The sequence below is a fragment of the Sphingomonas sp. CFBP 13706 genome, from assembly GCF_014842355.1.
In the GTDB taxonomy this organism is placed as follows: Bacteria; Pseudomonadota; Alphaproteobacteria; order Sphingomonadales; family Sphingomonadaceae; genus Sphingomonas; species Sphingomonas aerolata.
Map to the genome: position 1 here is coordinate 1 of NZ_JACYVM010000016.1, position 56609 is coordinate 56609.

Consider the following 56609-nt stretch of genomic DNA (forward strand, 5'->3'; position numbering starts at 1 on the left):
GCTTCCTTCCATTCCAACGAAAGGATCGCACCATCAAACCGTGGGATCAAACACCTAGATAAGCCCGCCATCCTGAATGGCGCCATAAATGCTGTGGTGCAACATTACTGAAAACATTGCGCGCGATTAGTGTATTCGGAGAAGTTTGCCCAAGTATACCATTTAGTTGCAACTTTATCTCCCAGTTCCCGTTCCTTGAATCGTTGGGCACACAGGATCGTCCGCAAGAGGCGATCGAGGCCGACCGTGTGCCGACGTGCCTGGTTCAGGGAGATGAAGCCAATGACCCAATCAACCCATCTGATCGATGCCCTCGATGCCCGTGTCGAACGGCGCAACGACCGGCGTGAGTTCTTCAAAAACGCACTTGGTGCGGCTGCGATGACGGCAGCCGGAGCGACCGCTCTGTCCCTCTCGAGCGCGGCCGCGGCCCAGTCGGTGACCGACGCCGACGTCCTGAACTTCGCGCTCAACCTCGAATATCTCGAGGCGCAATTCTACTCCTACGCAGCGTATGGAACAGGACTCGACAACGCTCTGCTGACCGGCAGCGGTACGCAGGGTGCGGTTCGCGGCGGCCGCAAGGTCGCGTTCACCGATCCCATCGTCGAGCAATATGCACGCGAGATCGCACAGGACGAGATCGCGCATGTCAGGTTCCTGCGCACTGCGCTCGGCAGCTCGACCGTGTCGCAGCCGGTGATCGACGTCAGCGTCTCGCCGACCAGCGCCTTCTCGGTTGCCGCACAGGCCGCCGGGCTCGTGCCTGCCGGCACCGCGTTCGATCCCTATGCCTCTGACGAGGCGTTCCTGCTCGGCGCGTTCATCTTCGAGGACGTCGGCGTCACCGCCTACAAGGGTGCCGCCCCCTTGCTCACGAACAAGACGTTTCTCGATGCCGCGGCCGGCCTGCTCGCGGTCGAGGCCTATCATGCCGCGATCGTCCGCACGACGCTGTACGGCAAGGGTATCGACGTGCCGTCGTTGCGGACCTCCGCCGATGCCATTTCGCGCGCGCGCGACAGCCTCGACGGCGGTGGTGCCAACACGACGATCTTCGGCGCGAACGATATCGACCAGGGCATCTCGTCCTACAGCGCGACGCCGATCAACCTGTCCGCCACCCAGGCGGCGGTGACCGTGTCGAACATCGTGCCGCTCGATGCCGACGGTGTCGCCTATAGCCGCTCGGTGAGCCAGGTGCTCAACATCGTGTACCTGAACAGTGGTGCAGTGGCCGCGGGCGGGTTCTTCCCGGCAGGCATGAACGGCAACATCAAGACGAGCACCGCAGCAGCCTGAACCGCTTCAGCTCTGCCGTAAGCTTTCTTTGCTATTCAGGGGATTAACCCAATGACCGACCTCAATACCAAGCTCGAAATATTCGACGCCATCGCCGCCCGGCGCAACGAACGCCGCGGCTTCCTGCGCTTTGCCGGTGGGAGCGCGCTTGCCGTCGGCGGTGCCTCGCTGCTCGCGGCCTGCGGTAACGACGATGCCGATCTGGCGCCGTCGCCGACGCCCACGCCGACACCCGCGACGGGATCCGCGATCACCGATGCCGACGTGCTGAACTTCGCGCTCAACCTCGAATATCTCGAGGCGCAGTTCTACGCATTCGCGACGTTCGGCGTTGGCCTCAACGCCAGCCTGCTGACCGGTACCGGGACTCAGGGGGGCGTGACGGGTGGTCGACAGGTGCCGTTCCAGGACGCGATCGTCCGTGAATATGCGCGCGAAATCGCCATCGACGAAGTCGCGCACGTCGCCTTTCTGCGCCGGGCACTCGGCACCGCCGCGGTCGCACAGCCTGCACTGGACATCTCTGCCGGCACCGCGGCTGCGCCGGGCGCCTTCACCTTGGCCGCACGTGCGGCACGTGTCGTACCAGATACGGGCGTGTTCGATCCGTATGCCGACGACAACAGCTTCCTGCTCGGCGCGTTCATCTTCGAGGATGTCGGCGTCTCGGCGTATAAGGGCGGCGCAACGCTGATCGGCAACAAGACCTATCTCGAGGCGGCCGCCGGCATCCTCGCGGCAGAGGCGTATCACGCCGGCCTGATCCGCACGATCCTGTATCGCAAGGGACTGCAGACGCCGTCGCTGCGTACCGCCGCAAACCAGATCAGCGACGCGCGCGACAGCTTGGACGGCACCGTTACCAACGCAACGACGGGCATCATCGGCGACATCGATCAGGGCATCACCGGCATGGATCCAACCGTGTCGAACATCGTCCCGACCGACGCCAACGGGCTGGCGTTCAGCCGGTCGGTCGCACAGGTGCACAACATCGCCTATCTGACCAACACCGCAAAGATCGGCGGGGGCTTCTTCCCCAACGGCACCAACAACCGCACCGATGCACTGCGCACCAGCGGCGCCAACGCGTGATCGTCGTCACGAACTGAAACAGGACAACCTGGGCCGCGGCGCACATTGGGCGCGTCGCGGCCCCTCGTTTGGGGAACGACCATGAAGCATTACATGAAACTGACCACGCTCGCCGGCCTCGCCGTTGCGGGCCTTTTTGCCGTTCCGGCCGCCGCGCAGGAAACCACCGAAGATCGTCCGTTCTCGGGCGTCTATATCGGCGCGGCCGGTGGGTATGACGTGCAGGGCAACGACGTCGGCTCGTCGATCCTGTTCGACCGCAACGGCGACGGCACTTTCGGCGACAGCGTCAACACCATCACCGGCGCCAACGCCTTCTCGCCGGGCTTCTGCAACGGCTCGGCGCGTACCGGTGCCGCGGCTTCCGGTTGCCGTAACGACGACGATGGTTGGGCCTATTATGGTCGTGCGGGCCTCGACGTTCAGCGCGGCAACATCGTCGTCGGCGTCGTTGGCGAATTCGGTACGAGCGACATCACCGACAGCACCTCGGGCTTCTCGACCACGCCTGCGAGCTACACGATGGCGCGCAAGCTGAAGTGGGAAGCGTCGGCCCGCGGCCGTCTGGGCTATGCTGCCAACACCACGCTGTTCTACGGCACGTTCGGTGCCGGCTATGCCAAGATCGACAATCTGTTCTTCACGACGAACACGGCGAACGCGTTTTCGGCGACTGGCTCGAAGAACCAGTGGGGCATTCTCGGCGGCGGCGGCATCGAGCAGAAGCTGACCAAGAACATCTCGATCGGCATGGAATATATGTTCCACCAGTATCAGGATGACGATGCGCGCGTTCGCGTGACGGCGGGCACGGCGCTGGCCGGCAGCCCGGTTCTGCTGGCGAACAACCCGTTCCTGATCGCGCCAAACACCAGCGGCACCGATTTCCGCCGCAGCGACGACAAGTTCCGCTGGCACAGCCTGCGCGCCACGGCGGCGTTCCGGTTCTGAGCCCATGCGCTGCCAGCATCGCGTGATGCTGGCAGCGCATAGCGTCCGGCGAGCCTAGAGCCCCTCGCCCCCGACCCATTGCGCATTCGACAGGCGCCTGGCCAGATCCCAGCTTTGCTGCCGGATATCAGGCACCGCGACGACCTCCCACAACCCCCCGCGGGTCATCGGCCCGATACAGTGCAACCGCTGCTCGGCGTTACCGTCACGCCCGATCGCCCGCGACTGTGCATCGACGTCGACGCCCAGGCGAAGCGGATCGGGCCGGATCGCCCCGTCGGCGATCAGATGCCGGATCAGCGGCTCGCTCGATCGCATCAGGTCGCCCTGCGGCCCGGTACAGTTCACGATCCGCGCCGCCCGCGTGACGACCGCCTGGTCCGTGCCGCGGGGTCGCCAGCTGAGGTCGACCGCGTTGTCGGCCGCGACGGCGGATACGATCTTTCCGGCGGCGAACCGCAGCCGCCCGGTCGAAACCAGCGCATCGACCCGGTCCGCGACCTCCGGCGCCAGCCGATGCCGGTGGACGTCCCAATAGGGTCGCGCGTGCCGCAGGAACCGTGCGCGCTGCGATGTCGGGGCGGCGGCCCAGAGCATCTGGGTCACGGGGCGAAGCTCGTCGACCGCCGCGCGCCAGCCATCCGCCTTGGAACGGTCGCGGACGTGCCGGACGATCGCCGACAAATCCCCCTGCGGCTTGTCGAGGACGCGCGCTGGCGGCGCGCCGTCGACATGCCGCCGCGGCGAGAGCCCGCGCCGCGACACCGCCAGGATCTGCCCCGAAAATCCGCCCGCATCGAGCAGCAGCGCAGCGTCGATCGCGGTCAGCCCGGTCCCGACCAGCACGACCGTGTCGTCCGGCCCGAGCCCCTCGCCAATGTCCGAGGCCCAGGGATCCGCGCTATAGCGTCCGGGCGGAAGATCGTCGGGGCTGAGCCCCGGCGGCGTGTGCGGCGGCAGGTTGCCGAGCGCTAGCACTGCGCTGTCCGCGGCAATCGCGCTCCCATCCGCCATCGTCACCGCAAGCCGGTCGGTCCCGGCGAAGTCGATCGCGCAGACTTCCCCTTGCGCAAGGACCAGCCGTCCCGCCGCCTGCGCGATCGTCGCGTCGAGCATCTCACGCAGATACAGGCCGTAGGTCGTGCGCGGCACGAACGTCTTGCGGTCGCCGTCGCCGCGCGCTTCGAGCCAGCGGACGAAATGGTCGGGATCGTCGGGCAGCGCGCTCATGTTGCCCGCGCGCACGTTGAGCAGGTGGCTCGGATGCGCCGCACTATAGGCGACGCCGCGCGCGAGCTGGCGCTGGCGCCGCTCGACCAAAGTCGCGCGCGGCCCGCCGTGCCGCATCAGGTTGATCGCCAGCAACGTGCCCGAAAATCCGCCCCCGACGATGACGACATGATCGTCCGGTCCCGCGATACGTGTCATCCTGCCCCCATTTGCTGCAAAATCATCGTGCCCGCTCGATAGGCGCAAAGCGGCCCGGCGCACAGCCGGCACGCGCAACACACGGGGAACATAGAAGGATTGCACAAACGACAGCGCTGTTGCACTTTCTCGTCCATGGCCTGCCGGTCCCGGTCTGGCCCTCCCCCGGAGATCGCCCTGTGAAATCGAAGTTCGCCGTTCTTGTCTCGCTGATCGCCATCGCCGCCGCCACGCCCGCCACCGCGCAGGACCTTCACGCCTGTATCGACGAAGCGTGCACGCTCGAATCGATCCTGCCGCAGGACGCGGCATCGGGCACGCCCGCAGCCGATGCGGCCGCCGCGACGCGCTATGGCCGCTGGGGCTTCGACCTTGCCGGCATGGACAAGAGCGTGAAGCCCGGCAACGACTGGTTCGACTATGTGAACGGCAGCTGGGTCAAGAAGACGCAGATTCCCGCAGACCGCTCGTCCTACGGCGCCTTCGCGGTGCTGCGCGACCTGTCCGAGGCGCGCATGCGCACGCTGGTCGAGGGCTATAAGCCCGGCGATGCCGCCAACCCCGATCGTGCCAAGGTCGCGACGCTCTACCAGGGCTTCATGGACGAGGCCGCGATCGAGCGCGCCGACGCCGCACCGCTGTTGCAGCGGCTCGCCCCGGTCAAGGCTGCCGCGACGAAGGATGATGTCGCGGTGCTGATGGGCAAGTCGATGGGCGGGTTCGGCGCCAGCTTCTTCGGGCCTGGCGTCAACGACGACGCCAAGCAGCCCGACGTCTATGCGCTCTATCTGCGCCAGTCGGGCCTCGGGCTCGGCGACCGCGACCTCTATCTCGATCCGAAATTCGCACCGCAGGTCGTGCGCTACCAGGCCTATGTCGCGCAGATGCTCGGTATGGCGAACTGGCCGAACGCGCAGGCCGCCGCGGCGAAGATCGTCGCGATGGAGACGCGGATCGCGCAGGCGCACTGGACCCGCGCGCAGAGCCGCGACCGCGACAAGACCTATAACCCGATGACGCTCGCGCAGCTTCAGGCGCAGGCGCCGGGCTTCCCCTGGGCGAAATTCTGGACCGCCGCGGGCATCGACAAGGCCAATCGCGCGATCGTCGCGCAGAACACCGCCTTTCCGAAGATCGCCGAGGTCTTCGCCACCACCGATCTCGACACGCTGAAGGCGTGGCAGGCGTTCCGTACTGCAGACGACATCGCGCCCCTGCTGTCGAAGCGGTTCGTCGACGCGAATTTCGACTTCCGCTCGAAATTCCTCAACGGCCAGCCGCAGCAGCGCGATCGCTGGAAGCGCGGGATCGGCGTCACCGAACGCGCGCTGGGCGAGGCGATCGGCCGCGATTACGTCGCGCTCTATTTCCCGCCGGCATCGAAGACCAAGATGGACGAACTCGTCGGAAACCTGCGGATCGCGCTGCGCGGGCGGATCGACGGCCTGCCCTGGATGGGTGCCGCGACCAAGCAGGAAGCGCAGGCCAAGCTCGCCAATTTCAGCGTGAAGGTCGGCTATCCTGACAAATGGCGTGACTATAGCGCGCTGCAGATCACCCCGGGCGACCTGATCGGCAATGTCGAGCGCGCCGGGCGGTTCGAATGGGACTATCGCCGCAATCGCATGGGCGGTCCGGTCGATAAGGCCGAATGGGGCATGACCCCGCAGACCGTGAACGCCTATTACAACTCGGTGAAGAACGAGATCGTCTTCCCCGCCGCGATCCTCCAGCCGCCCTTCTTCGATCCCGACGCCGATCCCGCGGTCAATTATGGCGGCATCGGCGGCGTGATCGGGCACGAGATCAGCCACGGCTTCGACGACCAGGGTCGCAAGTCCGACGGCAAGGGCGTGCTGCGCGACTGGTGGACCGCACAGGATGCCGCCAAGTTCGAGGCCCAGGCGGTCAAGCTCGGCGCGCAATACGAGGCCTATACGTTCGAGGGCCTACCCGGCGTGAAGATCAACGGCCGCGCCTCGATGGGCGAGAATATCGGCGATCTCGGTGGCGTGCTGATCTCGCTCGACGCCTATCACACCTCGCTCGGCGGCAAGCCTGCTCCCGTGCTCGACGGCTATAGCGGCGACCAGCGCTTCTTCCTCGGCTGGGGTCAGGTCTGGCGCACGCTGTTCCGCACCGAGGCGCTGCGCCAGCAGCTCGTCAGCGATCCCCATTCGCCGGGGCAGGTCCGTGCGATCAACCCGCTGCGCAACGTCGATGCCTGGTACAAGGCGTTCGACGTGAAGCCCGGGGACGCGCAATATCTGGCGCCCGCGGACCGCGTCCGGATCTGGTGAGGCCGCAAGCCCGCCGCCGGACACAAAAAAGTCCGGCGGCAGGTCAAGGTCGGGGCGGCAGGGCTCCGTCCTGTCAACGAGGGTGGCGGTGTTCTTGCTCGTCCGTCGTCATCCTCGCCCCCCGTAGCTCGGACAATCGGATGCGGTCAGCGCATCGTCCGGTTCAGGAATGCCACGCTGTCCGCCAGCACTGGCGCCTTGCCGCGGAACGGCTTGGACAGCGCCATCGCCACATCCTCATGGCTGAGCCCCGGATAGTCGACATGCCGCACCGGTGCACCGAGCGCGGTCAGCTTGGCCGTCAGGTTGTCGGCATTGTGCGCCTTCACCTGCGTGTCGTCGCCCGCCGACACGAGCAGCATCGGCGGCGCATCGCGTCGCGCGAAGTGGATCGGCTGGGTCATCACGGGATCCGCCGCCCCCTGCATCGCGTCGATCGCGCGCCTGGCGGTGAACGGGTAGAAGTCATAGGGCCCGCACAACCCGACCGCGGCCTTGATGATCCGCGGGTCGACACCTTCGGCACGCAACCAGCGCGGGTCGAGCGTCAGCATCGCGACCGTATACGCCCCCGCGGAGTGACCGGCGACCGCGATCCGGTTCGGGTCGCCGCCCGCCGCCTCGATGTGATCGCGCGTCCACTTCACCGCCTCGGCGCCATCCTGCAGGAAGGCGGGGAAGCGGACGTCGGGCACCTTGCGGTAATCGGGCATGACGACGACGTAGCCCGCCTTCGCATAGGCGCGCGCGGCAAACGCATAGGCGCTGCGCGACCCGTGCACCCAGCCGCCGCCATACCAGAAGATCAGCACCGGCAGCCCCGTCTTCGCGCCCCCCGATGGCCGCCACACGTCGAGTTTCTGGCCATGCGTGCCGAACGGAACGCCCTCCCGCACCCGCGCAGTGCCGCGGCCGCCGCCCATTATGCCGTCGAGCACGCTGAGCGTCCCCGGCCCCGCGGTGAATGCCGTACCCGCGATCAGGATCACGACCAGCGCGATGACAATGGCAATGCGGCGCATTAGCGGCGGAAATCTGCGGTAATCGATCCGCTCGCTGCCAGTTCGGCCTCGTGCCCGGCCTCGCGCCACGTCTCGGCAAGCGCGGCGTCTTCCCATTCGCGCATCGCCGGATGCGCGATGATCCGCTCGACCCAGGCAAGGCCCTTCGGACCGACATCGATCCCGTAGGTGCGGACGCGAAACGCGACAGGCGCAAAGAACGCGTCGACGGCGGTGAAGTCGGCGCCTGCGAGCCAGGGCCCGCCGAACCGATCGATACCTTCCGCCCAGAGTTCGGTGATGCGCGCGACGTTGCGGTCGAGCGCGTCACTGCCGGGAATCGGATCGACGCGGACGCCGACGTTCATCGTCCGCTCGTTGCGCAACGCCGCGAACCCGCCATGCATCTCTGCCGCCGCACAGACCGCCCAGGCGCGCGCATCGCCATCGGACGGCCAGACGCCGTCGTGCCGCTCGGCGAGGTAGAGCGCGATCCCGAGCGAATCCCACACCGTCCGCTCGCCATCGATCAGCACCGGCACCTGCCCGGTCGGCGAGAACAGCCGGAACGCATCGTAATTTTCGGGCGCGAGAAAGGGTTCGATCCGATCCTCGAACGCGATCCCCAGCGCCCGCATCAACACCCACGGACGGAGCGACCAGCTGGAATAATTCCGGTTCGCGGTGACGAGCGTATAGCCCATCAGGTGGTGTAGCGCGCGGTGGTCTTGGCCGCGACCTCGTCCGCGGTCACACCGGGCGCGAGTTCGACCAGCCTGAACGGTGACTCATGGTCTACGCGCTGGAACACCGCCAGGTCGGTGACGATCATGTCGACCACGTTCTTGCCGGTCAGCGGCAGCGAGCAGGACGGGATGAACTTTGGCGTCCCGTCCTTGGCGGTGTGATCCATGACGACGATGATCTGCTTGACGCCCGCGACCAGATCCATCGCGCCGCCCATGCCCTTGATCATCTTGCCCGGGATCATCCAGTTGGCGATGTCGCCGTCTTCGCTGACCTCCATCGCGCCGAGCACGGTCAGGTCGATATGCCCGCCGCGGATCATCGCGAAGCTGTCGGACGAGCTGAAATAGACCGACGAGGGCAGTTCGCTGATCGTCTGCTTGCCCGCGTTGATCAGGTCGGCATCCTCTTCGCCCGCATAGGGGAACGGCCCGATCCCGAGCATCCCGTTCTCCGACTGGAGCGTGACGGTCATGCCGTCGGGAATGTTGTTCGCGACGAGCGTCGGGATGCCGATGCCGAGATTGACGTAATAGCCGTCCTTCAATTCCTGTGCGGCCCGCGCCGCCATCTGGTTGCGATCCCACGACATCAGTTGAGCGTTCCTTCCTGGATGGTGGTGATGGTCGTGACCTGGTCGCGCAGTTCGGCGCTGACGCCGTCGACGATCGCCTGCAGCGCGGCATCCTCGGCAATGCCCCAGGTGCCCGCATAGGCGCGGGCGGCGTGACGGATCGTGTCGGCGAGGAGGTAGCCGAACACGGCCGGATCCTCGAGGATGCCCGCGTCGATCAGTACGTTGCTGCCAGCATTGTTGGTGATCCAGATCCGCGCGACTTCGACCGATTCGTCCGTCAGCGCGGCGCCGGGATCGAGTTTGATCGCGTTGGGGTGGTCGGTCATCAGTGGATTCCCTGTGTCGGCGCCCAGTGGATCGCGGGCGGGAAGACCTCGTCACGGCTGCCTTTCAGCGCGGTGCCGTAGACGGGGTTCGGCAGCACGAACCACCCTGCCCCCCATTTGGCGGTAATCACCGGTGACTGCACCACCGCACGCCGCGCGGCAGGGGTTTGCCCTGCGTTGAACAGGTCGCTGAAATCGCCGAGCTGGTCGCCGCCCATCGCGACGACGCAATATCGCGCGGCGATCATCGCGCGGCGGCCGTCCTTCTTCGATCCCATCGCGTCGTCACCGGCGAGGAAAAGAGTCTCGCCGTGGCGGGCAGGGCCAAGCCCCGCGGCCTCGATCGCCGCCTGCGTCTGTGCGGCGTTGGCGGCGGCGCGGTTGGAGTTGAAGACGACCGTCACGCCCATCGCGCGCAACTGCGTCAGTGCGGCGAGCGCGCCGGGAACGGGCGCGACCTGCTTGATGCCGGTGCGCTCCCACTCCTGCCAGCGCGGTTCGGACCAGGGGCGCCCCGTCGATGCGTCATATTCGAAGCCGAGATTGAGCAGCACGGTCTCGTCGACGTCGAACACCGCGGCCTTCGGCTTGCTGCCGCATGCGGTCCAACGTGGCGCGGCGAGCGTCGCGCCGGGCGCGAGGACGACCGATGTCGGCGTGCGCTGCGCACGGACATACCCGACGAGCGCGTTCCATGCCTGGATGCTGCCAGCAGCGGCCTCGCCCGAGGCGTAGAGATACTGCATGCCCGCGGGGACGCCGTCGACGGTCACCGGTGCGGCGACGATCGCGGTCGGCGAGGTCACGCTGACGCACCCTTGCAGAACCAGTGCCCCTGCGAGCGCAGCGGTCCAGGAAAAATGGCTGCGTTTGCGGCACATTATCGGGCTTGGTTTCACGCGGAGACCCGCTCGCGAACGGTGCGGAATTCGATCTTCTTGTCGTAGGGCGCGCCGACGATCATCCGCTTCACATAGATCCCCGGCAGGTGGATGGTATCGGGATCGAGGCTGCCGACGGGGACGATTTCCTCGACCTCGGCGACGCAGATCTTGCCCGCGGTCGCCATCGGCTGGTTGAAGTTGCGCGCGGTCTTGCGGAAGATCAGGTTGCCGCTCTCGTCCGCCTTCCAGCCCTTGATGATGCTCAGGTCCGCGCGGATGCCGCGTTCGAGGATATAATCCTGCCCGTCGAAGCTCTTCACCTCCTTGCCCTCCGCCACCAAAGTGCCGACGCCGGTCTTGGTATAGAAGCCCGGGATGCCCGCGCCGCCCGCGCGGCAGCGCTCGGCAAGCGTCCCCTGCGGGCAGAACTCGACCTCGAGCTCGCCGCTCAGATATTGCCGCTCGAATTCCTTGTTCTCGCCGACATAGGACGAGATCATCTTCTTCACCTGGCGCGAACGGAGCAGCTTGCCGAGACCCTGCCCGTCGATCCCGGCATTGTTGCTCGCGATCGTCAGGTCCTTGACGCCCGACGCCTCGATCGCGTCGATCAGCCGCTCGGGGATGCCGCACAGCCCGAACCCGCCCGCGCAGATCGTCATCCCGTCGAACAGCACGCCCTCGAGTGCCGCCGCCGCGTCGGTGTAGCGCTTGTTCGCCATGCATCCTCCTATCGTCTTTACCGCGGCATAATGCGCCGGGCAGTGGACGGCAATGTCGGGCGGGCGTTCTCGACTTGGTGACGATTGCCGGGCTACGGTGGCGGCAGGAGATTGTCATGACCCAGCGTACCGGCGGCCAAATTCTCGTCGACCAACTCGTCGCGCAAGGCTGCGACCGTATTTTCACCGTACCCGGCGAAAGCTTCCTCGCGGTGCTCGACGCGCTCCACGACACGCCCGCAATCGAGACGGTGGTGTGCCGGCAGGAAGGCGGCGTGGCGTTCATGGCCTGCGCGGACGGCACGCTGACTCACCGCCCCGGCATCGCCTTCGTCACGCGCGGGCCCGGTGCGACCAACGCGTCGATCGGCGTGCATGTCGCGATGCAGGATTCGCAGCCGATGATCCTGTTCGTCGGCGATATCGACCGCGGCACGCGTGACCGCGAGGCGTTCCAGGAGATTGATTTTCAGGCGATGTTCGCGCCCATAGCCAAATGGGCGGCGCGGATCGACGATGCCCGGCGGATTCCGGAATATGTCGCGCGCGCCTATGCGACCGCGATGTCGGGACGCCCCGGGCCGGTGGTGCTCGCACTCCCCGAAGACATGCTGCTCGACCTGGTCGAGGCGGTCGACCGGCCGCGGGTCGAGCGCGTCGCGCAGGCGTGCGACGTGGACATGATGGACCTGCTCGCGGATCTGCTGACGACCGCCGAACGGCCGGTGGCGATCGTCGGCGGCGCGGGCTGGGATGCGGCTGCGTCGGGGGCGTTCTCGACCTGGGCGGATCGCAACGGCATTCCCGTCGCCGCGGCGTTCCGGCGGCAGGATGCGATCCCGAACGCCTGCCCGGTCTGGGCGGGCAATCTTGGCTATGGCCCCAATCCGAAGCTGGTCGCGCGGGTGAAGGAAGCCGATCTGCTGCTCGTCGTCGGACCCCGGCTCGGCGAGGCGACGACCGATGGCTATGCGCTGGTGACGCCCGATCATCCGGGGCAGCGCATCGTCCATGTCCACCCCAATCCCAATGAGTTGAACCGCACCTATCACGCCGACGTCGCGGTGTGCGCGGGGATGGCCGAATTCGCAGAGGCGCTGCTCGCGGTCGACCTACCGCCGCGGACCGCGGGTCAGGAGGCGCATGCCGAATGGCGCGCCTGGTCGACGCCGGCGCCGCGCGATCTGGTCATGGACCTGGGGCCGTGCGTCGCGGCGATGCGCGAGCGGCTGCCCGCGGATGCGATCCTCTGCAACGGCGCGGGGAATTATTCGGGCTGGTGGCATCGCTACTGGGCCTATGCCGGGCCGGGCACGCAGCTTGCGCCTACCGCCGGAGCGATGGGTTACGGCGTGCCCGCCGCGGTCGCCGCGTCCCTGAGGCATCCCGAGCGGACCGTGGTCGCGCTGGCGGGTGACGGCTGCTTCTTGATGAACGGGCAGGAGCTGGCGACCGCGCTCGCGCAGCGGGCGGACATGCTGGTGCTGGTCGTCGACAATGGCGGCTACGGCACGATCCGGATGCATCAGGAACGCGAATATCCGGGGCGGGTGTCGGGAACCGCGCTGCGCAATCCCGACTTCGCCGCGCTGGGCCGGGCCTATGGGTGCTGGGCGGAAACGGTCACCAAGACCGAGGATTTCGCCGCGGCGCTCGACCGGGCGATGGCGCGCGGCGGGGTGCGGTTGCTGCACCTGGTGACGGATATCGAGGCGATTACCGCCGGGACGACGCTGACGGCAGTGCGCGGGGTGGCGTGATCCTTATTGGGTGACGACGCCACCGGCACACCTCATGCCCCACCCCGGCGAAGGCCGGGGCCCAGTTGGGGGACAGCAGTAACTACGGACGGTCCTCTGTTACCTCGGCCTTCCCACCTGGGCCCCGGCCTTCGCCGGGGTGGTGGTTATCGGGGCCGACCCTTCTCATAGTTCCCCCGCGAAGGCGGGGGCCCAGAGTAGCGGGCGCTACCGGAACTTAGCTGGGCCCCCGCGTCCGCGGGGGAACGGCCCAAAACAATAGCCTCTCAGCCCGCCAGCTTCGCCCGCACCGCAGCTACAGCCTCCGCCGCCTTGTCCCCATCAGGCCCACCGCCCTGAGCCATATCAGGACGGCCACCGCCACCCTGCCCGCCAAGCGCGGCGACCGCGATCTTCAGCAGGTCGACCGCATTGTGGCTCGCGACCAGATCCGCGGTCACGCCGACCGCGACCGAGGCGCGGCCGTCGTTGATCGCAACGAGCATCGCGATCCCCGACCCCAGCCGCTGCTTGGCCTCGTCGACCGCGCCGCGCAGGCCCTTCGCCTCGAAATCATTTAGCACCTGTCCGATAAAGGCCACGCCGCCGACCTGCTCGGGTCCCGCCGCCTCACCGGAACCGCCGCCGCCGAGCGCCAGCGCCTTCTTCGCATCGGCCAGTTCGCGCTCGAGACGCCGGCGATCCTCGATCAGCGCAGCAACGCGCGAGGGCACTTCGTCGGGAGTCGATTTAAGCGCTGCCGCCGCCTCGCGCAGGCGATCGTCGCGGCCGGTCAGATAGGCGCGTGCCGCCTCGCCGGTCAGCGCCTCAACGCGGCGCACGCCGCTCGACACTGCGCCTTCGCCGACGACCTTGAACAGCCCGATATCGCCGAGCGCGGTGACGTGCGTGCCGCCGCACAGCTCGATCGAATAGGTGCCCTCGCCGGTCGACCCCATCGAAACGACGCGGACCTCGTCGCCATATTTCTCGCCGAACAGCGCCATTGCGCCCATCGCGATCGCGTCGTCGGGGGTCATCAGCAGCGTCGTCACCGCGCCGTTGCCGCGGACCTGCGCGTTCACATCGGCCTCGACCTCCGCGATGTCGGCGGGGGTCATCGCGACCGGCTGCGAGAAGTCGAAGCGCAGGCGATCGGGCGCGACCAGGCTCCCCTTCTGCGCGACATGCTTGCCGAGCCGTTCGCGCAGCGCTTCGTGCAGCAGATGCGTTGCGGAGTGGTTGGCACGGATCTGCGCGCGGCGCGCGACGTCGATCTGCAGCTTGACCGTATCGCCGACCTTGATCCCGCCCGACTCGATCATCGCATGATGAACGAACACGCGGCCGAGCTGCTTCGACGTCTCGGTGACGTTTGCGCGCAGCCCGGTGTCGGTCGAGATGTGCCCGGCATCGCCGACCTGCCCACCGCTCTCGCCGTAGAAGGGCGTCTGGTTGACGACGATCGACACCGTATCACCCGTCGTCGCATGGTCGACACGCCCACCGTCCTTGACCAAAGCGACGACCTCGCCCTCGCCGGTGTCCGAGGCATAGCCGAGGAATTCGGTGCCGCCGCTCTGCTCGACGATGTCGAACCAGATATCGTCCGAGGCCTTCGCGCCCGACCCCTTCCACGCAGCACGCGCGGCGCGCTTCTGCTCGGCCATCGCGGTGTCGAAGCCTTCGCGGTCGACCGCGAGCCCGCGTTCTCGCAGCGCGTCCTCGGTCAGGTCGTAGGGGAAGCCATAGGTGTCGTAGAGCTTGAACGCGACGTCACCGGCCAGCGTCCCCTCGGTCATGTCCGCGGTCGCCTCGTCGAGCAGCTTCAGCCCCTTGTCGAGCGTCTGCCGGAACCGCGTCTCCTCCTGCTGCAGCGTCGCCTCGATCAGCGGCTGCGCCCGGAACAGCTCGGGATAGGCTGCGCCCATCTCGGTGACGAGCGACGGCACCAGCCGGTGCATCAACGGCTCCTTCGCGCCGAGGATATGCGCGTGACGCATCGCGCGGCGCATGATCCGGCGCAGGACATAGCCGCGGCCTTCGTTTGCGGGCAGCACGCCGTCCGCGACCAGGAAGCCCGCGGTGCGCAGGTGATCCGCGATCACGCGGTGGCTCGCGGTATTCGCGCCGTCCGTCGCGGTATGCGTCAGCGCGCCCGACGCCGCGATCAGCGCCTTGAACGTGTCGGTATCATAATTGTCGGTGACGCCCTGCATCACCGCGGCGATCCGCTCGAGCCCCATGCCGGTGTCGATCGAGGGCTTGGGCAGATTGCCGACGATCTCGGCATTTTCCTGCTCATATTGCATGAAAACGAGGTTCCAGATCTCGACGAAGCGATCGCCGTCCTCGTCGGGGCTGCCGGGAGGGCCACCGGGGATGTGATCGCCATGGTCATAGAAGATCTCCGAGCACGGCCCGCACGGCCCGTTGTCGCCCATCGACCAGAAATTGTCCTTGGTCGGGATACGGATGATGCGGTGCTCAGGGAGGCCCGCGATCTTCTTCCAGAGATCGAACGCCTCGTCGTCGGTGTGATAGACGGTCGCGGTCAGCTTGTCCGGCGACAGCCCCCAGTCCTTCGTCAGCAGCGTCCACGCATGCGTGATCGCCTGTTCCTTGAAATAATCGCCGAACGAGAAATTGCCGAGCATCTCGAAGAAGGTGTGATGCCGCGCGGTGTAGCCGACATTGTCGAGATCATTGTGCTTGCCGCCCGCGCGGACGCACTTCTGCGACGAGGTGGCGGTCGTATAGGGGCGCGATTCGAGGCCGGTGAAGACGTTCTTGAACGGCACCATCCCCGCATTGACGAACATCAGCGTCGGGTCGTTCTGCGGGACGAGCGGCGCAGAGGGCACGATCTGGTGCCCCTGCGAACCGAAATAGTCGAGGAAGCCGCGGCGGATGTCGTTCGTCGATGTCATGCCGCCGACTTAGGCGAGCAACCGGGTTCGCTCAAGTGACCGCGTTACGCGGATTGTGGCAGGGCCGCCGCCAGCCAGTCATCGGCGTGAAGCCCGTAGATCAGGCTGTCGCGCAGCCCCATATGCGTCTCCCATTCGCCGCGCAGCAGCCGTTCGCGCCGGAACCCCAACCGTTCGAGCAGCAGGATCGACGCGCTGTTCTCGCTGTCGGCATCGGCGAACACGCGGTGCTGCCCCTCGGCGAACAGCTGGTCGAGCACCGCCGACACCGCCTCGCTCGCCAGACCGCGGCCCCAGTGCGCACGCGCGAGGATGAAGCCGATCTCGGTCACCCCCTGCCCGCGCATCCGCCCGCCCGACACCCAGCCGATCGCCCGGTCGTCGCCGTGCCGGGTAATCGCCCAGGCGCGCCAGTTCACGTCGGCGGCATCCTCGACCAGATAGAGCCGCGTCGCCTCGATCGACGTCAGAGGACCATCCGCCGAATAGGTCATCAGGTCCGCGTCGGCGAGCGTCGGGTGCAACGCGACCGCGTCGGCCTGGACAAGCCGACGCAGCCGGAGCCGCGGCGTCACCAGCACCGGATGGGGCAGCGCGCGACGCTTCAAGCGATCAGGGCGTCGACGAGCGCACGCACTTTCTTCTGACGCCACTGCGGCAGCGGCGCGACGAGCCAATAGCCGCCGCGCGACGGCTGCGCGTCGCCGATGATCCGGACCAGTCCCGCCTCGAGCCCACGTCGCGCCAGCAGTTCGGGCACGGTCGCCCGCCCGAGCCCCGCCGCCGCCGCATCGATCGCAAGCCCTGCATCACCGACGCGGACGAGCGCCGTGGCATCTCCCGCCGCCGGATCGAGCGCGGGTGCGCCGGGCCAGGCGATGATCGCCTCGGACGCGCTGCCGGTCGCCGCGATCGTGACGAGCCCTTCGGATTCGAGTGCCTCGCCCTCATTCTCGCCCGGGCCATCGCCCCAGCGGATCGCAAGGTCCAGATTGGCCTCGGTAAAGTCGACCGTCTCGTCCGCAGTGATCAGGACGAAGCGCAGGTCGGGATCCGCCGCAGCAATCTCGGCGAGCCGCGGCATCAGCCATTTCTCGGTCAGGTCGCGCGGCGCGGCGATCGTCAGCGACTTGGACGTCTGCCCCGCCTGCATCGCGCGGACCGCTTCCTCGAACTGGAGGAAGCCGTTGCGCAAGGGCCCGAGCCCCGCTTCGGCCTCGGGCGTCAGTTCGAGCCCGCGCGTGGTACGCCGGAACAGCACGACGCCCAGCGTGTCCTCGAGCGCGCGGATCTGCTGCCCGACCGCGGCGGGGGTGACCGCGAGCTCGTCGGCGGCACGCGTGAACGACAGGTGGCGCGCCGCCGCATCGAGCACGCGCAGCCCGTTCAGCGGAAGGTGCGTACGCTTCACGAAATCACCGCCGGGGCGCTGAGCGAGAAATGCGGGATCGCCACCTCGAACACCGCACCGGTGTCGTCGACCATCCGGTAGGATCCGCGCATCGCGCCCGTCGGCGTCGCGAGCGGGCAGCCCGAGACATAGTCAAAGCTCGCGCCCTGCTCGATCAGCGGCTGTTCGCCGACGACACCCTCACCCTCGACGGTGTGGCGCGCGCCATGCCCGTCGGTGATGATCCAGTGTCGCGTCAGCAGCTGGACCGCGCCGGGCCCGTCATTTTCCAGCCGGATATGATAGGCCCAGAACCAGCGCCCGCGCTGCGGTTCGGACTGTTCGGGCAGATAGCTGACCGAGACGCGCACCGTCACCCCGCGCGTCGTCGCCGCACTGGGGAACAGCGCCTTCACAGCCCGACCTTACCCAATGCCCGGTCGAGATCGTCGATCACGTCGCGCACGTCCTCGAGCCCGACATTGAGCCGCAACAGCCCCTCGGTCACGCCCATCTCTGCCTGCTTGTCGGGCGAGACGCTCGCGTGCGTGGTCGAGGCCGGATGCGTCATCAGCGACCGCGAGTCGCCGATATTGTTCGAGATATCGACCAGCTCCAGCGCGTCGAGCAGGCCATGCGCCTGTTCGCGTCCCTCAACCTCGAACGCGAAGATCGGGCCGCACGCGTCCATCTGACGCATCGCGAGCTCGTGTTGCGGATGGCTGGCGAGGCCCGGATGCAGGATACGCGGCACGCGCGCTTCCAGAAACGCGCCGACCTTCTGCGCATTTTCCGACTGGCGGCGGATACGCAGGTCGAGCGTCTCGAGCCCCTTGAGCACCACCCACGCGTTAAACGGCGACAGCGTCGGCCCGGTGTTGCGCGTGAAGGGCAGCAGCGTGTTGGTGATGAAGTCCTCGGTCCCGCACACCGCGCCGGCGAGCACGCGGCCCTGCCCGTCCATCATCTTGGTCGCGCTGTACGCGATGACGTCCGCGCCGAACTCCATCGGCCGCTGCAACGCCGGCGTCGCGAACGCATTGTCGACGACCGTCGTAATGCCGCGCTCGCGCGCGATGTCGCACACCGCCTTCAGGTCGACGATGTCCATCGTCGGATTGGCGGGCGTCTCGAAGAAGAACACCTTGGTCTCGGGCCGGACCGCGTCGAGAAACGCCTGCGGATCGCGCGCGTCGACGATCGTCGTGGCGATACCGAACTTGGGTAGCAGCGTATCGGTCAGCCAGCGGCATGATCCGAACGCCGCGCGGCCGCCGACCAGGTGATCGCCGCTCTGCAACTGACACAGCAGCGCCGCGGTCATCGCCGCCATGCCCGTCGCCATCGACCGGCACGCCTCAGCCCCCTCGAGCAGCGCGATCCGCTCCTCGAGCATCTGCACCGTCGGGTTCTGGAGCCGGGAATAGGTCATCCCGTCCTGCTCGCCGGCGAAGCGCGCCGCGGCGTCGCCGGCCTTGTCGTAGCAATAGCCCGAGGTGAGGAAGAGGGCTTCCGACGTTTCGCCATATTCGCTGCGGGCGGTGCCGCCGCGGATGGCCTGCGTCTGCGGACGCCAGTTCTGGGTGATCGAACGATCTTGGCCGGTCTTGCGCTTCATGGCGACGCTTTGCCGGGGGCGGGCGGTGATGACAACCCCCGCGGAGGGTCGCGTGCGCTAGTAGCGCCCCCAAGTAAACCTGGATGACAGCGCATAATTCCACACCGCGCCGACCAGCACGCCGATCATCGCCGACACCGCCCAAGCGTCGTTGCGCACGTCGTGCATGAACGCCGCGATCCCGACATTGGCGATCGCGCCAACCGAACAGATCAGCGCGAACGATACCCAGCCATCGGCGAGCTGCCGCCACCCCTTCAGCCGCCGGTCGCGATAGGTCAGCGCGTTGTTGAGGAAGAAGTTCATCGTCAGCGCGGCCAGCGTTGCGCCGATCTGCCCGATCAGGAACGACGTCCCGATCCCCAGGAACAGCGCGCTGAGCACCGCCATGTGCACGCCGATGCCGAGCACGCCGATCGCCGAGAACATCGCGAACCGCACCGGCACGAACCGCCCGAACATCCGGTCGTACAGCGCGATCAGATATTCCAGCGCGACGACGTGATCGAGCTTGCTCTCCCCCTCGGTCCGGCAGCGGAAGGTATAGGGCAGCTCGGCGAACCGCAGCGGCTCGGGCGACGCGGTCAGCAGGTCGAGCAGGATCTTGAACCCGATCGCCGACAGTCTGGGCGCAAGCGCGCGCGCGACGTCGGTACGGATCGCGAAGAAGCCGCTCATCGGATCGCTCAGATCCGCCTTGAGCACGCGCCGCGACAGCCGCGTGGCGAGCGCGGACTTGGCGACGCGGTCGCGATCCCAGTCGCCGGTCCCGCCGCCGCTGACGAAGCGCGAACCGATCACGACGTCGTGATCGCCCGCCTGAAGGAGGTCGAGCATTTTCGGCAACAGCGTCTCGTCATGCTGCAGATCGCCGTCGATCACCGCGACGACGGGCGCGGCGGTCGCGCACAGCCCCTCGATACAGGCTGAGGACAGCCCCCGCCTGCCGATCCGCTGGATCACGCGGACGCGCATGTCGCTGCGCCCGAGCACGCGCGCCGCCTCCGCCGTGCCGTCAGGGCTGTCGTCGTCGACGAAGATCGCTTCCCAGCGCCGCCCCGCCAGTGCCTGGTCGAGCTTGGCAATCAGTGCGGCGACGTTCGCCTTTTCGTTGAACGTCGGGATGACGACCGCGATCTCGAGCGTGTCCGGCCCCGCGCCCCGCACCACGTCCAGCTCGACCGGAGTCACCCGAGCGATGCGATCACCGCGTCGCCCATCGCGCGTGTCGTCAGCGTGCCGCCGAGGTCAGGCGTCCGCGCGCCGCCCAGGATCGCCGCAGCCACCGCCGCCTCGATCCGGTCGGCCGCCTCGGCCTTGTCGAGCGAATGCCGCAGCATCATCGCTGCGGACAGGATCGCGGCACAGGGGTTCGCCTTGCCCTGCCCGGCAATATCGGGCGCGCTGCCGTGGATCGGTTCGTACAGGCCATGGCCCTGGCCATCGAGCGCGGCGGAGGGCAGCATGCCGATCGACCCCGCGCACATCGATGCCTGGTCGGACAGGATGTCGCCGAACAGATTGCCGGTGACGACGACGTCGAACTGGCCGGGATCGCGCACCAACTGCATCGCCGCGTTGTCGACATACATGTGGCTGAGCGCGACGTCGGGATAGTCCGCCGACACCTCGATCACGACGTCGCGCCAGAGCTGCGACGTCTCCAAGACATTGGCCTTGTCGACCGACAGCAGCTTGCTCTTGCGGGTACGGGCGGTCTCGAACCCGACGCGCGCGATCCGGGCGATCTCCGCCTCGTCGTAACGCATCTCGTCATGGCCTTCGCGCAGGCCCTCGGCCGTCGTCCGGATGCCCTTGGCGCCGAAATACACGTCGCCGGTCAGCTCGCGGACGATCACCATATCGATCGTGCGTGCGATCTCCGGCCGCAGCGACGACGCATCCTCCAGCCCCGCGAACAGCTTGGCCGGACGCAAATTGGCGAACAGCCCCAGCTCCTTGCGCAAGCCCAGGATCGCCTGTTCTGGTCGCAAATGCCGTTCGAGCCGATCGCAATCGGGGTCGCCGACCGCACCGAACAGCACGGCGTCCGCGCGCCGCGCGAGCGCCAGCGTCTCGGGCGGCAGCGGATGCCCCGCCGCCTTGTACGCCGCACCACCGACCAGCGCCTCGTCAAAGCTCAGATCGAGGTCGAGCCGGTCGAGCACGCGGCGCGCCTCGGCAGTCACTTCGGGTCCGATGCCGTCGCCGGCCAGTATCGCGATCAAGGGCATGTGCGTTCCTCCGCCGCCGCCCTTGCCGGGCAAGCCGCGCTCACGCAACCGCCCTTTTGAGCCGATCGACGAGGCGAGCCCGCGCTGCGAGCGGTTCGGCACGGCGTTCGACCAGAACATCGCGAGTCAGGAAATGCTTGGTCAGCCGCAGTCCGTCGAAGATGTCCGGCCACCCCGCCTCGCCCCCGGCAGTAAGAAAAGCGGGCAGCGGCAACAGCTTGGCTTCATAGCCCTGCGCCGCACCGCGCGACACCGCCGCCCCGCTCCGCGGACTGACGAATGCGAGGTCGTCGACCGCGCCGCTCGCTACGCACTGGTCGAGATCGAGACCGAAACCGAGCTCCGCGAGCAGCAGCAGTTCGTACCGTACCAGCGCCGCGGCCCAGCCGCGCGCCGACGGCGCCGCCTCGATCGCGCCGAGAACGCCGTCCAGCGCGTCGTGGATATGCGGATAGGGCTGCGCCTCCGGCAGCGCGACCGCGGCCAGCGCCGTCGCCCATTCGAGCGCACCCGCCGCGAGCGGCTCGCCGTGCAGCGTCGCGCGGCTGTGGATCAGCTCGGCGGTCAGCGCGGCGAGCTGGTCACCGGTCCGCGCGCGCCATTCGCCCTGGATCACGTTCGCCGCGAGCAGCACCGGCCGCATCGCGCGCGACCGCCCGCCGCGCACATAACCCGGCTGCACGCCGTCCTCGCGCGTCAATGCCCGCACGATCGCGCCATGCTCGCCATGCTGGCGAACGGCGACGACGATGGCGGACGCGCGAAGATGCATCGCCCGTTCTTACGCGTGCGTCGTGACAAACGGGAGCCTCGAAAACTTCGCTTGTTTCAGATCCGCCTGTCAGGCGCGCTCAGCGCCGGATCCCGCGCATCATGCGTGCGAGCCGCGGATGCGACAGCGTCCGCTTCGCCCAGCCCGCCGCGCCATCGAACGCCCCCAGCGCGGCCACCGTCGCGCGGTTCGCCAGCGTCGGCCGCAACAGCAGCAGATCGACGCACGCCGTCCCCGTCGTCGCGAACTGCCGCTTGTGCTGCCCCTCCCCCTCGGTGAAATCGAACCAGGCGAAGCGGTCGTCGAACAGCTGCCGCATCGCCTCGACCTGTAACACCGCACCCGGCGACAGAGCGTTCTCGGCGGGGTCATGCCCGACATGGTCATAGCGCAGCGTCCCGCCCTGCGCGGTACAGCAGAGATAGGCGATCGGCCTGCCCTCGACGAACAGCAGCCAGGCCCGCACCCGGTCCGCTGCGGCGAGCGCCTCGAAACCCTGCAGCGCCGCATCGCCGTCGGGCAGCCCCGATCCCAGCAGCCGCTCCTGATAGGTCGTCGCCGAGACCGCCCGCGCCAGCGGGTGAAACACCGCGATCTCGGCGGGGGTCCGATAGGCGCGGACATCGAGCGTACCGCCCGACAGCACCGCCAGCCGCTTCGTCTTGCGCTTCAGCCCCGACCGCGCGCTGCCCGACAGCGTCGCGAGCCATGCCGCCTCACCGATCCGCAGGTCGGCGTGATACCGGACATAACGCTGGCGGACGGCGGTCAGCAGGCCATGCGTGTTCAGCGAGTCCACCCGGTCCGCGGGCAACGAGGTGACCACATAGCCGTCGGCCTGAGCCGGCAGCGCGGGCAGCATCGGCGTTTCGCCCGCCAGCACGTCATCCAGCGACAGCGCGACGCGCACCAGCCGGCGCGGGATCGTCGCGAGCGTGCGCGCGCCGAGCTGGAACTTCAGGCGGACGCTGACCGCGGTCATCAGGCGCGTTCTTCGACCCAGTTCGACCAGAGCTGCTCGGCTTGGCGCAGGCCCCGCCGGATCGGATCGCGCGCCAGCGGCCGGTCGTGCCGGCCAAGGGCCAGTGGCGGGCGATCGCGGAAATGCCGCGTCGGCAAGTCGGTGCGCAGCTCCGCCAGCGTCGCGCACAGCGCCTCGAACCGGCGGACATGGACGGCGTTCGCCCGCGTGCCCTGCCGATTCGCGAGCTCGAAACCATGGCTGACGATCGTCGCGGCGACATGCCCCCGGGCCGCGGCGTGCTCGAGCGCATCGCGGCTCTCGTTCGCGGACAGGGCGCAGAGCTGCAGCGTGCGCAACTGACCCGGTCGATCCTCGATGACGGTAACCGGGATCTCGATCAGGCCCTGCGCAGCGACCGGCGCGATCTGACGCGGCGACAGCGAGATCCTGCTCGCATCGCATGACGCCGCACCGTTATGGCTGCTGTCATAGGCGAAGCCCAGCGCAGCGAGCGCGGCGAGCGTATCGTCGTTCGCGGCATAGCTGCCCGCGCGAAACGCGATCGGGTCGGGCGCACCCGCGTCGATCAGCAGTTCGGTGGCGCGCAGGATCAGCGCGTATTGTTCGGCCAGCGGATAGTCGGACAGGTCGAACTTCGCGTGATTCGCGCCGCGGTCCCGGGCAATTGCGGCGGTCCAGGCGGGATGGAGATGCAGCTGAACTTCCTGCCCCGCGTCGAGGATCGTCGCGACCATCCGCCGGACCGGCTCGATCCCGAAGGTCAGCGCGGGCATCGGGTCGACGAAGAAACAGGCCTTCAGCCCGTACCGCGCCAGCTTGTCGAGCTGATAGCTGATCCCGACCCCCGCGGGCTCGACCGACCGGTGGTAGATCGCATCGCTACAAAGCCCCTCGCGGTGGTGCCGCCAGGCAAATTCGGTGTCGATCGTCAGGAAGACTGCCGTGGTCACGTCACTGGCCTAGTGTCCCGTGGTGAAGATAAGGTTTCCGCCTACGAAACAGGCGTGACCCGACCTCCGCAATCTATCGGCCCCAGCTGACGATTGATCAACATTATTAAACTGAATTACCTTGAATGGTAAAAGTCGTACACCTGCTGTGCGACCGCTGCCGATACCCCCGGCGCCTGCTGCAGATCCTGCAGGCTGGCATTGCGTACCGCGCGGCCGGTGCCGAAATGCATCAGCAGCGCCTTCTTGCGCGCGGGGCCGATGCCGGGGACCTCGTCGAGCGGGCTCGCGCCGATCGCCTTGCTGCGCTTGTCGCGGTGGACGCCGATCGCGAAGCGGTGGACCTCGTCGCGCAGCCGCTGGAGGTAGAACAGCACCGGCGCGTTGACGGGCAGCTGGAACTCGCGGCCGTCGAGCATGTGGAATACCTCGCGCCCGTCACGACCATGCTGCGGCCCCTTGGCGATGCCGACGAGGCACACGTCCTCGACGCCGAGCTCCTCGAGCGCGGCCTTCACCGTATTGAGCTGCCCCTTGCCGCCGTCGATCAGCACCAGGTCGGGCCATTCGCCCGAGTCGCGGTCGGGATCCTCGGCCTGCGCGCGCGCGAAGCGCCGGGTGAAGACCTCACGCATCATCCCGAAATCGTCGCCCGGGATGGTCTCCTTGTTCTTGATGTTGAACTTGCGATACTGGCCCTTGCGGAAGCCTTCGGGGCCGGCGACCACCATCGCGCCGGTCGCGGCAGTGCCCTGGATATGGCTGTTGTCGTAGATCTCGATCCGCTGCGGCGGCTCGGCCAGGTCGAACAGGTCGGCGACCTCGCGCAGCAGCTTGGCCTGAGTCGTCGACTCGGCCTGGCGCCGCTCGATCGCCTCGATCGCGTTGCGCTTGGCCTGATCCATCAGCCGGCGGCGATCGCCGCGCTGCGGCACCTGCACCGCGACCTTGTAGCCCGCACGTTCGCCCAGCGCCTCGACCAGCAGCGCGCCCTCGGGAAGCTCGCGGTCGAGCAGGATCTGGCGTGCGGGCGGCACGTCCTCGTAGAACTGGCCGAGAAAACTGGTCAGCACCTCGTCCTCGGGCACGTCGTTGGTGTGCTGCGGGAAGAAGCTGCGATGCCCCCAATTCTGGCCGCCGCGGATGAAGAAGGCCTGGATGCCGATCAGCCCGTCCTTGCACGCCATCGCGAAGATGTCGGCGTCGCCCACCCCTTCCGCGTTGATCGCCTGCGTGCCCTGGATGAACGTCAGCGCCTTCAGCCGGTCGCGCAGCAGCGCGGCGAGTTCGAAGTCCATGTTTTCGGCGGCAGCCTGCATCTGCGCGCCGAGCTTGGCCTGCACGCCGGTCGACTTGCCCGCGAGGAAGCTCTTCGCGTCCTCGACCAGTTCCTTGTACGCGCCCTCGTCGATCCGGCCGACGCACGGCGCGGAGCAGCGCTTGATCTGGTAGAGCAGGCACGGCCGGTCGCGGGTCTTGAAGAAGCTGTCAGTGCAGCTGCGCAACAGGAACAGCTTCTGGAGCGCGTTGAGCGTGTTGTTGACCGATCCAGCGCTCGCGAACGGGCCGTAATAATTGCCCTTCGCACGCCGGGCGCCGCGGTGCTTCTGGACGCGCGGGAAGTCGTGATCGTCGCGCAGCAGGATGAAGGGGAAGCTCTTATCGTCGCGCAACAGCACGTTGTAGGCGGGGCGATAGCGCTTGATGAGCTGCGATTCGAGCAGCAGCGCCTCGGCCTCGTTGTTGGTCGTGACGATCGTCATCGACCGGGTCTGCGACACCATCCGCTGCAGCCGCTTGGTCAGGCGTTCGACCTGAACATAGTTGGCGACACGGTTCCTGAGCGCGCGCGCTTTGCCGACATAGAGCACGTCGCCGCGCGCATCCTGCATCCGGTAGACGCCGGGGCGGATCGGCAGCGTGTCGAGCACATTGCGGATCGCCGCGACGCCCGCCGCAAGATCGGGCGCCTCGCCGCCGCCGCGGACGGCGAAGGTGGATTTGTCTTCGTTGAAACGGTCGGGGGAATTGGGGGAGGACATCGTCGGGGAATCTAGGGAGTCGGAGGGGGTTATGCCAGCCGAGGACATTGATGTTCACGCGAAGGCGCGATGGCACGAAGAGAAGGTAATTTTCGCGCAGAGGCGCAGAGGTGCGGAGAGAAGATTGGGGAGAGCGGCGCCCGTTCTCAAATCGCCGAAGGCTTAAACTCACCCGGCACTGGCCAAGACGCCAGCCCGGCATGCAGCACCTCCGCGTCTCCGCGCCTCCGCGTGAACCATCCTTCTCTTCGCGCCATAGCGCCTTCGCGTGAACGAACCTTCTGAACGCTCTGCGGGCAGAGGCAGAAGCTCAGGCCTGTGCGAACACCTTGGTGCCGACGATACCGACTACGGTCAGTGCCATGAAACAGGCCTGGACCCCGCTGACCTTGTCGCCGAAAAGAATCACGCCACCGATGATCACGCCGATCGCCCCAGCGCCGGTCCAGATCGCATACGCCGTACCCGCCGGCAGCCCACGCATCGCGAGCGCGAGCAGGCCCATGTTGACGAAGCTCAGCACGATCGGAACCGAAGACGCCTGCCACGTGGCAACGGTCGCCGCCCATTTGAGGCTGAGCGCCCAGGTGATTTCGGTGATCACGGCAACGCCGAGGATGAGCCAGGACATAAGGGTATCTCCAACGGGCTCAGATTGGAGACGCAGCCGCCGGAAACCCGGGAAGAGACGGCCGCCTGTTACAAAACGAAAAAGGCGCCAAGCGAACGACCATTCCCCCGTCGAAGCGGGGGTCCAGGGTTGCGGGCGCGGTGTCGTGAGAACCTGCCCCCCGCTTTCGCGGGGGAACAGACGATTAGTTCAGGCGGCCAAGCCCCGAGATCGACCGATCGACCATCGCGCGGTCGGCGGCGGCATCGTGATGCTCGGCGATCAGGATACCGGCTGCCTTGGCAGCGGCGTCAGCGGCCCGCGCACGGACCTCGGCGATCGCGGCGCGCTCTGCGGCGGCGATCTTGTCCTCGGCCATCTTGGCGCGACGCGTCATCAGGTCCTCGGCACCCGCCTTGGCCTTGGCGATGATCGCCGCGGCTTCGGTATGCGCATGCGCCTTCATCACCTCGGCTTCGAGATGCGCAGTCTTGGCCTTGGCCTCATACTCCGCGCGGATCGCCTCGGCCTCGGCGCGCAGCGCCTTGGCCTCGTCGAGCTGCGTGCGGATCCCGGCGATCTTGGCGTCCAGCGATCGCCCGATCATGCCGGGGACCTTCTTCCACACCATCAGCGCGAGGACGATGATCATCGCGATCGCGACCCATCCGGTCGAGTTGACGCCGAGCGCGGTCGGGTCGACGACATGCTCGACGGTCCCAGGCGCGACGGTGTGCCCCTGCAACCCCTGATTGTCGATCGAGCCTTCGGGCGCCATGCCCTCGGCCGAGATCACCTTGGCCGGTGCGTCCGGGTTGGCGGCGGAGGTATTAGCCATGAGCCATCGTCCTGCGTACCGCATCGCTCGCCGAGTCCAGGCTCACCTGAAGTCCAGCGACCTTGTCGGCCAGTTGCTGTGCCGCTTCGGCTGCGACATTCTGAAGATTGGCGAGGGCCTGCGCCTTCGCATTCGCCACGGCAAGATCGTGATGACCCAGACGCTCGGCGATGTCGGCATCGGCCGCGTGGACCTGCTGCTCGAAGGCCATTGCCGCCCGCTTGGCCGCGGCCGCGGTCTCGGCCTGTGCCGCGACGCGGGCCGCATCCATTTCGGCCTGCCAGGTCGCCTGGACCGTATCGGCCTGCGCCCGTGCAGCGACTGCCGCTGCCAGATCGCCCGCGATTCGGCCTTCACGCGCGTCCACGGTCGACACGATCTTAGGCACCATCCCCTTGCCGATCCCGAAATACAGGATCCCGAAGGTGAGGAGCAGCCAGAAAATCTGTGAAGCGTAGGTGGCGGCTATCTGGGCAATCTGGGGCATGGCAGTCCTTCGTGATACGGCCGGACGGGATATCGCCCGGCCAGATCAGCGCATGTTAGGCGACGAACACCAGGATGATCATCGTGACGAATGCGAGCAGACCGAGAAGCTCGGCAGCCGCGAAGCCGATGAACAGACGGCCCTGCTGGCTGTCGGCAGCGCCCGGGTTGCGCAGTGCGCCGGCGAGGAACTGGGCGAAGACGTTGCCCACGCCGAGTGCCGCGAGGCCCATGCCGATCGCTGCGAGGCCGGCACCGATCATCTTTGCTGCGTTGACGTCCATGTTAAAACTCCCTTGAAAATCAGTAGTGGTTCGAAAGAAAACTTAGTGAAGGTTGACCGCGTCGTTCAGATAGACCGACGTCAGCAGCGCGAACACATAGGCCTGGATCGCGGCGACCAGCAGCTCGAGCAGCGTGATGCCGATCATCAGCAGCATGCTCGGCGCGGTCACCAGACCGATATAGACGCCGCCGAGGTTGATGCCGTTGATCACGAACGCCGCCAGCACCTTGAGCAGGATATGCCCCGCGGTCATCGCCACGAACAGTCGCAGGCCGAGTGAGAACGGACGCACCAGGAACGACATCAGCTCGACGACGAAAATCAGCGGGATCATCAGCGCGGGCGTGCCGCTCGGCACGAACAGCGAGAAGAAGTGGAAGCCGTGCTTGCCGAAGCCGACGATCAGGACGATCGCAAAGCTGATCAGCGCCAGCACGCCGGTGACGGTCATGTGGCTGGTCACGGTGAACGGGTGAACGCCCGGCACGATACCGAACGGCAGCAGGCCGATGATGTTCGCGAACAGGATGAACATGAACAGCGAGAAGACGTAGGGGATGAAGCGCTTGCCGCCGGGCCCGACATTCTGCTCGAGCATGCCCGAGATGAAGCCCGTAAAGCCCTCGACCGCGGCCTGCCAGCGACCGGGGACGAGCTCGCGCTTCATCCCGCCGATCATGAAGGCCCAAAGTGCGACCAGCGTCACCACCATCCACATCGCGGAATTGGTGAAGGACAGGTCGTAACCACCTACGATCCAGTGCGAGCCGAACGCCGGCTCGATCAGGAACTGGTGCATCGGATCGATCTTGCCGCCCTGTTCTGCCGCCACGTGGAATCCCTGCCGTCTTGAAACGACAAACGCCCGGCTACTCCGGGCGTTCGCCTGAAATTCGAATGATTTGCCTGAACGCGACCGCAATCCCGAGGAACAGCAACACGATCAGACCCCAAGGCCCAGTGCCGACCCAATGGTCTATCAACCATCCGATCAGCGCACTGCCGACGAGACTCCCGATCAGGGCGGAGATGACCCGATTGCCCTGCGAGTAACCCCGCTCGGCATCCGGCCCTCCCTGCCCCTTTTTCAGCGTCTCCCGAGCCTTGACCTCCCTCAATCGCTCATCGAGCGCGGAAAGTCGCGGATCTTCAACACCGTAGGGGTCCTGTCCGGGTTCGATCTCCGCCACGACATGCTCTCCACCTGATACGACACCGGGGAGATATACGCAGCGACGAGCGATCCCGCCAAGGCGCGGTCCGTTTAGAAAAGGGGGGGGGCCAAGTCAACCGGTGTGACAGTATCGTCATCAATGTGGTGACTGCGCGGCGCGTTACGCCCTCTCCCATCCGTCATCCTGACGAAAGTCAGGATCCAGAGCCGCAGGCGGACCATGTACAGCTCTGGATCCTAGGTCGAGCCCAGGATGACGGAGGGCATCAGGACAGCATGCTCAGACGCAACGCGAATCACGCTCGGGTGCGGCCGCGGTGCGCGTCTTCCACACACCACCCGGCGTCTTGTACTTCTCGCCCGGATTGGTCCCGGCGATCAGGTTGCAACCGCTGGTGAACGCCAGCTGCTCGACCGTCGCGCCGCTCGCCTGCGCCTTGGCGGTATAGGCCGACTTGCGCTGGATGTTGATGCTGTTGACCAGCGCGCGCAAATCGCCGCTCGCCGCGCCGACCAGCCCGAGATAGCCGTCGGGCTGCTCGCCGACCTCGCCGCCCGCGCGCGCCGCGGCATAGGCGGGGTCACGCTGCGCCGACGCGGCGACCGACAGGCCGCCAAGCACAGCCACCGCCGCGATCATCGTCAAAGCCTTGATCTTCATCTCAGAATATCCCCGGATTCTGCTGGATCAGCGATTTCGCCTCGCCATCGAGACGATAGACCACTTCCTGCGTCACATTGATATTGAGGTTGATCTCGATCGGCTTGTCCGGCGCCGACACGTTGATGCAGCCCGGCAGGGCGGCGGCGGTCGTGACCAGAAAGACGATCGTCCTCATCCTGTGCAAGATCGGTCTTTGCTCCAGCTTGTTCAATCCTGTTTCGGTCATGGCACGATCCTGCTTTCGGCGGGCTGAATGGATGGGGCTGCGGGAACGGCAGGCCCGGGGGATGGCGGCGCGGACTGCTGCTGGATCAGCGCGGGCAGGTTGCGTTCGATCAGCCGCTTCGGATCATAGAAGCTCTGCGCCGAATCGAGCAGTCCGCGAAACGGCGCCTTGATCCGGATGTTGAACACGAAGGGCAGCTTCTGCAGCCGGCGGACGATGAAGTTCGATTTCGCCCCCTCGCCCTGGCTGATCCCGGCAAAGCGCACGTCGGTCACCATCTCACCCGCCAGCGGCCCGTTCATGCCCACGCGGAGCGACTGATAGCGCAGCGACTTGAGCGCCTGGAACGCGATGTTCGCCCAGATGCCCAGATCCTTCTGGCTGAGATCGCCGACATAGGCGAGCGTCCCGCCGCCCGGCCGGACGCGCAGGTCGCCGCCCTCGATCCGACCGCCCGTCTCGTCGAAGATCATCGGCAGCACGCCGTCGAAGATCCCCGTCGCGTCGAGATTCTTGAAATCGAACTGCTGCAGGAACTGGTCGGCGGCCATGTTGGCGATGTGGAACGTCATCCGCCGTTCGCTCTGCGCGGAGAAATCGAGCAGCGTCGGGTCGAGCGTCAGCGATCCGCCCGCAAACGGCCACGCCCCGCCCTCGACCCGCACACGCGCGCCCGGCAGGGTCTGATAGCGGATCGTCCCGTCGCTGACCGGGATGCCGGGGTTGAGCGTGCGGATCGTCGCGACCTGCCCCGGCGCGCTTTGCAGGTTGAGCAGGTCGGTGAAGCGGATCTCGGTCGCGATCCCGGTCACCGGGCCGAACGCGGCGGCAAGGTCGGTGCCCGCGGTCCGGAACACCCCGGTGCTCGTCACGCCGTCGGGGGTCCACGCGATGTGCCCGTCGCCGCTGACCGATCCGTTGACGTCGGCGATCACGCCGAACGTCAATGGCGTCAGCGCCTCGGGTTGCAGCGCGTCCTTGGCGAACACGATCCCCGGCACGAGCAGGTCGGCGCGGCCGATGCCCGTGCCGAGAGCATGGACCAGCGTGACGTCGGCAACCTTGGTGCTGCTGACCGGTTCGAACAACGTTCCGGCCGCGGTGATCGTGCCGCCGATCAGCGACAGCGTCACGCCGCGCGCCGCGACCGGCTTGAACCGCGCGGTGGCGGCGGCGTCGCTGACACCCATCGTGCCGTCGAGCGCCAGCGCACCGCCGATCAGCGTCCAGTCGCCCGCCGCCTCGTTCAGCAGCAGCGGCACATTGCCGATCTGCCCTGCCCCACCGGTGAATGCGCCGGCGATTCCCTGCGTCGTCATCCGCCCGGTGATCGTCGCGAAGTCCAGCCGCGTGACGCGCTCGGGCGCGCCGATCCGGGTCTGCACGCCGTCGATCGCAAAGCCCCGGTCGGCCAGCCGCAGCGTCGCGCCGCTCGCGTTCAGCGTCAGCGGCGTCCGCCCCAGCCGCCCCGACAGCGCGGCCGCGGCGATCCGCGCACCGCCGCGCAGACGTCCGCGATCGGTCTGCACCAGCGCTCCGTCGATCGGGCACAGCGACAGCCGCGCAGGGTCGAGCACCAGCCCCGACACCGCCAGCCGCCGGACCGCGAGCGGCGTGCAGCCAGTGTTGACGACGAGCCGCGTCTTCCCGTCCCAGCGGGCATCGATCGGCATCGACAGGCCTTCGACCCGGTCCTTGCCGCCGCTGCCGATCGGACCGTCGAGTGTCACCCGCGTCGTGATCGCGGTCGCCCCGCCGGGCGTCGCGCTGAACCGTACCGGGGTCACCACCAGCCGCGCACCGTTAACGGCATAGGGCGCGATCGTCGCGACGCCGCGGACCGGCGCACCCGGCCGGGCCTGGGCGAGCGCGATGCGCGCCTGCGGCAACCCGCCACCCCGCGTTGCAAGAGTCGTATCGAGCGTGACGCCTCCGCCAGACGCACCGCGTCCAGGCCATGCGAACCGGAGCCCCTCCCCGCCATCAAGCGAGATCCTCGCGCCGCTCGCCGATGCGAGCGCGAGGTGTGACAGCACGGCCTCGCCACGCCCGCCGCGCTGCCGGACCGCGATTACCGCATCCGCCGCAAAGCCCTTTGCGGCCCGCGTCACGGCCTGCACCGCTGCGTCCATGAGGGGCGCGACCGGCGACCCGGCTGCCGATCCCTGCAACGCCTCCACCCCGGCAAGCCGGCGTGGGGCGATCGCGGCACCCGCCGCGCGAACGCGGCCCTCGAACGCGATCGTCGCGCCGAGCCGGTAGGATCCCGCGATCGCCACGCGGCGGGCGCGGCCCTCGGCCGTCCGCACGGTCTCCGCGGCAAGGTCCGCCTTGCCCGCGGTTCCCGCAGAAGTGCCGGTAAAGTCGACAACACCCTTGGCCGCGGCGAACGTCGCACCGGGCAGGACGGCCGGTCCGGTCGCCAGCGCGGCCCGCCCCTGCCAGCGATCGAGCGCCGCACCGAGCGTCAGGTCGAGCGCCGCGACGACGCTGTCCGCGCGCGAATCGCCGCACGCCAGCCGCCCCAGCCGCACGGGGCCCTGCAGGATCGGTTTCGCCGCATCGATCCGCACGCGTACCGTCGCGGCAAGGCGGTCGCCCGTACAGCCGCCGACGCTCAGCCGGTCGCTGACCACAGCAAGCGAGCCCCTGAAACCGTTATCTAGCTTCCCCGTCCCGGTGAGTTTCAACCCAACCAGCCCGTAAGGCGTCTCCAGCCGCATCCGTGCGTCATCGACGGTCGCGTCAAGCGCGGGCAGCGCGAACGGCTTGCCCGAGGGTGCGGGCAGAAGGCGGTCGATCGCCCCCAGCGACAACCGTCCGGCAATCAGCCGCCCGCGCAGCCGCACCTGCCCTGCGCGCACCGCCTCCAGATACGGTCCCGACAGCCCGATCCCGGTCCGCGTCTCGACCCAGTCCGCGACCAGATCGGGATCGGCCGGATCGCCGAGCACGACATTGGTCAGCCTTTGCCCGCCAAGCGCCAGATCGGCGATCTCGTAGCGCGCAGGCACCTCGGCCCGCGCGAGTTCGCGATCGATGAAGCCCGTCGCGATCTGCTTGCGGAGTACCCAGACCCCAATGAGCAGGGCGAGCAGGAGGAGCGCTACGACCAGCACGATTCGCTGAATCCGCGCGAGCCCGCCGCGACGGCGGGCCGGCGCGTGACGGCGAGGGTCGGGCCCTGTCTCGCTCGTCTCGGTCAACCGCTTACTCCGTCACGCTTTCCCGGCCTGCATAGGCGGTAGCGGGGGCGTCATGCAATTGCGGCTGGATGTGCTAGCATCCGGCCATGGCGGGGGCAGACGATATAGTCGACGAGCGCAAAGGACACCGGGCGCGGCTGCGCAAGCGGCTGTTCGAGGGCGGCGGAGAGGCGCTGCTCGATCACGAGCTGATCGAATATCTCCTCGCCGTCGCGATTCCCCGTGCCGACACCAAGGCGCTCGCCAAGGCGCTGATGCGCGAATTCGGGGGCATTGGTGGCGTGCTGACTGCCGATCCGGCCGCGCTCGCGCGCGTCGATGGCATGGGCGAGATTTCGACCGCCGCGGTCAAGATCGCGCACGCCGCCGCGCTTCGGCTGTTGCAGGCGCGCGTCGGCGAGCGGCCGGTGCTCGCCAACTGGCAGGCGCTGCTCGACTATCTGCGCGCGGACATGGCCCACCACGTCATCGAACGGTTCCGCGTCCTGCATCTCAACACGCGCAACATGCTGATCCGCGACGAGGTGATGAGCGAGGGTTCGATCGACCAGGCCGCGGTCTATGTCCGCGAGGTGATCCGCCGCGCGATCGATCTCGGCTCGGCCTCGATCATCCTCGTCCACAATCACCCAAGCGGCGACCCCTCGCCCAGTCGTGCGGACATCGAGATCACCCGCACGATCGCGGAGGCGGGCAAGCGACTGGGAGTCGCCGTGCACGACCACATCGTCATCGGCACGGCCGGCCATGTAAGCCTTCGCGCGCAGGGGCTGATTTAAGGCGCGGGTGACGCAAAAAGGCCGCCGGGGTCAGCCGGCGGCCTTGAGGTCGCGAGGGTCCTCCCGCGCGTTTGGTTCAGCCGGCCTGGGTCAGGAACCTGGTCAACTCGGTCTTGGTCAGCATCTTGTTCTTGTCGGCATCCGCCTGCGCGAACGCACCATCGACCCATTTGCGCGTCTCGGGCGCGGCCGCGACCGTCGTCGGGTCCGACTGCGTCTTCAGAGCGACCATCCAGGCGCCAAATTCGGACGTACTCAGCAGATTGTCGCCATTCTTGTCATAACCCGGGAATTCCGCATCGACGACCTGCGCCACTTGCGCCCCCGTCACGGGCTGCTGCGCAGTCGCTCCCTCAGGATTGCCTTGCATCGTCGAAGATGACGGCGACTGCGGCGAAGGTTCCGTCTGCGCCGTGGGCTGCGCCGGTGAGTTGGGCGTGCCGCCGGTCATGGTCTGCGCGGATGTCGGCGTCGCAAGCGCGATTGCACCGATAAGTAGAGTGAATTTCAGCATGTCTTCTCTCCTGCTGCGACCTAGGTGGCGACTTTCCAGTCGCGAAGGTCGTTCGTTCGGATAGTAGGCGATACCAATGCATGACTGCCGCGCAGGGTTCCGTCGGCATCGCCCGATCGCCCCGGGGCTGGATTTGAACCTTGCCGTCCGGCCTGCTACCGTGCGACCGATCGCCGCCGTGGGTCCCGCCGGGGCGCGCGTCGCGCCTCCTCTCCCCAGCCACAGGAAATCCCGATGGTCCCCCGCTATTCCCGCCCCGACATGGTCGCGATCTGGACGCCCGAAGCGCGCTTCAAGATCTGGTTCGAAATCGAGGCGCACGCCACCGACGCGCTCGCCGAACTCGGCGTCGTGCCGAAAGAGGCCGCGGCCGCGATCTGGGAAAAGGGCGCATTCGAGGTCGACCGGATCGACGAGATCGAGCGCGAGACCAAGCATGACGTCATCGCCTTCCTGACCAACGTCGCCGAGCATGTCGGCCCCGAGGCGCGCTTCATGCACCAGGGCATGACCTCGTCCGACGTCCTCGACACCTGCCTCGCGGTCCAGCTCGCCAAGGCGAGCGACATCCTGATCGCCGACCTCGACGCGCTGCTGGTCGTGCTCGAACGCCGCGCGCGAGAGCACAAGATGACGCCGACGATCGGCCGCAGCCACGGCATCCACGCCGAGCCCGTCACCTTCGGCCTCAAGATGGCGCAGGCGCATGCCGAGTTCGCGCGCAACCGTGCACGACTGGTGGCGGCGCGCGCCGACGTCGCGACCTGCGCGATCTCTGGCGCGGTGGGCACGTTCGCCAACATCGCCCCGTTCGTCGAGGACTATGTCGCGGGCAAGCTCGGCCTGTCGGTCGAGCCCGTCTCGACCCAGGTCATCCCGCGCGATCGCCACGCGATGTTCTTTGCGACACTCGGCGTGATCGCCAGCTCGATCGAGCGGCTCGCGACCGAGATCCGCCACCTCCAGCGCACCGAAGTGCTCGAGGCGGAAGAGTATTTCTCGCCCGGCCAGAAGGGCTCCTCGGCGATGCCGCACAAGCGCAACCCGGTCCTGACCGAGAACCTGACCGGCCTCGCGCGCATGGTCCGCGGCTATGTCACCCCCGCGCTCGAGAATGTCGCGCTGTGGCATGAGCGCGATATCTCGCACTCGTCGGTCGAGCGCTATATCGGGCCCGACGCGACGATCACGCTCGACTTCGCGCTCGCGCGGCTGACCGGGGTGATGGACAAGCTCGTCGTCTATCCGGCACGAATGGAGAAGAACCTCAACAAGATGGGCGGCCTCGTCCATTCGCAGCGCGTCCTCCTCGCGCTGACGCAGGCCGGGGTGAGCCGCGAGGACGCCTATCGCCTCGTCCAGCGCAACGCGATGAAGGTGTGGGATTCGGACGGCGCACTCTCGCTGCTCGACCTGCTCAAGGCCGATCCCGAAGTGACGCTGAGCGATGCCGAGCTCGAGGACAAGTTCGACCTCGGCTATCACCTCAAGCACGTCGACACGATTTTCGCCCGGGTGTTCGGCGCGGCCTAACGGTACGGCATTAGCCCCCACCCGTCATCCTGACGAACGTCAGGACCCAGGGCCACGCAGGGCAGCGTCTGGTACTCTGGGTCCTGACGTTCGTCAGGATGACGGTGGGTGGATGAGGGGACGCTGCGAAACCCACCAAAGTGCACGCAACGCAATTACGATTTCATGTTACAAAATTGCGACATCCCGCAACTATCGCCATATCACCGATGCCGGATATTACTCCGGCATCGGAGACCTACCCATGCGCATGTTCGAAACCGTGACCAGCTCTATGCTGGCGATCGCGGCTCAAGCGCTGGTGGTCGGGGTGGTCATTTCCACCCTCTGATCCATCGGCCCGCCCGCCCCTCCAAGGAGGGGCGCGGCTAGGGTCGCAGGCTCCACCCTTTAGGCTGCTAGCGCTACACCCCGTCGATGATCGTCATCGTTGGCGCCAATAGGCGCGTCGGGTTTGCGCACGCGTATCGCACGTCGGTTTGCACCCACCGGCCGCCCACGTCGTAGAACCGCCGCCAGCCGCGCCGGCAAACCCCGGACCCGCAGGCTCGACGCAGCGCCGATCACCCCGATCGCGACGTCCAGATACGCCGACACTTCGAACGATGTCAGCCAGATCGCGATGTCGGGCGCGCCCATCATGGCAACCCGGACCCTGTCGCCGTCATCGGCGAACATCATGACGCACGCTGCCGCAATCACCACCAGACCGACCGCGACGTCGCCGCGCGTAAGCCGCGCCACCCGCCTGACCAGCGCCTCGACCAGAAGCGCGCGGAGGAACCGCGACAGGGGGATCGTGGGCGCGGCTATCATCAGCAACCAGCAAGCGAGAAACGTCAGACCGATTGCCGCCACACTATCCCCCTGTCACTCGCGCCAAGCAGCGCGGCCTATTCCGCGGCGAAGACGCCCTTCAGCTTGGCGAAGAACCCTTGGCTGTCGGGGCATTCGTCGCCGGTCTCGGTCTCGCGGAACATCTCGAGCAGTTCCTTCTGCCGGTTCGACAGGCGGGTCGGGGTCTCGACGTCGATCTGCACGACCAGATCGCCATGACCACGCCCCTGCAACACCGGCATGCCGGCACCGCGCTGACGCAGCTGCTTGCCCGACTGGATACCTGCCGGGATCTTCACCTCATGCGTGCGCCCGTCGAGGCCGGGGATCGACAGCGATCCGCCAAGTGCCGCGACCGTGAAGCTGATCGGTGCGCGCGCAAACAGCGTCGTGCCTTCGCGCTCGAACAGATTATGCTTGGTGACGTGGAGGAAGATATAGAGGTCGCCCGCCGGTGCACCGCGCGCGCCGGCCTCACCCTCGCCCGTCATCCGGATCCGCGTGCCTTCATCGACACCGGGCGGCACGTTGATGCTGAGCGTCTTGGTCTTCTCGACCCGGCCCTCGCCGCGGCAATCGGGGCATGGATCGGCGATCACCTGACCCGCGCCGTTGCAGACCGGGCAGGCGCGCTCAACCACGAAGAAGCCCTGCTGCGCGCGGACCTTGCCGTGACCGCCGCAATGCTGGCAGGTCTTGGCGCGCGTACCGGCCTTAGCGCCCGACCCATCGCAGGTGTCGCACACTGCCGAGACGTCGACGGTGATCTCGGTCGCCTTGCCGTGGAACGCCTCTTCCAGGCTGACTTCCATGTCGTACCGCAGGTCGGCACCGCGACGTGCCGACGATCGGCCACCGCCGCCGCGCTGCGCGCCGCCCATAAATTCGCCGAAGACGCTCTCGAAAATGTCGCTGAAGCCGCCGAAATCCTGCGCGCCGCCACCATGACCGCCGCCGCCGCCATTCTGGAATGCGGCATGGCCGAAGCGATCATAGGCCGCACGCTTCTGGGGATCCTTGAGGCAGTCATAGGCCTCGCTGACCGCCTTGAACTGGGCCTCCGAATCCTTGCAACCGGCATTCTTGTCCGGGTGATATTTCATCGCGAGCTTGCGATAGGACGACTTGATCGTCCCCGCATCCGCGGTCCGCTCGATCTCGAGCAGTTCGTAATAGTCTGTCTGGGTACTCATAACGGCCCTCTTAGCCCTCTCCCCTCCGGGGAGAGGGTTGGGTGAGGGGTCGTTCCGGGCGACAGTGCGCGGAACTGCCCCTCACCCCTGCCCTCTCCCCGACCGGGCACCCATGAAAGTATTACTTTCATGGGACCCTGGGGAGAGGGAGTTTCAGTTACGCCTTCGGGTTCTCGTCGACTTCCGAGAATTCGGCGTCGACGACGTCGTCGTCCTTCTTCGCCGCATCGCCATCAGCCGACGGCGAGGCATCCGCCTGAGCCTGCTTCTCGTAGATCGCCTGGCCCAGCTTCATCGCGACCTGGGCGAGCGCGGTGCTCTTCTCGGTCATCGCGTCCGCATCGCCGCCCTCGACCGCTGCCTTGGTCGCGTCGATCGCGGCCTGGATCTCGGTCTTGAGCGCGTCGTCCACCTTGTCGCCGTTATCGGCAAGCTGACGCTCGGTCGTGTGGATCAGGCTCTCGGCGTTGTTCTTCGCCTCGGCGCCGGCACGACGCTTCTTGTCTTCCTCGGCAAAGGTCTCGGCATCGCGGACCATCTGGTCGATGTCGCTGTCCGAAAGGCCACCCGATGCCTGGATGCGGATCTGCTGCTCCTTGCCGGTGCCCTTGTCCTTGGCCGAGACGCTGACGAGGCCGTTGGCGTCGATGTCGAACGTGACTTCGATCTGCGGCACGCCGCGCGGCGCCGGCGGGATGCCGACGAGATCGAAATTGCCGAGCATCTTGTTGTCGGCCGCCATCTCGCGCTCGCCTTGGAACACGCGGATCGTCACCGCGCCCTGGTTGTCGTCCGCGGTCGAATAGGTCTGCGACTTCTTGGTCGGGATCGTCGTGTTACGATCGATCATCCGGGTGAACACGCCACCCAGCGTCTCGATGCCCAGCGACAGCGGTGTCACGTCGAGCAGCAGCACGTCCTTGACGTCGCCCTGCAGCACGCCGGCCTGGATCGCGGCGCCCATCGCGACGACCTCGTCCGGGTTGACGCCGGTGTGCGGCTCCTTGCCGAAGAATTGCTTCACGACTTCACGGACGCGCGGCATGCGCGTCATGCCGCCGACCAGCACGACCTCGGAGATGTCGTCCGCCTTCAGACCGGCGTCAGCGAGTGCCTTCTTGCAGGGGTCGAGCGTCCGCTTGACCAGATCCTCGACCATCCGCTCCAGATCGGCGCGGGTGATCGACTTCACCAGATGCTTCGGCCCGTTCTGGTCCGCGGTGATGAAGGGCAGGTTGACCTCGGTCGACTGTGCCGAGCTGAGCTCGATCTTCGCCTTCTCGGCCGCTTCCTTCAGACGCTGCAGCGCCAGCTTGTCCTTGGCGAGGTCGATGCCCTCCGCCTTCTTGAACTCGTCGGCGAGGAACTGGACGATCTTGTTGTCGAAATCCTCACCGCCGAGGAAGGTGTCGCCGTTGGTCGCCTTAACCTCGAACACACCGTCGCCGATCTCGAGGATCGAGATGTCGAACGTGCCGCCGCCGAGATCGTAGACCGCGATCGTCTTGCCGTCCTGCTTGTCGAGGCCGTAGGCCAGCGCCGCTGCGGTCGGCTCGTTGATGATGCGCAGCACTTCGAGGCCGGCGATCTGGCCGGCGTCCTTGGTCGCCTGGCGCTGTGCGTCGTTGAAGTATGCGGGAACGGTGATGACCGCCTGCGTGACCGTCTCGCCGAGATACGACTCCGCGGTTTCCTTCATCTTCTGCAGCGTGAACGCCGAGATCTGCGAGGGCGAGTAATCCTTGCCGCCGGCCGAGACCCATGCGTCGCCGTTCGGCCCGCGCGAGATCTTGTACGGGACCAGCTCGGTGTCCTTCTTGGTGATCGGATCGTCGAAACGACGGCCGATCAGGCGCTTCACCGCAAAGATGGTGTTGTCGCCGTTGGTCACTGCCTGGCGCTTGGCCGGCTGGCCGACCAGTCGCTCGCCGTCCTTGGCGAATGCGACGATCGACGGCGTGGTGCGCGCGCCTTCGGAATTCTCGATGACCTTGGGCTTGCCGCCTTCCATGACGGAAACGCAGCTGTTGGTCGTGCCGAGATCGATACCGATTACTTTAGCCATGAGTTTAAATAGCCCCTCACACATCGTAAAAAAGTCTCGGGCTCCACCCCGTTACGGCAGTGGAACCTTTCGATTGATGGGCGCGATATAGGTTGGCTCGCGCTTGCCGCAAGATTGTACGGCCCGTAGAGATCGCAAGAGGGGTATGAAGTGGCGATGATGACGATGCGTGGTATTTTTGCCGTGACGGCCCTGGTCGGGGTGGCGGCCTGTGCACAACCGCAACAGCTGTCCGTCGAGAAGGCGTGGGTCCGGCTCGCGGCGGTCAAGGGCGGACCGGCGGCAGGCTATTTCACGATCCATGGCGGGCCGGCCGATGCGACGCTGATCAACGTCACCACCGATGTCGCGATCCGGAGCGAGATGCACGAGAGCATGTCGGCCGGCGGCGTATCGTCGATGAAACCGATCGCGCGCGTCGAGATCCCGGCCAAGACCGATGTCGTGTTCGCGCCGGGCGGCCGTCACGTGATGCTGTTCGACGTAAATCCCGGCATCAAGCCCGGTGAACGCACCATCACCTTCACCCTCACCTTCGCCGACGGCACTAGAATATTGCAGAACGCGGCCGTCGTCGGCGCTGGCGACACCGGAACCAAGTGAGCGTTCGCGATCGGTCGACGCGAGCGCTGACCCCGGCCGAGACGAGGCTCGCGGCGTCGGTCTTCGGCGATGCGATCGACTATGCGCCGGTGCGGCTGGCACGCCGCAAATGGGCGTTCTTCCAGCCGCGCGACACGGTGATGGCGCCGCGCGGGTGCATCCATTTCCACCCCAAGGGCGATCTGTGGTGCGACGATTTCGCGCACGCCAATCTGACGTTGCAAGGGCTGTTCATCCACGAGATGACGCATATCTGGCAGCACCAGCGCGGTATCTTTCTCCCGCTCGTACGGCATCCCTGGTGCCGCTACGACTATGCGCTGCGTCCCGGCGTCGCGCTGCACCGCTACGGTATCGAGCAGCAGGGCGAGATCGTCCGCCACGCCTTCCTGCTGCGTGCCGGCGCGACGGTCGCAGGCGCCCCGCCGCTCGCGCAGTACGAGACGCTGCTTCCGTTCAAGCCGCGGGTGTCGGCCTAGTCCGCCCCTCCCCAAACCGTCACCCCAGCGAACGCTGGGATGACGTGGGCTAGGACGATATCAGAGCCAGCTGCGCCCATCCGGTCCCGCACAGCCATAAGGCGGCAACTGCCCGAAGAACCGTTCCTGCATCTTGTGACAGCCCCAGGCGCGCAGCGGCGCGGGCGCATAGCCGTTCAGCGCGATGCCGACCTCGTCATACGGGGTCTCGCCGCGCGCGACATACATGTACCATCGCCCGCCGAACATGACCGCCGCCGCGACCAGCACGACACACACGACCTGAAGAATCTTCTGCATTTCCGCCCTTTTCGTGATGAAGGGCGCCCCGATGCAGATAACATGGATTAATATCAACCACCGGAAGGCCAGTCCCGCCGGTGGCGATTCCCATCCTACAATGCGTCGAAATCGATAGCTTGTGTTCTATCAAGCGCTTGCGGCGCTTCGGGCATCGGATATTTCAGCCCGGTCGCACAATTAAAAAGTACGACACGGTCGTCTTCGTCGACCAGACCGGTGTTCAGCGCATGGGTGTAGGCCGCGAGCGTCGCGCCGCCCTCGGGACACAGCAGCAGCCCGTCCTGCTTCGCGGCGGCCTCGACCGCCTTCAGGATCGCCGGATCGCCGACCGCCAGCGCCTGGCCACCGCTCTCGCGCACCGCGCGCAAGATCAGGAAGTCACCGACCGCCTTGGGGACGCGAATGCCCGCCGCGACGGTGCTCGCATCCTCCCAGCGCTCGGCATGCTCCTCACCCGCCTCGAACGCGCGGACGATCGGCGCACAGCCGCTCGCCTGCACCGCAAACATCTTGGGTCGCTCGGAGCCAATCCAGCCGAGCTGCTCGAGCTCGTCGAACGCCTTCCACATGCCGATCAGCCCGGTGCCGCCGCCGGTCGGGTAGAAGATCGCATCGGGCAGTTTCCAGCCGAACTGCGCGGCCAGTTCCAGTCCCATCGTCTTCTTGCCCTCGATTCGATAGGGCTCCTTCAGCGTCGAGAAGTCGAACCAGCGCCCCTCGGCGGCGCCCTTGCCGACGATCGCGCCGCAATCGTCGATCAGCCCGTTGACGCGCCAGACGCGCGCGCCCTGCATCGCGATCTCGCGGACGTTGATCTCGGGCGTGTCGTCGGGACACAGCACGATCGTCTCGATCCCGCAGCGCGTGGCGTAGGCGGCCAGCGCCGCGCCCGCATTGCCGTTGGTCGGCATCGCGATCCTGGTGACGCCCAGCTCCTTCGCCATCGCCACCGCCATGACCAGCCCGCGCGCCTTGAAGCTCCCGGTCGGCAGACGCCCTTCGTCCTTCACGAGGACGTTGGGGCCACCGGATTTCGGGATCGGCACCAGCGGCGTCTCGATCTCGCCGAGACTGACGATATTGGACGTCTGGCGCACGGGCAGCAGTTCGCGCCACCGCCACAGATCGGTCGGACGCGCCTCGATCGTGTCGCGCGAAATCGCCGAACGCACCGCGTCGAGGTCGTAGCGCACAAGCAACGGTCGGCCCGCACGCGAAAGGCCATGAAGCTGGTCCGCCTCATAGCGTTCGCCGGTGATCGAGCATTCAAGATGCGTGACGAACGTCTCGCGATCAGTGGTCAGATTCTCGTTCATGTCGTCACCCCGGCGAGGCAGAAAGTTGGGCGCCGTCGCGAGCCGTTCCCCCGCGAAGGCGGGGGCCCAGGGTTACAGGCGACAGCGTTTGAAACCCTGGGCTCCCGCCTTCGCGGGAGAACACCAGGCCGACAGGCTCACCCCGCCTTGGCGACGCCCACCATCGCAGGCCGCAGCAGGCGATCCTTGATCATGTAGCCCGCCTGCATTTCCTGGACGATCGTGCCGGCCGGCTGATCGCTCGGGATTTCCAGCATCGCCTGATGCTTGTTCGGGTCGAGCATCTGGCCCTCAGCGGCGATCTTCGTGATGCCGTGGCGCTGGAACACGCTCTCCAGCTCTCGGCCGGTCGCTTCGAGCCCGGTGACGAGGCCCTTCATCTTGTCGTCCGCACGCAGGTCCGCCGGGATCGCCGACAGGCCGCGGGCGAGGTTGTCGGCAACCGACAGCACGTCGCGCGCGAACGCGGTGGCGGCATAGGCGCGCGCGTCCTGCGCTTCCTTCTCGGCGCGGCGGCGGACGTTCTGGACCTCGGCCTGCGCATAGAGGACATTCTGCTTGGCCTCGGCGAGCTGGTTCTCCAGCTCAGCGACGCGATCGTTCGAGGCCACTTCGGGTGCGGCTTCGGCGGTCTCTTCGCGCAGGTCGGCAGGGGTGTTCTGATCGATATCGGACATGGTTTTCCCTATAAGTTGGGCCGGCTCAACCCATCAACCGGGCGAGCGTTGCAGCCGTGAAATCCACCATGGGCACGACGCGCGCATAGTTCAACCGCGTGGGGCCGATCACGCCCACCACGCCGACCACCCGCCCGTCCAATCCGCGGAACGGTCGCGCGATCACCGACGAGCCGGACAGGGCGAATAATTTGGTCTCCGCACCGATGAAGATCCGCGTCGAATCGCCCGCCCGCGCGCTGTCGAGCAGCGATGCGACCTCCTGCTTTCCCTCGAGATCGTCGAGCAGGTCGCGGACCCGGTCGAGATCGGCGGCGGCGGCGGCATCGATCAGCCGCCCCTGCCCGCGGACGATCAGCACCGGGCGGCGATCCGCATCTTCGCTCCACACCGCGATCCCGCCCTCGACCAGCATCCGCGCCGCACCGTCGAGCGCCGCCTGCCCGTCCGCCAGCTCGCGCTCGATCCGCAGCCGCGCCTCGGCCAGCGTCAGCCCGCCGAGCGTCGCCGACATGTAATTGCCCGCCTCGACCAGGGTCGACGGCGACATGCCCTTGGGCAGCGCGATCACGCGGTTCTCGACCGAGCCATCCTCGCTGACCAGCACCGCGAGCGCCTGATCGGGCGACAGCGCGACAAACGCGATCTGGCGCAGCGTCATCTCGCGCTTCGGCACCATCACCAGCCCCGCGCACGCCGACAGCCCCGACAGCGCGAGCGTGGTGGCGGCGAGCGCCTCCTCGACCGGACCACCGACGCCGGCGCGCGCCTCGATCGTCTGGCGCTCCTCGAATGACGGCTCCATCGCCTGCATCATCCCGTCGACGAACAGCCGCAGGCCGCGATCGGTCGGCATCCGCCCCGCGCTCGTATGCGGACTGGCGAGCAACCCCAGCCCCTCCAGCTCCCCCATCACCCCGCGAATCGAGGCGGGCGACAGGCTGAGCCCGGCCAGCTGCGCGATCGTCTTCGACCCCACCGGCGTGCCGCTAGCGAGATAGCTGTCGACGACCGCACGAAAAATATCGCGCGCGCGGTCGGTCAGTTCGGTGACGGGGGGCGTGGCCATGCGGCTGATCTAGGCTGGCGAGCCGGAATGCGAAAGGCTAGGCAGCGCTTATTGCCCACCACCCGTTCGTCCTGAGTAGGGACTGAGCGAAGTCGAAGGCCCGTATCGAAGGATGTGCCTCAAGCGGGCCGATCCTTCGATACGCCGCTTCGACGAGCTCAGCAGCTACTCAGGACGAACGGAAGAAGTTTAGGAATACATCATGCGCCCATCCGGCCGTGCCCCAGACCAGATGCGCAGCATCACGATCGAACCCCGCTTCACCAAGCACGCCGAAGGCTCCGTCCTGATCGGTTTCGGCGACACGAAGGTGCTCGTCACCGCCAGCATCGAGGAAAAGGTCCCGCCGTTCCTGCGCGGCAAGGGCGAAGGCTGGGTGACCGCCGAATACGGCATGCTCCCGCGCTCGACCAACACGCGCAACAATCGTGAGGCGGCCAAGGGCAAGCAGTCGGGCCGCACGCAGGAAATCCAGCGCCTGATCGGCCGTTCGCTCCGCGCCGTCACCGATCTGAAGCTGCTCGGCGAGCGCCAGATCGTGCTCGACTGCGACGTGCTTCAGGCCGACGGCGGCACGCGCACCGCGTCGATCTCGGGTGCCTGGGTCGCGCTGCGGCTCGCAATCGACGGGCTGCTGGACAGCGGCAAGCTGACCGCCGACCCGCTGACGCAGAAGGTCGCCGCGATCAGCTGCGGCATCTCTCAGGGCAATCCCGTGCTCGACCTCGACTATATCGAGGATTCGGGTGCGGACGCGGACGCGAATTTCGTTCTGCTCGAAAACGGCAACATCGCCGAGGCGCAGGCGACGGCCGAGGGCGCGACCTATGACGAGGAGGCGCTGCTCCGCCTGTTGCGGCTCGCCCGCATCGGCTGCGCGGACATCTTCGCGGCACAGGCCAAGGCTGTCGCCAAGTGAGCGGCGAAGGCAGCACCCCCCAGGCGATCCGCAAGCTCCAGCCCGGCAAGCTCGTCATCGCGAGCCACAACAAGGGCAAGGTGCGCGAGATCGCCGACCTGCTCGCAGGGCGCGGGTTCGACGTCGTGTCGGCGGCGGATCTCGACCTGCCCGAGCCGGTCGAGACGGGGACGACCTTCTTCGCCAATGCCGAGCTGAAGGCACGCTCCGCCGCCGACCTGTCGGGCTATCCCGCGCTCGCCGACGACAGCGGGCTATGCGTCGATGCGCTGGGTGGCGATCCGGGCGTGTACACCGCCGACTGGGCCGAGACCCCGAACGGTCGCGACTGGTCGATGGCGATGCAGAAGGTCGAGGACGCGCTCGCCGCCAAGGGCCCCGATGCGACCCGCGGCGCGCATTTCGTCAGCGTGCTCGCGCTCGCCTGGCCCGACGGCCATGTTGAATGGTTCGAAGGCCGCGCCGAGGGCACGCTGGTCTGGCCGCCACGCGGCAAGGTCGGCTTCGGCTATGACCCGATGTTCGTACCGCTGGGCCATGACCAGACCTATGCAGAGCTGCCGCACGAGACGAAGAACGCGATCAGCCACCGGAACNACGGTCCGGCGATCTCGGGTGCCTAGTAGCTACGCTCGCCCACCACATTGCCCGGCGGCGAATAGCGGCACACCAGATAATCGTCGCGTTCGTTGCTCGCCATCGCGCATCCCACCGCGGTCGAATTGCGCCAGACGATCTGCGTGTAGTGCGCGACATCCTCATATTTGCCGGTCCGGCTGAACGCGGGCGTCACGCCGTTGACGAAATCCTTCCGTTCGGCGACCCAGTGGCCGATCATCTCGGGATAGGCATAGGCATAGCGCGTGCCGGTCCACAGATTCTCGCCCTCGCGGCCGGGCCCCTGAACCTGATGCGCGTGCGCAAATTTGCGCGTGTTCGCCATTTCCTCGGCATAGGCGCGCGCGGTGGTCGCCAGCGTATCGCTCCACACCAGCGGCGGAACACCCACCGCTGCCCGCGCAGCATTGTGCCCGTCCATCATCGCCGCCTTGAGTAGCGCGGGGCCGCGGGGCGCCGGCGCCTGTGTCTCGCGCCGCTCCACGACGCGTTCCGGCCCCTGTGCGCAGCCTGCGGCAAGCAACGCCGCCGCAACTGCCAGACCCAACCGAACCGTCATTGCGCTTCCTTCTGTCGCTCCGTGCGACCATATGCGCGAGATAATGCCCCCGATCGAAACGCCAAGCCCCGCCCCGACGCCCTCGGGGGACCTCGCGCTCTACGTCCATTGGCCGTTCTGTGTGTCGAAATGCCCCTATTGCGACTTCAACAGCCATGTCCGTGATGGCGTCGACCAGGCGGCATGGCGCGCGGCGCTGCTCACCGACCTCGCGCACGAAGCGTCGGTGCTGCCGGGACGCAAGCTCCAGTCGATCTTCTTCGGCGGCGGCACGCCCTCGCTGATGCCACCCGCAACGGTCGCCGCGATCCTCGACGCCGCCGAACGCGCCTGGGGCTTTGCCGAGGGGATCGAGATCACGCTCGAGGCCAATCCCTCCTCGGTTGAGGCCGCGCGCTTTGCCGATCTCGCGAGCGCAGGCGTCAACCGCGTGTCGCTGGGATTGCAGTCGCTCGACGATCAGGCGCTGAAATTCCTCGGCCGCGCGCATGACGTGAACGAGGGGCAGGCCGCGCTGGCGACCGCGCAGAGCGTCTTTCCGCGCGTGAGTTTCGACCTGATCTATGCGCTGCCCGGGCAGCGCCTCGCCGACTGGCGCGCCGAACTCGCGCGCGCGCTGAGCTTCGGGACCGAGCATCTGTCGCTCTATCAGCTCACCATCGAGCCCGGCACGCGGTTCGCGACCGAGGCGCTCGCGGGCCGCATCGTCATCCCCGACGGCGATAGCGCAGCCGACCTGTTCGAGGCGACGCGCGCCGACACCGCAGCCGCCGGGCTCCCCGCCTATGAAACCTCGAACCACGCGCGACCGGGGTCGGAGAGCCGCCACAATCTCGCCTATTGGCGCTATCAGGATTATGCCGGGATCGGCCCCGGCGCGCATGGCCGCCGCGGTGGCCTGGCGACGGTGCGTCGCAAGAAGCCAGAAAACTGGCTCGCCGCGATCGAGCGCAACGGCCACGGGATGGAGGTCGAGGACCCGCTCACCCCCTCGACGCGCGCGACCGAGGCGCTGCTGATGGGGCTGCGCCTGGCCGAGGGAGTCGATCTCGACCGGATTACGCGGCTTAACGCCGGCGTGGTGCCGGTGGATCTTGCCGCGGTCGCACGGCTCGAGGATCTCGGCCTCGTCGCCCGCTCACCGGGCCGGCTGCGCGTCACCGAAGCGGGGGCGCTGCTGCTCGACGCGATCCTGCCCGAGATCGTGACGGCGTAACCCTGCCGGCCTCCCCGCGCAGGCGGGAAGGCCGGTAAGGCGCTGGCTTATTTCCCGAAGCCGGTCGGCGCCGGCGACACCACGCTCGTCGTGCCGCCGCGGATTTCCTTCACCTCCAGCGCGCGCTCGGCGACATTGTCGCGGCCGAAGCGAAACGCACCGTCGATGCCCGAAAAGCCGTCGCCATCGCGCAGCCGCGACACGGGAAACGCCGTCCCCGGCTTCCAGTCGCGCGCGATCCGCACCGTCAGCAGCACCGAATCATAGCCGAGGCTCGACAGGCGGTACGGCCCGCTGCCGAAGCGTGCACGGTACTTGGCGGCATATTGCCGGTACAGCGTATCCGACACGCTCGCATACCAGGCGCCGTTCAATGCCGGCTTGGCGGCGACGCTCGATTCGGAATTCCACAGCTCGGTGCCGAGGATCCGGGTCGATGCGCCGGCGCCGCGCTTCACCAGCGCCGCCGCCGACGCCGCGGTCGAACCGCTGTCGGCGATCAGCACGGCGTCATAGGGTGCCTTCGCCGCGAGCCGCGTGACCGCCCCCGACACGCCACCGGCGGTCCGGCCATAGGTCTGGAGCGACACGACCTGGCCGCCCGCCCCCTCGACCGCGCGGAGGAATGCGGTCGAGGCACGCTCGCCATACAGTCCGTTCGGGACCAGCCCGGCAAAGTTCGACACGCCGCGCTCGCGCGCGAAGTCGACGACGCGCGAAATCGACTGGGTCGGCACATAGCCCATCAGATAGGCGCCGTTGCCGGCCACCCCGAGATCGTTCGAGAAGCTCAGCACCGGCACGCCCGCCGCGCGCGCGATCGGCGCGACCGTCCGCACGTCCTCGGACAGCAGCGGCCCCAGGATCAGCTGCGCGCCTTCTGCGATCGCGCGCTGGGCCGCGGCCGCGGCACCCGTCGCTGTATCGTAATTGGTGATCCGCACGCGCTGGTTCTGCGTGTCGAGCAGCGCCATCATTGTCGCATTGGCGATCGACGTGCCGACCCCCGCATTGCTTCCCGACAGCGGCACGAGCAGCGCGACGCGGTTGCGCTCGGCATCGCGCGGGATGCCGGTCTCGACCCCGATCGTCGGCGTGTCGGTAGGACGGGTGGTCGGGCGCTGCTGCGACGGCTCGACGGGACCGCGCGGGACGATCGTCTGGCACGCGCCCAGCAGGCAGGCCAGCGTGAGTGCCGCCGAGCGCCCAAACGCGCGCATCCGGTGCCGGGCCGATTGCCCTATCGTCGCTGCGTCTGCCATGACAATCCCCATGAACCCTGAAACTCCACTGAACCCCGGCCTTTACATCGTCGCGACGCCGATCGGCAATCTCGGTGATCTGTCGCCGCGTGCCGCCGATATCCTCGCGCGTGCCGACGTCGTCGCGGTCGAGGACAGCCGTGTCACCGCCGGTCTGCTCCGCCATGTCGGGACCAAGACGCCGATGGTCCCCTATCATGATCACAGCGCCGAGGGCGTCCGCCCCGCGCTGATCGCGCGCATGGCGACCGAGGCGGTGGCGCTGGTGTCGGACGCGGGCACCCCGCTGATTTCCGATCCTGGATTCAAACTGGTGCGCGACGCGCGTGCGGCGGGGCATCTCGTGGTGACGATCCCCGGCCCCTGCGCCGCGGTCGCCGCGCTCACGCTGGCGGGACTGCCGACCGATCGCTTCCTGTTCGTCGGCTTCTTGCCGCCCAAGGCGCATGCCCGGTCGGAGGCGATCGCCGAGATCGCCACGATCCGCGCGACGCTGGTGCTCTACGAATCGGGTCCGCGTCTCGGTGCCAGCCTTGCCGCGCTCGCCGAAGGACTCGGCGACCGTGAGGCGGCGGTCACACGTGAAATCACCAAGCGGTTCGAGGAGGCGGTGACCGGCACGCTGACGACCCTCGCCACCCGCTACGCCGACGCGCCGCCGCGCGGCGAGATCGTCATCGTCATCGCGCCCCCCGGCGACGCCCCCCCGGCCAGCGCGGAGGATGCCGACACGGCGCTGGCCGATGCCCTCACCCGCCTCTCCACCGGCCAGGCCGCGAGCGAGGTTGCCAAGGCGCTCGGGCTCGACCGCAAGACGCTGTACGCCCGCGCGCTCGAATTGAAGGCGAAGGGGTGACCCTCCCCGCCCCGCGCCCCTCCCGCAGACGGACGGCGAGCACTGCCGATCGACAGGTCGCGGAAGCTGCGGGCCGGCGCGGGGAGCGGCTGGCCGGCTGGTGGCTGCGACTGAAGGGCTGGAGCATCCTCGACCGCCGCGTGCGGACGCCTGCGGGCGAGGTCGACATCGTCGCGCGCAAGGGGACGCTGGTCGCGTTCGTCGAGGTGAAGACGCGCGCGACCGCCGCCGAACTCGACTTCGCGATCGACGAGCGGCGGCTCGCGCGGGTCGCCGCGGCGGCAGAGTTTTTGATGCCGCGCTATGCCGGACCCGGCGACGATATCCGCGTCGACGTGATCCTGCTCGCCCCCGGCACACGCCCCCGCCATATCGAGAATGCATGGATCGGCTGAGCGGGTCGGGTGACTTGCGGCCCGCGCGCACCTACATGCGCTCGACCGCATAGAAGGAAGACGCATGAGCCTCACCGTCGCCGTCCAGATGGACCCGCTCGACAGCATCAATATCGCGGGCGATTCGACCTTCGCGCTGATGCTCTCCGCACAGGAGCGCGGGCATCGCCTGTTCCATTACGCGGCGGAGGATCTCAACTACCGCGACGGCCGGGTCTGGGCGAAGGCGCACCCTGTCACCGTGCAGCGCGTGACCGGCGATCATTTCAGCGTCGGCGAGCCGGTAAACCTCGATCTCGGCGACGAGGCCGACGTCGTGCTCATGCGGCAGGACCCGCCCTTCGATCTCGGCTACATCACCGCGACGCATCTGCTCGAGCGGATCGCCGGCAAGACGCTGGTCGTCAACGACCCGGCACAGGTCCGCAACGCACCCGAAAAGGTGTTCGTGCTCGACTATCCGCAGTTCATGCCGCCGACGCTCGTCACGCGCAGCCTCGACGAGGCGCGCGCCTTCCTGGCCGAGCACGGCGCGATCGTGATCAAGCCGCTGCACGGCAATGGCGGCAAGGCGATCTTCAAGGTCGAATCGGACGGTGCCAACCTGTCCGCGCTGATCGAGGTGTTCAACATGACGTGGCGCGAGCCGCACATGGTCCAGGCGTTCCTTCCCGACGTGGCCAAGGGCGACAAGCGCATCGTGCTGGTCGACGGCGAAGTCGCCGGCGCGATCAACCGCCTGCCGGGCGAGGGCGAGATCCGCTCCAACCTCGCGGTCGGCGGCTCGGCGGAAAAGACCGAGCTGACCCCGACCGAGCGCGAGATCTGCGCGGTCCTCGGGCCTGAACTCAGGAAGCGCGGGCTGCTGTTCGTCGGCATCGACGTGATCGGCGGCAAGTGGCTGACCGAGATCAACGTGACCTCGCCCACCGGCATCGTCGCGATCGAACGATTCGACGGCACTGACGTCTCCGCGATGATCTGGGACGCGATCGAGGCGAAGGTCGCGGCGCGGTAGGAAAACCACCATCCCGGTTCAGGCCGGGATGGTGCGACCGCGCTGTCGAGGGAACACATGCGGCCTCCCGGAAGTATCGGTTAGCCATGACCGAATTTATCATCAACCTGATCGCCTGGGGCGGCTATTTCGGCATCTTTTTGCTGATGGCGCTCGAGAATATCGTCCCGCCCGTGCCGTCCGAGGTGATCATGGGGCTCGGCGGCATTGCCGTCGCGCGCGGCCATATGGCGGTCGTGCCGCTGATCGTCGCGGGTACGATCGGGTCGGTCGCGGGCAATTACTTCTGGTATTATATCGGCCGGAACATCGGCTACGAGCGCTTCCGTCCGTTCGTCGAGCGGCATGGCCGCTGGCTGACGATCGAATGGTCGGATATCGAGAAGGTCCACCGCTTCTTCGTGAAGCGCGGCGGCTGGGTGATCTTCGTCTTTCGCTTCATGCCGACCTTCCGGACGATCATCTCGCTCCCGGCCGGGATGACGTACATGCCGTTGTGGAAGTTCGTGATCTGGACCGCTGCGGGCAGCGCAATCTGGAACACCGTGCTCGCCTATGCGGGCATCCTGCTCGGCTCGCGGTTCCAGCAGCTCGACCGCTATGTCGGCCCTGTCTCGGTCGCGACGTTCGTCATCATCGCGCTGGCCTATGGCTGGCGCGTGCTGACATGGAAGCCGAAAGGCTGACCCTGCGCTACGCCCGCGGATGCGCGTTGCGGTACACGTCCATCAGATGCGCGGCGTCGACCTGCGTATAGATCTGCGTTGAACTGAGGCTCGCATGGCCGAGCAGCTCCTGCAACGCGCGCAGGTCCGCCCCGCGTCCCAGCAGATGCGTCGCAAAACTGTGGCGCAGTGCGTGCGGCGTCGTCCGCTCGCCAAGCCCGAGCCGCCCGCGGGCCCCGCGAACCGCGCGGCGCACGATCGCGGGGGCGAGCGGGCCACCCTTCGCGCCCCGGAACAGCGGCTCCCCCGGCACCAGCGCCCAGGGGCACGTTGCGACATAGGCCTCGATCGCGGTCCGCACCTGCGGCAACAGCGGCACGATCCGCGTCTTGGCGCGCTTGCCGGTTACCGACAGCGTCTCGCCGAGCGGCAGGATCGCCGGCGTAAGCAGCAGCGCCTCGCCGATTCGCAGCCCCGCGCCGTATAGCAGCATCAGCACCGCCCAGTCGCGAGCGCCGATCCACGGCTCGGCAGCGTCGTCGGCGACCTCCCCGGCCAGCGCCACCGCCTCGGCCGGCGAGATCGGGCGCGGCACGCCGCGCTGGACCCGCGGCCCCTTCAGCCGCGGCGGTTCGGCATCCGCATTCGCCCATGCGAGGAAACCGCGCACCGCGGACAGCTCGCGCGCCGCCGATGCATTCCCCAGCCCCTGCCCGCGCCGATAGGCCAGATAGGCGCGAAGATCCGCCGTGCTCGTCCGGCCCAGCGCCGCGCGATCGACCGCCCCCGCCCAGTGCCCGACGAGGAACGCCGTCAACCGCTCGGCGACCGCGCGATAGGCGCGCACCGTGTGCACCGACCGCATCCGGTCCCGCGCCAGATGCGTCGCCCAGAGCATCGACGGGGGAAGCGTGTCGGGTGAGGTCATTCCGGCATGCTAGAGCGTTTGAACGACAAAGAAAATTAACTAACGCAGGCCTATTCGAAGACATGTCGCTCCCCGAGTCCGCCCCTCGCGAAATGCCCGGATCACCATCGCGTTTTGCCTCGGCCGATGAGGAACGCCGGGTGGCGACGCTCAACGCGCTCGCGCTGCTCGATACCGAACCGGAACGCGAATTCGACGCGCTCGTCGCGCTGGCGGCAGAAATGCTCGACTGCCCCAGCGCGATGATGACGCTGATCGATCGCGACCGCTTGTGGATCAAGGCGGCCAATGACGGCGAACGCGGCGGGATCGCGCGCGACGTGACGATGTGCAACGTCACCATTCAGGGCTCGGCGCCGCTGGTCGTGGAGGATTTGTCGGGTGATTCGCGATTCGCTGCCAACCCCCTGGTTGCCGCATCCGACGGGGTGCGATTCTATGCCGGTGCCCCGATCCACGCGATCGCCGACGACGGACGACGTCACGCGATCGGCGCGCTGTGCGTACTCGACACCCATCCGCGCAGCCTGAACGCGGCAGGGCGGAAAGCGCTTGTGCATCTCGCCACGCTTGCCGAGGCTGCGATCGCCGCGCGGACCGCGGCAATGCAGGCGCTGGCGATCGCGGTGACCGCGGATCGCCAGTCGTCCGTTCTCGCTCGCCAGGACCGCATCTTCCGCCAGGCCGAGCGGATGGCGGCGATCGGATCGTGGCGGGTGCTGTGGCCCGACGGTCCGCTCGAATGGTCCGACGGCGTCTTCCGGATCCACGAGCTGCCGCTGGGCGCGCAACCCGACCCGTCGAAGGCGATCGATCACTATCCCCCCCATGCCCGCGAACAGATCGCGCAGGCGCTCACCGACGTCATCCGCACCGGCGTCCCGATCGATCTCGAACTCGACTTCACCACTGCGCTGGGCAATTCACGACGCGTGCGCGTGCAGGGCGAGCTGGAACATGAGGCCCAGCGGAACGTGGACGGTCCCGTCGCGATCGTCGGCATCTTCCAGGACGTGACCGAGCGTCACGCGCTCGAACTGACGCTGCGACGCACGGCCGAAACCGATGCGCTCACCGGTCTCGCCAACCGGGCCGCCTTCGACCGGGCGCTCGACGCGGCCATCACGCGCGCGCGTACAGCGGCAACGCCGTTGCTGCTCGCGCTGGTCGATCTCGACGGGTTCAAGGCGATCAACGACACGCTCGGCCACAACGCGGGCGACGACGTGCTGCGCGGCGTCGGCCAGATCCTGCAGGCGCCATGGCTTCGCGGCAGCCTAGCCGCGCGGCTTGGCGGTGACGAATTCGCGGTGATCGTCGACGACCCCGCGCTGGTCAGTGCACCCGAAGAGATCGTCAGCCGGCTGCAGGAGGCATTGCAGGTGCCGGTCTCGGTCGACGGCCTGGCGATGATCAGCGCGGGCACGGTCGGCATCGCCGCGCTCGAACCCGATTGCCAGACGGTCCGCGATTTCGTGCACCGCGTCGACATCGTCCTCTACCGCGCCAAGCGCGAACGGATCGGCGAACGGCGCCGCGCCGCCTGATAGGGTTCACCCCGATGGGCGCCGCGACGACGATCACACGCCGCTAAAAGGTTTCCGTCGAGTCGATCTGCCCCCATATGCGTCGGCCATGTCGTCGCGCGCCCGTGTCCTCATCCTCAACGCCGCCCTTGGGCCGCTCGACTATCGCGTGCCCGCGGGCATGGACGTCGCGCCCGGCTCGATCGTCGTCGCGCCGCTCGGCCCGCGCCAGTTGCTCGGCGTGGTGTGGGAAGCGGAGCGGATGCCGTCCGATGCGGAAGTCGGCGACAACCGCTTGCGCAATCTGCTCGCGGTCGCGGACGTGCCGCCGCTCGGCGCGCCGCTTCGCCGGCTGATCGAATGGACCGCCGATTATTATCTGGCGCCCCCTGCCTCGGTGCTGCGGATGTCGCTCGCCTCGACTTCCGCGCTCGAGGGCGCGCGCACCGCGACCGAATATCGCGCGACCGGCACGATCCCCCCGCGCCTGACGCCGCAACGCGAACAGGCGCTCGAACGGATCGGCGATCGCCAGGGCCTGATCCGCGAACTGGCGCAGCTCGCCGAGGTGAGCGACGCGGTCATTCGCGGTCTCGTCAAGGTCGGTGGGATGGAGGCGATCGAGGTGGATATCGACAGCCCCTACCCTGTCCCCGACCCGCTGCATCACGTCCCCACGCTCTCGCCCGATCAGCGCGCAGCGGCGGACTCGCTCGTCAAAGGCGTCGCCGACCACATCTTCACGCCGACATTGCTCGACGGCGTGACCGGTTCAGGCAAGACCGAGGTCTATTTCGAGGCGGTCGCGCAGGCGATTCGCGACGGCCGCCAGACGCTGGTGCTGCTGCCCGAAATCGCGCTGACCGAACCGTTCCTCAAGCGCTTCCACGACCGGTTCGGCTGCGAGCCGATCGCGTGGCATTCGGGGCTGCGGTCCACCCAGCGCCGCCGGGCCTGGCGTGCGATCGCGAGCGGCGAAGCGCTGGTGACGGTCGGCGCACGATCCGCGCTGTTCCTGCCCTATCGCGATCTTGGCCTGATCGTCGTCGACGAGGCGCACGAGACCAGCTTCAAGCAGGAAGAGGGAGTGCATTATCATGCCCGCGACGTCGCGGTGATGCGCGGCAAGTTCGAGGGATGCCCGGTCATCCTCGCCTCCGCTACGCCCGCGATCGAGACCCGCCAGCAGGTCGCGACCGGCCGCTATGCCGAACTGAAGCTGCCCGGCCGGTTCGGCGTGGCGGAAATGCCGACGATCGAGCCGATCGACCTGATCAAGGAGCCGCCCGAGCGCGGTCGCTGGCTCGCCCCGCGGCTGGTTCAGGCGATGCAGGCGACACTGGAGAAGCGCGAACAGGCGCTGCTGTTCCTCAACCGCCGGGGCTATGCACCGCTGACGCTGTGCCGCACCTGCGGGCACCGGTTCCAGTGTCCGAACTGCACCGCGTGGATGGTCGAGCACCGGCTGACGCGGCGGCTCGCCTGTCATCATTGCGGCCATGCCGAGCCGACGCCGCGCGTCTGTCCCGAATGCCAGGGCGAGGATACGCTCGTCGCCTGCGGTCCCGGCGTCGAGCGGATCGCGGACGAGGTCGCCGCGCTGTTTCCCGAGGCGAAGACCGCGGTCGTCACGTCGGACACGATCTGGTCGCCTGCCAAGGCAGCGGAATTCGTCGACCGGATGGAGGCGGGCGATATCGACATCGTCGTCGGCACGCAGCTGGTGACCAAGGGCTATCACTTCCCAAATCTGACGCTGGTCGGCGTCGTCGATGCGGATCTGGGGCTCGACGGCG

General features: G+C 67.5%; 56 protein-coding genes (1 of these 56 running past the window's edge). 18 read left to right on the forward strand and 38 right to left on the reverse strand.

Translation table 11 applies throughout. From position 1 onward, the window contains the following. Positions 1-282: 282 nt before the first annotated feature. From IFS44_RS18675 to IFS44_RS18685, 3 genes are all read left to right on the forward strand, one after another. Complete coding sequence (locus tag IFS44_RS18675; protein ID WP_031440782.1) at positions 283-1302, forward strand: ferritin-like domain-containing protein; 1020 nt, start codon at positions 283-285, stop codon at positions 1300-1302. Positions 1303-1353: 51 nt separating this feature from the next. Continuing rightward, entirely contained in the window at positions 1354-2397 is a 1044-nt protein-coding gene (locus IFS44_RS18680; RefSeq protein WP_031440781.1) for a ferritin-like domain-containing protein, read from the forward strand. Between the two features lie 93 nt (positions 2398-2490). Further along, on the forward strand, positions 2491-3348 hold the full coding sequence (locus IFS44_RS18685) for an outer membrane beta-barrel protein (RefSeq protein ID WP_192099638.1): 858 nt from the start codon (positions 2491-2493) through the stop codon (positions 3346-3348). Between the two features lie 54 nt (positions 3349-3402). Here IFS44_RS18685 and IFS44_RS18690 read toward each other — a convergent pair whose 3' ends face one another. After that, positions 3403-4776: an FAD/NAD(P)-binding protein gene (locus IFS44_RS18690; protein ID WP_192099611.1), complete on the reverse strand. Its 1374-nt coding sequence runs from the start codon at positions 4774-4776 to the stop codon at positions 3403-3405. 179 nt (positions 4777-4955) lie between these two features. Between IFS44_RS18690 and IFS44_RS18695 the strand changes: the two genes are divergently transcribed. Next, entirely contained in the window at positions 4956-7076 is a 2121-nt protein-coding gene (locus IFS44_RS18695; protein ID WP_192099612.1) for a M13-type metalloendopeptidase, read from the forward strand. A 146-nt stretch (positions 7077-7222) separates the two neighbouring features. Here the strand turns inward: IFS44_RS18695 and IFS44_RS18700 are convergent, their stop codons facing one another. The 6 genes from IFS44_RS18700 to IFS44_RS18725 are packed head-to-tail and all read right to left on the reverse strand — an operon-like array spanning position 7223 to position 11333. Then, positions 7223-8098, reverse strand: a complete 876-nt coding sequence (locus tag IFS44_RS18700) for an alpha/beta hydrolase (RefSeq protein ID WP_183935219.1) — start codon at positions 8096-8098, stop codon at positions 7223-7225. Beyond that, positions 8098-8781, reverse strand: coding sequence for a glutathione S-transferase family protein (locus IFS44_RS18705; protein WP_192099613.1), 684 nt, complete (start codon positions 8779-8781; stop codon positions 8098-8100). Before IFS44_RS18705 ends, IFS44_RS18700 begins: the two co-directional genes overlap by 1 nt. Beyond that, a complete protein-coding gene (locus IFS44_RS18710; protein ID WP_192069934.1) occupies positions 8781-9416 on the reverse strand; it encodes a 3-oxoacid CoA-transferase subunit B in 636 nt (211 codons plus the stop codon). The genes IFS44_RS18705 and IFS44_RS18710 overlap by 1 nt, the downstream gene beginning before the upstream one ends. Beyond that, entirely contained in the window at positions 9416-9727 is a 312-nt protein-coding gene (locus IFS44_RS18715) for a DUF5076 domain-containing protein (protein ID WP_107932234.1), read from the reverse strand. Before IFS44_RS18715 ends, IFS44_RS18710 begins: the two co-directional genes overlap by 1 nt. After that, positions 9727-10608, reverse strand: coding sequence for an HAD family acid phosphatase (locus IFS44_RS18720; RefSeq protein ID WP_192099614.1), 882 nt, complete (start codon positions 10606-10608; stop codon positions 9727-9729). Before IFS44_RS18720 ends, IFS44_RS18715 begins: the two co-directional genes overlap by 1 nt. A gap of 14 nt (positions 10609-10622) precedes the next feature. Further along, positions 10623-11333, reverse strand: coding sequence for a CoA transferase subunit A (locus IFS44_RS18725; RefSeq protein WP_031440773.1), 711 nt, complete (start codon positions 11331-11333; stop codon positions 10623-10625). 116 nt (positions 11334-11449) lie between these two features. On the opposite strand from IFS44_RS18725, the gene IFS44_RS18730 reads away from it, so the two are divergent. Beyond that, positions 11450-13093: a thiamine pyrophosphate-binding protein gene (locus tag IFS44_RS18730; RefSeq protein ID WP_192099615.1), complete on the forward strand. Its 1644-nt coding sequence runs from the start codon at positions 11450-11452 to the stop codon at positions 13091-13093. A gap of 266 nt (positions 13094-13359) precedes the next feature. On the opposite strand, the gene alaS is transcribed toward IFS44_RS18730, so the two are convergent. The 20 genes from alaS to IFS44_RS18830 form a co-directional block, all read right to left on the reverse strand. After that, entirely contained in the window at positions 13360-16002 is a 2643-nt protein-coding gene (gene alaS, locus IFS44_RS18735; RefSeq protein WP_192099616.1) for an alanine--tRNA ligase, read from the reverse strand. Positions 16003-16046: 44 nt separating this feature from the next. Continuing rightward, positions 16047-16610, reverse strand: coding sequence for a GNAT family N-acetyltransferase (locus IFS44_RS18740; protein WP_192099617.1), 564 nt, complete (start codon positions 16608-16610; stop codon positions 16047-16049). Beyond that, complete coding sequence (locus IFS44_RS18745; RefSeq protein WP_192069930.1) at positions 16607-17413, reverse strand: LysR family transcriptional regulator; 807 nt, start codon at positions 17411-17413, stop codon at positions 16607-16609. Before IFS44_RS18745 ends, IFS44_RS18740 begins: the two co-directional genes overlap by 4 nt. Then, positions 17410-17808, reverse strand: coding sequence for a Co2+/Mg2+ efflux protein ApaG (apaG, locus tag IFS44_RS18750; RefSeq protein WP_031393907.1), 399 nt, complete (start codon positions 17806-17808; stop codon positions 17410-17412). The genes IFS44_RS18745 and apaG overlap by 4 nt, the downstream gene beginning before the upstream one ends. Continuing rightward, positions 17805-19010, reverse strand: coding sequence for a trans-sulfuration enzyme family protein (locus IFS44_RS18755; protein WP_192099618.1), 1206 nt, complete (start codon positions 19008-19010; stop codon positions 17805-17807). Before IFS44_RS18755 ends, apaG begins: the two co-directional genes overlap by 4 nt. 57 nt (positions 19011-19067) lie before the next feature. Then, positions 19068-20201, reverse strand: a complete 1134-nt coding sequence (locus IFS44_RS18760; protein WP_342366494.1) for a glycosyltransferase family 2 protein — start codon at positions 20199-20201, stop codon at positions 19068-19070. Further along, positions 20198-21244, reverse strand: a complete 1047-nt coding sequence (leuB, locus tag IFS44_RS18765; protein WP_183935452.1) for a 3-isopropylmalate dehydrogenase — start codon at positions 21242-21244, stop codon at positions 20198-20200. Before leuB ends, IFS44_RS18760 begins: the two co-directional genes overlap by 4 nt. 40 nt (positions 21245-21284) lie before the next feature. Continuing rightward, positions 21285-22016: a DNA repair protein RecO gene (gene recO / locus IFS44_RS18770; protein ID WP_192099619.1), complete on the reverse strand. Its 732-nt coding sequence runs from the start codon at positions 22014-22016 to the stop codon at positions 21285-21287. 79 nt (positions 22017-22095) lie between these two features. Next, positions 22096-22998, reverse strand: a complete 903-nt coding sequence (locus tag IFS44_RS18775) for a GNAT family N-acetyltransferase (protein WP_107932222.1) — start codon at positions 22996-22998, stop codon at positions 22096-22098. Continuing rightward, positions 22998-23951: a polysaccharide deacetylase family protein gene (locus IFS44_RS18780; RefSeq protein ID WP_192099620.1), complete on the reverse strand. Its 954-nt coding sequence runs from the start codon at positions 23949-23951 to the stop codon at positions 22998-23000. The genes IFS44_RS18775 and IFS44_RS18780 overlap by 1 nt, the downstream gene beginning before the upstream one ends. A 116-nt stretch (positions 23952-24067) precedes the next feature. Then, positions 24068-25993, reverse strand: a complete 1926-nt coding sequence (gene uvrC / locus IFS44_RS18785; RefSeq protein ID WP_192099621.1) for an excinuclease ABC subunit UvrC — start codon at positions 25991-25993, stop codon at positions 24068-24070. A 310-nt stretch (positions 25994-26303) separates the two neighbouring features. Beyond that, positions 26304-26624 (reverse strand): DMT family transporter, encoded by a 321-nt coding sequence (locus IFS44_RS18790; RefSeq protein ID WP_056405346.1) that lies wholly within the window; start codon positions 26622-26624, stop codon positions 26304-26306. A 184-nt stretch (positions 26625-26808) separates the two neighbouring features. Beyond that, positions 26809-27441: a F0F1 ATP synthase subunit B family protein gene (locus tag IFS44_RS18795; RefSeq protein ID WP_446740869.1), complete on the reverse strand. Its 633-nt coding sequence runs from the start codon at positions 27439-27441 to the stop codon at positions 26809-26811. Continuing rightward, a complete protein-coding gene (locus tag IFS44_RS18800) occupies positions 27434-27928 on the reverse strand; it encodes a F0F1 ATP synthase subunit B family protein (protein ID WP_056680109.1) in 495 nt (164 codons plus the stop codon). The genes IFS44_RS18795 and IFS44_RS18800 overlap by 8 nt, the downstream gene beginning before the upstream one ends. 55 nt (positions 27929-27983) lie before the next feature. Further along, complete coding sequence (locus IFS44_RS18805; RefSeq protein ID WP_031394300.1) at positions 27984-28211, reverse strand: F0F1 ATP synthase subunit C; 228 nt, start codon at positions 28209-28211, stop codon at positions 27984-27986. A gap of 42 nt (positions 28212-28253) precedes the next feature. After that, entirely contained in the window at positions 28254-29012 is a 759-nt protein-coding gene (locus IFS44_RS18810) for a F0F1 ATP synthase subunit A (RefSeq protein ID WP_037529996.1), read from the reverse strand. A 70-nt stretch (positions 29013-29082) separates the two neighbouring features. Further along, positions 29083-29403 (reverse strand): AtpZ/AtpI family protein, encoded by a 321-nt coding sequence (locus IFS44_RS18815; RefSeq protein ID WP_031394298.1) that lies wholly within the window; start codon positions 29401-29403, stop codon positions 29083-29085. A gap of 264 nt (positions 29404-29667) precedes the next feature. Then, a complete protein-coding gene (locus IFS44_RS18820; protein ID WP_031439562.1) occupies positions 29668-30048 on the reverse strand; it encodes a YdbL family protein in 381 nt (126 codons plus the stop codon). A gap of 1 nt (position 30049) precedes the next feature. Next, positions 30050-30226, reverse strand: coding sequence for a YnbE family lipoprotein (locus IFS44_RS18825; RefSeq protein WP_081874129.1), 177 nt, complete (start codon positions 30224-30226; stop codon positions 30050-30052). 47 nt (positions 30227-30273) lie between these two features. Continuing rightward, positions 30274-33483, reverse strand: a complete 3210-nt coding sequence (locus tag IFS44_RS18830; protein WP_192099622.1) for a YdbH domain-containing protein — start codon at positions 33481-33483, stop codon at positions 30274-30276. An 86-nt stretch (positions 33484-33569) separates the two neighbouring features. Between IFS44_RS18830 and radC the strand changes: the two genes are divergently transcribed. Beyond that, positions 33570-34262: a RadC family protein gene (radC, locus tag IFS44_RS18835; protein WP_031441495.1), complete on the forward strand. Its 693-nt coding sequence runs from the start codon at positions 33570-33572 to the stop codon at positions 34260-34262. Between the two features lie 76 nt (positions 34263-34338). Here radC and IFS44_RS18840 read toward each other — a convergent pair whose 3' ends face one another. Next, entirely contained in the window at positions 34339-34776 is a 438-nt protein-coding gene (locus tag IFS44_RS18840; protein ID WP_192099623.1) for an EF-hand domain-containing protein, read from the reverse strand. Between the two features lie 234 nt (positions 34777-35010). Between IFS44_RS18840 and purB the strand changes: the two genes are divergently transcribed. After that, positions 35011-36309, forward strand: coding sequence for an adenylosuccinate lyase (gene purB, locus IFS44_RS18845; RefSeq protein WP_192099624.1), 1299 nt, complete (start codon positions 35011-35013; stop codon positions 36307-36309). 390 nt (positions 36310-36699) lie between these two features. Here purB and IFS44_RS18850 read toward each other — a convergent pair whose 3' ends face one another. The 3 genes from IFS44_RS18850 to dnaK all read right to left on the reverse strand — a co-directional run bounded on the left by IFS44_RS18850 (position 36700) and on the right by dnaK (position 40404). Then, positions 36700-37125 carry a hypothetical protein gene (locus IFS44_RS18850; protein WP_206757866.1) on the reverse strand — a complete coding sequence of 142 codons (426 nt, stop codon included), beginning with the start codon at positions 37123-37125 and terminating at the stop codon, positions 36700-36702. Positions 37126-37202: 77 nt separating this feature from the next. Next, positions 37203-38339 (reverse strand): molecular chaperone DnaJ, encoded by a 1137-nt coding sequence (dnaJ, locus tag IFS44_RS18855; protein WP_031394651.1) that lies wholly within the window; start codon positions 38337-38339, stop codon positions 37203-37205. A gap of 157 nt (positions 38340-38496) precedes the next feature. Next, entirely contained in the window at positions 38497-40404 is a 1908-nt protein-coding gene (gene dnaK / locus IFS44_RS18860; protein ID WP_031441499.1) for a molecular chaperone DnaK, read from the reverse strand. A 156-nt stretch (positions 40405-40560) separates the two neighbouring features. Between dnaK and IFS44_RS18865 the strand changes: the two genes are divergently transcribed. Beyond that, positions 40561-41007, forward strand: a complete 447-nt coding sequence (locus IFS44_RS18865; protein WP_031441500.1) for a copper chaperone PCu(A)C — start codon at positions 40561-40563, stop codon at positions 41005-41007. Next, a complete protein-coding gene (locus tag IFS44_RS18870; RefSeq protein WP_192099626.1) occupies positions 41004-41486 on the forward strand; it encodes a vgr related protein in 483 nt (160 codons plus the stop codon). The genes IFS44_RS18865 and IFS44_RS18870 overlap by 4 nt, the downstream gene beginning before the upstream one ends. Positions 41487-41546: 60 nt before the next feature. Here the strand turns inward: IFS44_RS18870 and IFS44_RS18875 are convergent, their stop codons facing one another. The 4 genes from IFS44_RS18875 to hrcA all read right to left on the reverse strand — a co-directional run bounded on the left by IFS44_RS18875 (position 41547) and on the right by hrcA (position 44851). After that, positions 41547-41786: a hypothetical protein gene (locus IFS44_RS18875; protein ID WP_031394647.1), complete on the reverse strand. Its 240-nt coding sequence runs from the start codon at positions 41784-41786 to the stop codon at positions 41547-41549. Positions 41787-41881: 95 nt separating this feature from the next. After that, a complete protein-coding gene (locus IFS44_RS18880; protein ID WP_192099627.1) occupies positions 41882-43105 on the reverse strand; it encodes a threonine synthase in 1224 nt (407 codons plus the stop codon). A gap of 137 nt (positions 43106-43242) precedes the next feature. Then, positions 43243-43782: a nucleotide exchange factor GrpE gene (gene grpE / locus IFS44_RS18885; protein ID WP_031394645.1), complete on the reverse strand. Its 540-nt coding sequence runs from the start codon at positions 43780-43782 to the stop codon at positions 43243-43245. A 25-nt stretch (positions 43783-43807) separates the two neighbouring features. Beyond that, positions 43808-44851 (reverse strand): heat-inducible transcriptional repressor HrcA, encoded by a 1044-nt coding sequence (gene hrcA, locus IFS44_RS18890; protein ID WP_031441504.1) that lies wholly within the window; start codon positions 44849-44851, stop codon positions 43808-43810. Positions 44852-45053: 202 nt separating this feature from the next. Here hrcA and rph point away from each other — a divergent pair, with 202 nt between their 5' ends. Next, entirely contained in the window at positions 45054-45770 is a 717-nt protein-coding gene (gene rph / locus IFS44_RS18895) for a ribonuclease PH (protein WP_192099628.1), read from the forward strand. Further along, a partial coding sequence (gene rdgB, locus IFS44_RS18900; RefSeq protein ID WP_192099641.1) for an RdgB/HAM1 family non-canonical purine NTP pyrophosphatase occupies positions 45767-46366 on the forward strand: 600 nt, incomplete at its 3' end. The genes rph and rdgB, both read left to right, overlap by 4 nt. A gap of 23 nt (positions 46367-46389) precedes the next feature. On the opposite strand, the gene IFS44_RS18905 is transcribed toward rdgB, so the two are convergent. Beyond that, positions 46390-46947 carry a CAP domain-containing protein gene (locus IFS44_RS18905; RefSeq protein WP_192099629.1) on the reverse strand — a complete coding sequence of 186 codons (558 nt, stop codon included), beginning with the start codon at positions 46945-46947 and terminating at the stop codon, positions 46390-46392. 43 nt (positions 46948-46990) lie between these two features. Between IFS44_RS18905 and hemW the strand changes: the two genes are divergently transcribed. Then, positions 46991-48163 (forward strand): radical SAM family heme chaperone HemW, encoded by a 1173-nt coding sequence (gene hemW / locus IFS44_RS18910; RefSeq protein ID WP_192099630.1) that lies wholly within the window; start codon positions 46991-46993, stop codon positions 48161-48163. Between the two features lie 47 nt (positions 48164-48210). Here the strand turns inward: hemW and IFS44_RS18915 are convergent, their stop codons facing one another. Continuing rightward, a complete protein-coding gene (locus IFS44_RS18915) occupies positions 48211-49425 on the reverse strand; it encodes a penicillin-binding protein activator (RefSeq protein ID WP_107932201.1) in 1215 nt (404 codons plus the stop codon). A 10-nt stretch (positions 49426-49435) separates the two neighbouring features. Between IFS44_RS18915 and rsmI the strand changes: the two genes are divergently transcribed. From rsmI to IFS44_RS18935, 4 genes are all read left to right on the forward strand, one after another. Next, complete coding sequence (gene rsmI, locus IFS44_RS18920; protein ID WP_244650437.1) at positions 49436-50281, forward strand: 16S rRNA (cytidine(1402)-2'-O)-methyltransferase; 846 nt, start codon at positions 49436-49438, stop codon at positions 50279-50281. Next, on the forward strand, positions 50278-50676 hold the full coding sequence (locus IFS44_RS18925; RefSeq protein WP_052149316.1) for a YraN family protein: 399 nt from the start codon (positions 50278-50280) through the stop codon (positions 50674-50676). The genes rsmI and IFS44_RS18925 overlap by 4 nt, the downstream gene beginning before the upstream one ends. A gap of 64 nt (positions 50677-50740) precedes the next feature. Next, the gene (gshB, locus tag IFS44_RS18930; RefSeq protein WP_192099632.1) at positions 50741-51694 is read left to right on the forward strand and encodes a glutathione synthase; all 954 of its coding nucleotides are present in this window, start codon (positions 50741-50743) and stop codon (positions 51692-51694) included. Between the two features lie 86 nt (positions 51695-51780). Next, positions 51781-52380: a DedA family protein gene (locus tag IFS44_RS18935; protein ID WP_166747543.1), complete on the forward strand. Its 600-nt coding sequence runs from the start codon at positions 51781-51783 to the stop codon at positions 52378-52380. Positions 52381-52387: 7 nt separating this feature from the next. Here the strand turns inward: IFS44_RS18935 and IFS44_RS18940 are convergent, their stop codons facing one another. Beyond that, positions 52388-53287, reverse strand: coding sequence for a tyrosine recombinase XerC (locus IFS44_RS18940; protein ID WP_236559138.1), 900 nt, complete (start codon positions 53285-53287; stop codon positions 52388-52390). 140 nt (positions 53288-53427) lie between these two features. On the opposite strand from IFS44_RS18940, the gene IFS44_RS18945 reads away from it, so the two are divergent. Continuing rightward, positions 53428-54834, forward strand: coding sequence for a sensor domain-containing diguanylate cyclase (locus tag IFS44_RS18945; protein ID WP_341786194.1), 1407 nt, complete (start codon positions 53428-53430; stop codon positions 54832-54834). Positions 54835-54922: 88 nt separating this feature from the next. Continuing rightward, positions 54923-56609, forward strand: partial view of a primosomal protein N' gene (locus IFS44_RS18950; protein WP_166747542.1) — the 5' portion only. 485 nt of this gene lie beyond the right edge of the window; only the first 1687 of its 2172 coding nucleotides appear in the window; it begins with the start codon at positions 54923-54925; its stop codon lies off the right edge, out of view.

Bases quoted from the DNA above. Each gene is read 5' to 3' on its own strand.
- IFS44_RS18850 (WP_206757866.1), bottom strand. From the start codon at position 37,125: ATGATAGCCGCGCCCACGATCCCCCTGTCGCGGTTCCTCCGCGCGCTT.
- IFS44_RS18935 (WP_166747543.1), top strand. From the start codon at position 51,781: ATGACCGAATTTATCATCAACCTGATCGCCTGGGGCGGCTATTTCGGC.
- IFS44_RS18825 (WP_081874129.1), bottom strand. From the start codon at position 30,226: ATGAGGACGATCGTCTTTCTGGTCACGACCGCCGCCGCCCTGCCGGGC.
- IFS44_RS18805 (WP_031394300.1), bottom strand. From the start codon at position 28,211: ATGGACGTCAACGCAGCAAAGATGATCGGTGCCGGCCTCGCAGCGATC.
- IFS44_RS18710 (WP_192069934.1), bottom strand. From the start codon at position 9,416: ATGTCGTGGGATCGCAACCAGATGGCGGCGCGGGCCGCACAGGAATTG.
- radC (WP_031441495.1), top strand. From the start codon at position 33,570: ATGGCGGGGGCAGACGATATAGTCGACGAGCGCAAAGGACACCGGGCG.
- IFS44_RS18680 (WP_031440781.1), top strand. From the start codon at position 1,354: ATGACCGACCTCAATACCAAGCTCGAAATATTCGACGCCATCGCCGCC.
- IFS44_RS18715 (WP_107932234.1), bottom strand. From the start codon at position 9,727: ATGACCGACCACCCCAACGCGATCAAACTCGATCCCGGCGCCGCGCTG.
- IFS44_RS18875 (WP_031394647.1), bottom strand. From the start codon at position 41,786: ATGCAGAAGATTCTTCAGGTCGTGTGTGTCGTGCTGGTCGCGGCGGCG.
- purB (WP_192099624.1), top strand. From the start codon at position 35,011: ATGGTCCCCCGCTATTCCCGCCCCGACATGGTCGCGATCTGGACGCCC.
- IFS44_RS18905 (WP_192099629.1), bottom strand. From the start codon at position 46,947: ATGACGGTTCGGTTGGGTCTGGCAGTTGCGGCGGCGTTGCTTGCCGCA.
- dnaK (WP_031441499.1), bottom strand. From the start codon at position 40,404: ATGGCTAAAGTAATCGGTATCGATCTCGGCACGACCAACAGCTGCGTT.
- rsmI (WP_244650437.1), top strand. From the start codon at position 49,436: ATGAACCCTGAAACTCCACTGAACCCCGGCCTTTACATCGTCGCGACG.
- IFS44_RS18915 (WP_107932201.1), bottom strand. From the start codon at position 49,425: ATGGCAGACGCAGCGACGATAGGGCAATCGGCCCGGCACCGGATGCGC.
- rph (WP_192099628.1), top strand. From the start codon at position 45,054: ATGCGCCCATCCGGCCGTGCCCCAGACCAGATGCGCAGCATCACGATC.
- IFS44_RS18795 (WP_446740869.1), bottom strand. From the start codon at position 27,441: ATGGCTAATACCTCCGCCGCCAACCCGGACGCACCGGCCAAGGTGATC.
- IFS44_RS18790 (WP_056405346.1), bottom strand. From the start codon at position 26,624: ATGTCCTGGCTCATCCTCGGCGTTGCCGTGATCACCGAAATCACCTGG.
- IFS44_RS18865 (WP_031441500.1), top strand. From the start codon at position 40,561: ATGATGACGATGCGTGGTATTTTTGCCGTGACGGCCCTGGTCGGGGTG.
- IFS44_RS18820 (WP_031439562.1), bottom strand. From the start codon at position 30,048: ATGAAGATCAAGGCTTTGACGATGATCGCGGCGGTGGCTGTGCTTGGC.
- IFS44_RS18705 (WP_192099613.1), bottom strand. From the start codon at position 8,781: ATGGGCTATACGCTCGTCACCGCGAACCGGAATTATTCCAGCTGGTCG.
- hrcA (WP_031441504.1), bottom strand. From the start codon at position 44,851: ATGGCCACGCCCCCCGTCACCGAACTGACCGACCGCGCGCGCGATATT.
- leuB (WP_183935452.1), bottom strand. From the start codon at position 21,244: ATGCCCTTGATCGCGATACTGGCCGGCGACGGCATCGGACCCGAAGTG.
- IFS44_RS18775 (WP_107932222.1), bottom strand. From the start codon at position 22,998: ATGACCGCGGTCAGCGTCCGCCTGAAGTTCCAGCTCGGCGCGCGCACG.
- IFS44_RS18800 (WP_056680109.1), bottom strand. From the start codon at position 27,928: ATGCCCCAGATTGCCCAGATAGCCGCCACCTACGCTTCACAGATTTTC.
- hemW (WP_192099630.1), top strand. From the start codon at position 46,991: ATGCCCCCGATCGAAACGCCAAGCCCCGCCCCGACGCCCTCGGGGGAC.
- IFS44_RS18685 (WP_192099638.1), top strand. From the start codon at position 2,491: ATGAAACTGACCACGCTCGCCGGCCTCGCCGTTGCGGGCCTTTTTGCC.
- IFS44_RS18880 (WP_192099627.1), bottom strand. From the start codon at position 43,105: ATGAACGAGAATCTGACCACTGATCGCGAGACGTTCGTCACGCATCTT.
- IFS44_RS18840 (WP_192099623.1), bottom strand. From the start codon at position 34,776: ATGCTGAAATTCACTCTACTTATCGGTGCAATCGCGCTTGCGACGCCG.
- dnaJ (WP_031394651.1), bottom strand. From the start codon at position 38,339: ATGAGTACCCAGACAGACTATTACGAACTGCTCGAGATCGAGCGGACC.
- gshB (WP_192099632.1), top strand. From the start codon at position 50,741: ATGAGCCTCACCGTCGCCGTCCAGATGGACCCGCTCGACAGCATCAAT.
- IFS44_RS18720 (WP_192099614.1), bottom strand. From the start codon at position 10,608: ATGTGCCGCAAACGCAGCCATTTTTCCTGGACCGCTGCGCTCGCAGGG.
- IFS44_RS18730 (WP_192099615.1), top strand. From the start codon at position 11,450: ATGACCCAGCGTACCGGCGGCCAAATTCTCGTCGACCAACTCGTCGCG.
- IFS44_RS18940 (WP_236559138.1), bottom strand. From the start codon at position 53,287: ATGACCTCACCCGACACGCTTCCCCCGTCGATGCTCTGGGCGACGCAT.
- grpE (WP_031394645.1), bottom strand. From the start codon at position 43,782: ATGTCCGATATCGATCAGAACACCCCTGCCGACCTGCGCGAAGAGACC.
- IFS44_RS18810 (WP_037529996.1), bottom strand. From the start codon at position 29,012: ATGCACCAGTTCCTGATCGAGCCGGCGTTCGGCTCGCACTGGATCGTA.
- IFS44_RS18675 (WP_031440782.1), top strand. From the start codon at position 283: ATGACCCAATCAACCCATCTGATCGATGCCCTCGATGCCCGTGTCGAA.
- IFS44_RS18755 (WP_192099618.1), bottom strand. From the start codon at position 19,010: ATGAAGCGCAAGACCGGCCAAGATCGTTCGATCACCCAGAACTGGCGT.
- alaS (WP_192099616.1), bottom strand. From the start codon at position 16,002: ATGACATCGACGAACGACATCCGCCGCGGCTTCCTCGACTATTTCGGT.
- uvrC (WP_192099621.1), bottom strand. From the start codon at position 25,993: ATGTCCTCCCCCAATTCCCCCGACCGTTTCAACGAAGACAAATCCACC.
- IFS44_RS18690 (WP_192099611.1), bottom strand. From the start codon at position 4,776: ATGACACGTATCGCGGGACCGGACGATCATGTCGTCATCGTCGGGGGC.
- recO (WP_192099619.1), bottom strand. From the start codon at position 22,016: ATGCATCTTCGCGCGTCCGCCATCGTCGTCGCCGTTCGCCAGCATGGC.
- IFS44_RS18700 (WP_183935219.1), bottom strand. From the start codon at position 8,098: ATGCGCCGCATTGCCATTGTCATCGCGCTGGTCGTGATCCTGATCGCG.
- IFS44_RS18725 (WP_031440773.1), bottom strand. From the start codon at position 11,333: ATGGCGAACAAGCGCTACACCGACGCGGCGGCGGCACTCGAGGGCGTG.